Genomic DNA, 57671 nt, shown 5'->3' with positions numbered 1-57671 from the left:
AAGCAGCCAGAAGCAAAGGGGTGCAGATTAAGGAAGATGAGACAGATTACCAGGGCGGAGGAATGACGAGAGCGGCGCATTAGTTGTGGACAGCGTCTGACAACGGTCTGTTAAAATTTCAAAACCCATCAGTGCGAGTATTAAACCAAGTGTATAGCGATATGATAGAAATGAGCTGTATAAGCTAAGAAGGTATTTGCATGAAATATCATCTTAGCTTATTTTATTTGCCTACATAGAAATCAATTCGTTCGTGACTTAAGCTTGTTTGTGTACGATATCATCTTTACAATAGATAAAACAAATGCACGGAAGCGTTTCAATAACCATTTTCTGCAGATCTAAGATACACGTGTCCCAAAAGAACGGGCGCCTGGCGGATTAGCTGGGCTTTTTTGTATTTAAAGGAGGTATGAAATTTTGAAATCCCTATGCAAAGTGATGATCGTTGATGACGAAATGCTGGTAAGGCAGGGCATTAAGCATCTAATGAACTGGGAACAGGCCGGATTTCGAATTGTCGGCGAGGCTGCGAACGGACTTGAGGCGCTTGATCTTGTGGAGGAAGTTAAACCTCATATTATTCTGACCGATATTGTGATGCCCATCATGGATGGTGAGAAATTCGTGAAAATTGTGAAGGAACGGCATCCCAAGATGGAAGTTATCGTTCTCAGCAGTTTTAGTGAATTCGAATACGTTAGATCCACCTTCCAGAGCGGTGTAGCGGATTATATATTAAAACCAAAGCTGGAAGCCGAGTATCTGCTCAGTATTCTGAATAAAACGGCAGCCCGGATTGCGGAATTACAGGAAACCGCACTCGAAGAACCTGCCGAGGAGAGATATATCGAACAGGCGGCTGAGAAGCTGATCGCAGGTTATGAAGCGGAGCTACCACCCGGAGTGCTGAATTCTGTCCTGCCAGGGGATAGCTACGTCCTTATAGGCATGGATTTGAAGCACATCGCAGTGCAGGAAGTGAGGTCCAGCTTGATTCAGATGGTAGAGACCATGATCTCACAGATTGCTGATACGGCAAGCATCCATTTGAATATGAAGGACCAGGCCCTATATATACTGAACATGAACTCTGAGATTTGGAACAGTCTCATTATGGACGTTAGAGGAGGAATAGGGCATTTGCCGCCGGAACAAAAATCCGGCGTCCATATGGTCATGACGGAGCGGTTTACGGATTTTTATCAGTTAGGGGCGGTGTATCGGAATCAGTTCTTGTCGCTTGCACGGTATTCCTTCTATATGCCGGATAAGCATTTTATCTATGTAGGGGATCTGCCGGACTTGCCTCAGGTGACAGCAGACCTCGACATGGGAGAGCTGACAGAGCAGCTGAAGCGGAAGCAGTTTCAGAAAGGTTTCGCCGGATTTCTGGAGCACATTCATCTCAAATCCATGGATTATCGAACGGATATTTTCGAATTCAAAGCCTATCTGGGCAACTTTATTTTCAATGTAACAAATACACTCGGAAAGCTGAAATATGATACAGAGCGGCTCGAGCAGAGCAAATATGAGTTCTTCCGCAGAATTGATGAGGCAGCATATGCCCGGGATGCGATCCAGCGCATTGTTGATTTCATTCATGAAGCCGAGAAGGTAATCGGCGAAACCAACACTGCGGTAAATCCGAATATGGCGATGCTGCTGAGCTATATTCAGGAGCATTACAGGGAGCCGATTACGCTGACTGAAGTAGCGAAGCAATTTCATTTTAACCCATCCTATTTGTCGAGTTATTTCTCAGCTCATAATAATGAGGGGTTCAGCGAGTATCTGAATAAGATCCGTGTTCAAAAAGCCAAGGAGCTGCTGACTTCAACAGAGGAGTCCATCTCTGAAATCAGCGCACAGGTAGGGTACTCAGATCAGAGCTATTTCACAAAAGTGTTCAAGAAGCTTACGGGTCTGTCACCAAGCACCTACCGCAGAGAGCAATTTGCAAAAGAGGATTGAGACACATGAAAATGTTCAATAATCAAAGCTTGTTTGTCAAGCTGTTCCTGGTGACCTTGATTAGTCTTATTGCGGTATCTGTACTCACACTGGCAATAACGATAAGGATGTCGGAGCAGCTCTTCCTGCAGACTTTCAGCATTACGAATACGAAGCTGCTTAATCAGATGAAGTCGAATCTTGAATCCTATAACGGCGCCGTGGCTACCACCACGAACTTAGTTAGTCAGAGCGGAACGATACGTAACTATTTGACGAATGGAGATACGGATTCAGTGTCTTTGGCAATGCAGACATTCAATATGACACAGCGAATGAAGACGATCAGCTCTAACTTAAGCGCTTATGAAGTCAGTATTATGGTACTGGGCGCCAATGGACGCAGCTATACGACAGATCCGTGGTATGGGTCCGCGACAGCAGCAGAGCTTGAAGATCATCCGATTACAGAAAGAACGATTCGTGATCCTCACAAGATTGTATATCAGCTCTACCATGATGACAGTCAGTCCGGCACATGGAAGGAGCCTGTTCTGGTTGCTTCCAAGGCGCTGTATCATCATGGCTCGGATGAGATTTATGGAACAATGTACGTCATGATCAGAGACAGTATATTTAAGCCTTTCTATGCCAACTTCACAAGTGATGGAAATGATGTGCTCCTGATGAACGATGAAGGATTAGTGATCTCCAGCAATCAGCAGGAGCTGATTGGAATGACGGATAAGGCACTGCTGACCAAAGTCGTTGCCGACCAGCGCAGTGGGGAGCTAGGTAAGAACGCCGATCTGCTGGGTGATGACCGCATCTTATTCTCCGAATACTTACCTGAGTTCGATTTCTATCTCGTCAATCTGATCGATAAGGATGCTGCCATCGGACAGATGGTTAATGTAAGAGCGTTAACACTGACCACCCTGGGTATTGTGGGCATATCCCTCATTATCGTGTATTTTATGACTAGAAAAATGACAAGATCTCTGCGAGGGCTGATCCATCAAATGTCGGGTATCCCGACGAAGGGCTTCAGCAATTATGTTGATGTCTCGACCAGCAGCCTGGAGGCGCGGGAGCTCGGAAATGCGTTCAATTTTATGCTGGACGAGCTGAATGACTATGTGGACAGACTTGTTCAGACTGAGAAGCAGCAGCGTAATGCCGAGCTCGCGGCGCTGCAGATGCAGATTAATCCTCATTTTCTATACAACACGCTCGCGTCCATTAAATTTCTGGTTCAGCAGGGAGACCGTGAACGGGCAGCAGAGACGATTAACTCTTTAATTACGCTGCTGCAAAATACGGTAAGCGACGTGGAATCCACCATTCCGGTGAGGCAGGAAATCGAGACACTGAAAAACTATGTGTATATTAACCATGTTCGCTACGGAGACAAAATTCGCGTGAACTATTTTATCGAGCCGGATGTCATGGATTACGAGGTGCCTAAGCTCATTATTCAGCCTTTTATCGAGAATGCATTCTTTCATGCTTTTAATCACAAAGGGGAAGGAAGCATCCTCATTATGATATCCAGTCAGCATGAACAGCTGATCTGTGAGGTCGTGGATAATGGGGACGGAATGGAAATGGGATCTGTTCGGGAGCGTCCAGTCCGTGAGGATGGAAGCGGGCTTCCAGAGACCAAGCTCCCGCAGACCAAGCGGAATCGCAAGCTGTTCTCTGGCATTGGGATTAAAAATGTGGATGAGCGGATCAAAATTATGTACGGAGAAGACTATGGGGTCCAAATTACAAGCAAGCTCGGGGAAGGAACCAAGGTGAGAATTAGTCTGCCGCTTATTTCCTCTTGATACTTAAAATCATGAAAAAAATCCCAAACCACAAGAAATGAGTACAAGCTGTCATAAAAATATTGCAAAAAGCTAAATATATTACCTGACAGCCACTCTTGTACTCTTGCCAACACCCAATAAAAGAACAAAAGCTTGCAAAGATAGTTCTAAAGAAAACGCATACAAGAGTGATAAGATGGGAGCATAGCAAGAGTAAACGCTTCCATCTTTTGTTTTTCAGTTTTCATTTACAAGCCTTGAGGAGGTTATGATTTTGAAAAAATTATTGTCTGTTATGCTGGCAAGTGCAGTGCTGCTGACCGCTTGTGGCGGTGGAGGAGGAGAATCCGACTCAGGCCAAAGCGCAGAAACGAATGAAATTACCGTTTGGGCTTGGGACCCGGCATTCAATATTGCGGCAATGAATAAAGCAAAAGAAGCTTATGCTGAGGTTAATCCGGACTTGACAGTCAACATCGTTGAAAATGCACAGAATGACATTGTACAGAAGCTGAACACGGGACTTAACTCTGGATCGACAAAAGGACTTCCAAACATTGTATTGATTGAAGACTATAGAGCACAGAGCTTCCTTCAATCCTACCCGGATGCTTTCTATGAATTGACCGATGTGATCAATGCAGAGGACTTTGCAGATTATAAGATCGGTCCAACAAGTGTGGACGGCAAGCAATATGGCGTACCGTTTGACTCGGGTGTAACCGGTATGTATGTCAGAACCGACTATCTGGAGCAGGCAGGCTATAAGCTGGAGGATCTGCAGGATATCGACTGGAAGCAGTACATTGAGATCGGTAAAGATGTGAAAGAGAAGACAGGCAAAGCGATGCTGACTCAAGACCCTAATGATCTGGGCATCATTCGTATGATGATCCAATCTGCAGGCAGCTGGTATACCGCTGAAGACGGTTCAACTCCAGCGATTGCTGATAACGCTGCTATGAAGACGGCATTTGAGACTTATAAAGAATTGATGGATTCCGGTATCGTCAAAGTTATTTCAGACTGGAGCCAATTTGTTGGTGGAATGAATAGTGGAGAAGTTGCATCTGTGCCTACAGGTAACTGGATTACACCATCCATCAAAGCCGAGGCATCTCAGTCCGGTCAATGGGCAGTAGCTCCACTTCCTACGCTTCCTGGTGTTGAAGGATCTGTTCATGCATCTAACCTTGGAGGAAGCTCCTGGTATGTCATGAATGTCGATGGCAAAGAAGCAGCAGCAGAATTCTTGAAGCAAACTTTTGGATCTGATGTGGATCTGTATCAAACCTTGAACACAGATGTAGGCGTTATCGGTACACTTAAAGCCGCTGCAGAAGGTGAAGCATACAAAGCGGAAGATGAATTCTTCCAGAATCAAAAAGTCGTATCCGATTTTGCAGCTTGGACAGAACAAATTCCGAATGTGAACTATGGTCTGAACACGTATGCAATTGAAGACATTTTGGTTGTCGCGATGCAGAGCTACCTTGGCGGACAGGATCTGGATGCCGTTCTAGCGGATGCTCAGACTCAAGCAGAAACGCAAATTCGTTAATCTAAAAATTTTCACAAAGCTGGAATAACAACAAACCCTTGCTCTTTACGCTGCTTCTTAAGAGGATTGCTCTTTAGAGGAGAAGGGGCAAGGGTTTTCTAAAGAACAGATAAGATAGCCTAGATAAATAGAAGCTTAGTTATGGAAGGAAGTGGAGTGGCGTGAAACCTGCGAAGTTGACCTCAGGCCGCAAAAGTTTAGTCAGTCACAATCGCACGAATTTAGCGGGCTGGTTCTTTATATTGATACCGGTTCTGGCAATCAGTATTTTCTATTTCTATCCGATGATTCAGGCGTTGATCCTGTCGTTTAAATCCGGCCGGGGAATGAATCTGGATTTTGTCGGATTCGACAACTACATCCGGTTGTTCAGTGATGCTAACTTCATTACAGCGGTAAAAAATACGTTTATTTACTTGATTATTCAGGTTCCAGTCATGCTCGTACTGGCGATCTTTATCGCCGTCTTGTTGAATGATGAGAATTTGAAATTCAAAGGTTTTTTCAGAACAGCAATCTTCCTGCCGACAGTAACTTCTCTCGTTGCTTACTCGGTTGTATTTAAATACATGTTTGGTGCAGACGGGATCGTCAACAAGATGCTGATGAACTTCCATCTGATCTCTGAGCCGATTCAATGGATTACAGACCCGTTTTGGGCAAAGGTAACGATTATTATCGCCATTACATGGCGCTTTACAGGCTATAACATGATCTTTTACTTATCTTCCCTGCAAAACATCGACAAATCCGTGTATGAGGCTGCGCGAATTGATGGGGCGAATGCGTTCACCCAGTTCTTCAAAATTACGATTCCGCTGCTCAAACCGATGATCCTGTTCACAGGGATTACCTCTACGATTGGTACACTTCAATTGTTTGATGAGGTCGTCAATATCACGAAGGGCGGACCGGGTAACTCGACCATGTCCATCTCGCAATATATTTATAACCTATCCTTTGAATACACGCCGGACTTCGGCTATGCAGCAACAGTATCCTACTCCATCGTGGTTATGGTTGTACTGCTTACTATCATTCAGAACAAGATTGGAGGCGATAAAAAATGATCAAGCCGAAACGCTTTTTTACGTACCTGTTCCTTATTATCGCCACCCTCGTTTCTATCTTCCCGTTCATATGGATGATCGTAAGCGCAACGAACCAGTCCGTGGATGTTACGAAGGGAACATTGCTGCCGGGGTCCCATCTTATAGAGAACGTTACGAACTTATTCAACAGCGTAGATATGTGGCAGGCGCTCTGGAATTCGGCCAAAATCTCCATCATCACAACCATTCTGTCCTTGCTCGTTGCATCGGCAGCCGGTTATGGATTTGAGGTTTACCGCAGCAAAGCCAAGGATGTCGTATTTAACATCCTGCTTGCGTCCATGATGATTCCGTTTGCCGCAATAATGGTGCCTTTGTATCAAATGTTTGCGAAGGTATCCAACGTAGCACCATTCTTCGGTATCGACTCAGCGGCAGCTGTTATCCTGCCAACCTTTACAACGGCGTTCCTGATCTTCTTCTTCCGTCAGAGCACGAAGATGTTTCCGAAGGATCTGCTCGAAGCAGGGCGTATGGATGGATTAACAGAGCTTGGATTGTTCTTCCGAGTGTATATGCCGACGATGAAATCCACGTATGCAGCAGCAGCGATCATTACGTTCCTGAACAGCTGGAACAACTACCTGTGGCCGCTCATCGTGCTTCAATCACCGGAAAATATGACAGTGCCGCTACTGATCTCGAATCTCGGATCGGGGTATGCTCCGGACTACGGCTTGATCATGTCCGCAATTGTTATTACAACATTGCCGACGGCCATCGTATTCTTCTTGATGCAAAAGCATTTTGTTGCAGGAATGACGGGGTCCGTTAAATAATTATTAAATGAGGATTATCATATATCCCTTATGCAAGGATGAAACGGAAGAAGGACTGTCTGCATACTCGAAGAGTACAATCTTGGAATATCAGCAGTCCTCTTCATTTTATGACAGGAGGAATCATACGAATGACGCATCAACAGAAACCGAGCCTTGCCTGGCTGTCTGACGTAAACGTATTTTCGGTGAATCGGGTGCCGGCTCACTCCGATCACTATTATTATGAAACGCTGGAGGAAGCGAAGCAGCGCTTGGAGATGCCGCTCCGCCATAGCCTGAACGGCAGCTGGAAATTTAGCTATGCTGTCAATCCGGCACAGCGACAGGCTGATTTTTATAAGACCGAAGTCTCTGTAAGAGGCTGGGATGCTATTGAGGTGCCAGGACATATCCAGCTGCAGGGATACGGGAAGCCCCAATATGTCAATACGATGTATCCGTGGGATGGACATGAGCATCTTCGTCCGCCGATGATCTCGGAGGAGCATAATCCGGTGGGAAGCTATGTGAAATATTTTGAAGTGCCTAAGGAGTGGGGAAAGCGCCCTGTATTTATCTCTTTTCAAGGGGTTGAATCCGCTTTCTATGTGTGGCTGAACGGTGAATTTGTCGGTTACAGTGAAGACAGCTTCACTCCCAGTGAATTTGATCTGACGCCTTATCTTACGGACGGAGAGAACAAGCTTGCGGTTGAAGTGTATCAGCGCAGTACAGGCAGCTGGCTGGAGGATCAGGACTTCTGGCGCTTCTCGGGTATTTTCCGGGATGTGTACTTGTACGCTGTACCAGAGGTTCATGTTCAGGACCTGTTTGTTCATACGGATCTGGATGAGCGTTATGAGCAGGGAACGCTAACCGTCGATGTGAAGCTAAGCGGAGCTCCCGCATCCAAGGTAGCCGTAGAGCTGAAGAATGAAGCAGGTCAGGTTACGGCTCTCGGCGATGTGAGTTCACCGGGGCAATCCTTAAGCCTGACGCTGAATGCAGGCATGGTTGAGCTATGGAGTGCAGAGGCACCGAATCTCTATACGATGTACATCTCGGTCTATGATGCGACAGGTGAGCTGGTGGAAGTTGTACCTCAGCGTGTCGGCTTCCGCAAGTTCGAGATGAAGGATAAAGTGATGCATCTGAATGGCAAACGTATTGTATTCAAGGGCGTAAACCGTCACGAATTCAATCCGCACAGAGGACGCAGCATTACGAAGGAAGATATGCTCTGGGATATTAAGACGCTGAAGCAGGGGAATATGAACGCCGTCCGTACTTCTCATTATCCGAATGCGTCGCTATGGTACGAGCTGTGTGATGAATATGGTGTGTACGTTATTGATGAAATGAATCTGGAGACGCATGGCTCGTGGCAGAAGATGGGTGCAGTTGAGCCGTCCTGGAACGTTCCGGGCAATCTTCCGGAGTGGCAGGATATCGTTATGGATCGGGCCGTGTCGATGGTAGAGCGGGACAAGAATCATCCGTCCATCCTGATCTGGTCGTGCGGCAACGAATCTTATGCAGGCGAAGTTATCGTTAACGTCTCGAATTATTTCCGCGACCGCGATCCTTCACGTCTCGTTCATTACGAGGGTGTATTCCACAATCGGGATTATGATGCAGCGAGTGATATGGAGAGCCGGATGTATGCGAAAGTGGCGGATATCGAAGAGTACTTGAATGCCGATCCGCAGAAGCCGTATATCAGCTGTGAATATATGCATGCGATGGGGAACTCCGTTGGCGGCATTGTAAAATACACCGAGCTGGAAGAGAAGTACCCGATGTACCAAGGCGGATTTATCTGGGATTACATGGATCAGGTCATTGTAAAGAAAGACCGCTACGGCAAGGAATTCATGGCATACGGTGGTGACTTCGATGACCGTTCAACCGACTATAACTTCTCGGGTAACGGGATTGTCTATGCGGATCGCAGATGGTCGCCGAAGATGCAGGAAGTGAAATTCGTGTATCAGAACGTGAAGCTGCTGCCGGACGCGAAGGGTGTCACGGTAAAGAACGAGAATCTGTTTGTGAACACAGATCAGTTTGACCTCGTATGCAGCTTGAAGCGGGAAGGCGTGGAGCTGTTCCGCAGTGAAGAGAGCGTATCCGTTGCTCCTGGCGAAGAGCAATATATAAGTCTTGATCTGCCGGAGCATACAGAAGCAGGGGAATATACGGTAGATGTATCGCTTGTGCTGAGAGAAGAAGAGCTGTGGGCAGAAGCAGGCTTTGAAGTGGCTTTTGGACAGCATATCTTCCAAGTCGAAGCAGCCGAAGCAGCTCCATCTCCTGCTGCTTGCAGTGAATTCCGTGTAGTTGAAGGTGACGTGAACATTGGTGTGCATGGCCGAAGCTTCTCGATCATGTTCTCGAAGCAAGCAGGTACGCTGATCTCTGTGAATTATGGAGGACGCGAGATGATCTCCGCACCGCCAGCGCCGCTCTTCTGGAGAGCGATGACAGATAATGACAAGGGAGCAGGTCTCCACTTCGAATCTTCTGCCTGGTATGCAGCTAGTCTCTCCCGCAGATGCGTGAAGTGGGAGCTGAGCGAGGAAGCGAATCAGGCGACTGTAGCCTATACGTATAGACTCAGTGTATCGGATGAAGTCAGCGTCAAGGTTGCATACACCGTATTTGCAGATGGCAGTATCAAAGTGAAATCGGATTATAAAGGAGCAGCTGGCCTGCCTAAATTCCCGATCTTCGCATTGTCCTTCAAAGTGCCAGCCGACTATGCGAATCTGGACTATTATGCTCAGGGGCCAGAGGAGAATTACATTGACCGTGCTTATGGAGCAAGACTTGGACGCTTCCAGAACAGAGCCGAAGATAATGTAGCTGCCTATTTGGTACCGCAGGAGTCCGGTAACCGCACGGGTGTAAGACGTGTAGCGATTACGAATGAGCTCGGACAAGGAATCGAGATCACGGCTCCGAATACGCAGCCGGTGGAGGCGAACATTTCGCCATACACTGCATTCGAGCTGGAGAATGCGACGCATCATTACGAGCTGCCGAATGTGCATCATACAGTCGTGACCATTGCGGGACGCCAGATGGGTGTCGGCGGTGATGACAGCTGGGGTGCGCCAGTGCTGGATGAGTATCTGATCGATCCTGCGCAGGATCTGTCCTTTGAATTTACGATTCGAAAAAGATAGATAAGAAATAAACGCAAGAAGGAGCCCTCCACCTCAGGAGGGCTCCTATTTTTTACTCCTCAAAAGAAAGATTAGTCGGTTCGTCACTCATTGCGTAGTCAAGCTTTAGACTCGTGGTTGGCACACTGAGATCGACTTCCTCAAATTGAAAACCGTCGACCCATACTTTCCCTTCACCCATAAGCAGGACTCCGAACGAGATGGTGCCGCTCTCCTCAGGGACATCGAGTACGATCGCATAATGATTCCAGTGTGTATCTCCCGTAATGCGGCGGTCATTCATATTGTCGAATTGGAGCACATCCTCTGAGTGGCTGTCCACACGCATCCACAGCCCGCAGTATTCTTTTACATTTTCGGTTTTGACAAATCCGGAGAAGCGCATTCGTTTCCCTTTGTATTTGTCTGCCTTGAATTGCTGCATCATCGTAGCGAAGGCGCCGTCATCCATGGGAGTCTGGGCTTTTAGATAACCAGAGGTGCTTCCTTGGTGTACCGTATTCCGGTCGATGCCCATTTCATAGTCCTGGGGGTGACTCCCGCTAATAAACCAGCCCTTAATCGGTGAAGCGATCTGTTCCTTCATTGGATTCTCTCCTTGTTCACGGTTATAGGTGTGAAGCATAAATAATTTGCGATAACGGCCAGGCGGCATACCGTAGAGCTTCTTAAAAGCCCTTGTAAATGACTCCTGGCTCTCAAAATGACAGTGCAATGAAATATCGATAATGGAGGCATCGGAGTATAGCAGCAGCTGGGCTGCGTAACACAGCCGTCTTCTTCGTAAATAATCGGCGACGTTCATCCCAACCTGTCTCCGAAACATACGGTGAAAGTGATAGGGGGAGAAGCCAACATGAGAAGCGATGCTCTCAAGTGACAGTGGATCCTCCAAATGAGCTTCCATATAGTCGAAGCTCTGTTGAATGGTGTGCTGGGTACTCAAGGTCAGGCCCTCCTTTGTCTATAAGGATAGCAAAACAAAAAGGAGCGTTTTTGATTTTTTTTGCCAACTTGAATAACCTCCCCGAGTTCTGCGATCAGGAAGGCTGGTTTGTTAGATTATGGCTTTACAGGGAATTAAGCGGCTTTAGGTGAAATGAATTGCTGATCATGGCAAGATTCCTCTTGTTTTCACGTTCTTCTGGATCGTAAATTGTAACTTTCTTAATTAGTCTGTAAGTGAGATTGTACTCTTCAGAGTGATTCGCAATGATATAGGTCACCCTTTCTCCGCGCAAGTATTCACTCTTTTCAGTGCTTAGAGACAGTTGTTCCGCTTGTTGTGGCTCAGACGCCTTATGCATGGATACCTTCCCCAAAGTTATGTTTGATTCGTAGTAGGTATCGATCAGGCCAGTGATTTTTTCAGCTAATCGTGTCAGATCCTGATGTGTCTTATCACATCCATTCCATTCGTGATGATAAGTTTCATCCCTGAATTTTACGATAAGGCTGTAGCTCTCAAATGGTGTCTTGGTGCAAGTTGTAGTTCCCTCGTTGCTCGCGGAAAATGCCCCATGCTTGACCATTTCTTTATAGATTTGCGTTCGGGTCTTTATATTCAGATGAACATCACTCGCTGTAACAGACTCTCCGTTCTCTAAATTGGCTGTAATCTGCTTCTTCTCTGTATCGATCACATTTCCTTGATTCAGGCCATATTCCAGCCGAAAGTCCAGTGATTCCAAATGGCCCAGCTGGTAATCAAGCTGGATGATGGGTTCACTTAAATTTCCGTTATCACACAGCGAGAGGGAATAGACTAAGGATCCGTTTGTATCTGTTTTTTGCAGGGCATTACAGCTGAATGTACTGATTTCGTTTGAACCGTAGGTATCCTGGGTTGGATCATAGACCACCTGAATTGTACCGTCTTCCATATGTGTAATGGTGCGATATATCGGATCTCCCTCAATTGTGTAGGATACGATTTTTTGAGAAATGCGTTCTTTATTCAAAAATTCATCAAGGTAATACAGCCCTGTAACTTGTCCGTGCAGGTTGATGACTTCCGGATCGGCAGGTGATTCCTTCGGTGTCTGAATCTCAGGCTGAGGTGGTTCCAGCTCAGCATTCGTAGTACAGCCGGATACGGTAAGCATCAGCAGTATAAAGAGCAGTCGTGTTTGTTTTCTCAAATTAAAGACCCCATTTCATTGAATTGCTTATCAGGATACTTAAAATTGGACTCTGTCATATGAAAAAAAGTTCCATAAAATTAAAGAACAGCTGATCCTTATGGTGGATGAGCTGTTCTTTGAGTAGGTTACGGTAGATGATCTGATTTATGTATAAATCTGGGTTTTTAATTGTCCTTTTATGCTATAATTTGCTAGTACAGTATACGGCTAGAAGGGCGGTCGGCTAGTCTCCCAGAAGGGAGGTGATGCCCGTGGAGGTTAAAGATGCACTTTCCTTAATGTTCATGTTTGGTATGTTCATTTTGGCGCTTCTTTCCTACATGAAAAAATAGACCGCCCTCGGCAGGGTAACGGTCTATTCTCGACCTAACTGTGTGGCCGACTGCTCTTTATGCAGTTATTGTACAGTGGAGTCGTGTTCCAGCACGGCTCCTTACTTATTCTTACCACAGTATAACTCATTTTATAACCCTTTTGTAGGTCTTAATTCATTGACGATATCAATTAAAAAATGTAAACGAATACATACTATCCTATGCAAAGGTGGTAAGGATCGATATGAAGAATGTTGAACTGACAGGCGACAGGCCTCCATACTTGAACGTTGACAGCAGCCAGATCAGAGAGGCTTTGGTCCACAGCAACAAACAGCCGGCCTCCCTGCTAGGGACAGCAGATTGGAAGGCACAGCTGCAGGAGACGACAGATAGGCCTGAATTCAGTCTGTACTGGCAGCAGATTGCCGAAACGGCACGGGTCGCCATGCAGGAGCCGCTGCCTCCGCTCACCTATTCTAACTTCCGCCAGTTTGCAGAGACAGGCGCGCGTAAAGGCTATGAGGACGTATACTTTGAACGCAGAGCAAGGCTTGCGGCTCTAGGAATTCAGGCAGCTGTAGCAGCGAACAGCGATGAAGAGCGGGCATATCTAGCTGCTCTGGAGGATGCTCTCTGGGATGTCTGCGGAGAGTACACCTGGTGCTTGACTGCCCACCTTCCGGCAGAGAGCGATCCGGTGTCAGAGGTGGATCTGTTTGCTGCCGAGACGGCGGAGACACTCGCTGAGCTGTTATATATGTATGAAGATGTATTGGATCGCCGGATAGCAGAGCGCATCAGAAGAGAAGTACGGCAGCGGGTACTTGAACCGGTGTTCATACAGAATAAGCCCTTCTTCTGGAGGCGGGCCGATCACAACTGGTCGGCTGTATGTGCAGGAGGGAGCGGGATGGCTGCACTCTTACTCATGGATGATGCAGACGAGCTTGCAGCTGCCATTGAGCAGGTCTGTGCATCGCTTGAATCCTTTCTTAGCGGCTATGGAGCAGATGGGGGATGTGCGGAGGGACTGGGATATTGGGTGTACGGCTTTGGGTACTACACTTATTTTTCGGAAATGCTGAGAGAGCGGACGAATGGCGGGCTGGATTTGCTGGCATCAGCCCACCCCCGCAATATAGCCGGTTTCCCAGAGCGAATTCACCTGTCTCAAGGTGTGTATGTCAATTTCTCCGATAGTGGTGAGAAGGAGGTGCTCCCCGCAGGTCTCCTTCATCGTCTAATGGAGCGGACTGGATCGCGAGTCGTTCCTTATGACGCTGTACCGGGATTGCTAAGTGATCCCGTGAGGCGATGGGCGCATGTGCTGCGAAATGGACTGTGGACAGCTGGAGAAGAGGCCCAGGTCGTGGAACTCTCGATGAAGGTGGAGGAGCATAATTCCTCTCATTCGAATGTCAGTGTATTCAACGAACTCGGATGGTGGATCTGCCGCGCTGAGCGATCGGGAGCGAATCAGAATGAGCATGAGCATAAGCATAAGCATGAGCATGAGAAGAGACCTCTAGCCTATGGATTTGCCATCAAAGGCGGGCATAACGGAGAGCCGCATAATCATAATGATCTGGGTCAATTTATAATGCATGGAGGCGGAGAGAATATCCTGTGTGACCTTGGTGCAGGGATGTATACTCAGGCATACTTTCAAGCAGGAAGAGAGCAGATCATTAACATATCGTCCGGCGGGCACAATGTTCCTGTCATTAACAGGGTTATGCAAGGAAGCGGTAATGAATATCGCGCCAGAACCATCATGCAGAGAACGAATGAGCTCGGGCTTGAGGTAGAGCTGGATTTGACAGAGGCCTATCCCGATGCAGGGCTTGCTCGCTATACCCGTTATGCCCAGTGGATTTGTCCTCCTGCCGAGGACACGGTCACGATAGAGCTGACAGATCGGTTCATCTGGAGTGGCGAGGAGAAGTATTTTGAGGAACGGCTGATCAGCCGCTTTAAGCCGGTAATTGTGGAAAAAGGAACAGTGTATTGGTATGGGACGCTGGCCGTGCTTCAGTTAAGCTATGATCCGGAGCTGCTGGAGGTGTCCATGTACTCTACTGATCATGTGGATCATGATGGACATCCGTTTACTTTTTATACGACCTGCCTTGCACATAGGAATGCTCCATCTGCAGAGCTTGAAACACATTGCAGGCTGGAATTTGAAATGCGGGCAGGAGAGCATGACCTCCAATAAATAATGAAGAACTGCATAATTAAATAAAATCAAAAAAGGCTGCAGAGAAACCTATGCTCTCGCAGCCTTTTTCAGCGGCCAATGATCTTGTGTACTATTGAATCGTATCCTGTGGAACAATTCCGCTGTTGAAATAAATGGACAGCACCACGATGCTGATGATGACAGCGGCGCCCACGGTCCAGAACACTAACTTTTGTAGCATAATAAACTCCTTTTACCTATTCATTTGCGTGCGATGGATGAAGATCCTTAATTAATAATGGCATCATTAGCTATTATACACATCAAATGTTAGTAAAAAGAGACAAAATTATAATTTTTTCAAAACAAAAGTGCTCAAGCCTTTCGCAGCAGCAAAAAATCAGCAGAGGATAAGTCCGGATAACGCTGTGGAATGATCTCCTCTACCTTGTACTCCGGGAATGCCGCCAAGTAATCAAATATGTTTCGATCCTGAATGGTTTCTACTCCCGAGGCAGAATGGGCATTCGTGATTCGCGTATAGATGATCACCCAATCGGCCGATACGCTGAGCAGATCTCGAAGCGTGCTGATGTAGTCCTCTTCGTTGGTAATGTGATACAGCACATCCAGACATACAGCAAGGTCGGCTTCTATAAACCCCTGATTGAGAAACGAGCCTGGATTGTATAACATGAAGCTCTTGGAAGGATCGGAAGCGAATCGTTTCGCGCACATCTGAATGGAAGAGGCGGATACGTCCAGCCCGAGATACTTTTTATAGTCCATGTAGCTCAGCTGGTTGCCGTCTCCACAGCCGAATTCAATAACGCGCGTAAGCTTATGCAATGAAATGATTCGATTAATGACCTCTGCCTTGAATTCAGCCAGCATCCCGTACGAACCAGCTCCGGAGTTGCCTCCGTTCTTATAAGTGTTCTCCCAATATCCTATATAGTCAAATGACATATGTACTTCCCTCCTCTCCTGTAACGTATGCGACATATTGCCCCAGGTATGCTTTGTATTGTCGTATTCCATGCTCCAGCCGTCTGCACCTCGCGGCACACTCTTCACATAGGGAGATTGAAGTGACTTCATCACATAAAAAAGACTTATAAAACTAATTAATTGCTCACCACTGACCGACATAAGAGAAGACAATACTTTTATTTATATTTGGGGGGAAATCATGTTAAAGCATAGCTATGCAAAAGTGTTCACGGTATTTATGGCACTGCTCCTGATTCTATCAACGACAGGACTGACTTCCATGAAGAGCGTCTCTGCTGCAGATGCTGAACTAAGCAAACTTGTGCTATCGACGAACACAGTGAATCTGGAAATGGAAGATTCGATTACGCTTACGGCGACAGCCGTATACAGTGATGGTAAGTCGAGCAATGTAACGGTGAATACAGATTGGACAAGTGAAGACAGTACAGTCGCTTCGGTATATAACGGAACGATCACAGCCAAGGGAGAGGGAACAGCGACAATTGTCGCTGCTTATGAAGGAGAATCCCAGGCAGTTGAAGTCAAAGTAACGAAGAAAGTAAAGGCATTGACAAAGGATAAACAGAGTCTGGATCTTCGCATCGGGGACACAGAGGAGATAGAGCTTACAGCCATCTATAGTGACAACACTACGGAAGCGGTATCGAATAAGGCGGAATGGTCGTCCTCGGATGGCAAAGTAGCTACAGTCATTAACGGAAGCATAAGAGGCTTATCTGCGGGTACGGCAACAATTACAGCCAAGCTGGGCAAGCAAAGTGTGTCGCTTGATGTGAATGTAGAAGTTGTAAGACGCATTGAAGTTAAAGATTACGCTAAGTTATCCCTGCTTCTAACAGAAGAGCAGACAGTGGAGCTGATTGCTACCTATCCGGACGGATCAACCAAGGATGTAACCACAGAGGCCGTATGGTCCTCCAGCAACGAGAAGGTAGCAGATGCTTATCAGGGCAAAGTGGTTGCTTACAAGGCTGGAACAGCGACGATTACAGCGGAGTATGGAACCAAGACAACAACGCTGGAAGTAGATGTCGACAAGACACGTAAGCTGACCGTGAACAAGCCGAGTCTGTTTATGAAGATTGGAGATACAGACAATCTGAGCCTGACGGCAGTATATCCAGACGACAAGGAAACGGTTGTTACCAATCATGCGACATGGACATCCAGTAATGAAAAAGTAGTTGATGTCATTAATGGCAAAGTATATGCCAATGCTTCTGGCTCAGCTACAATTACAGCCAAGTACGGAGATCGCAGCATCGAAATTCCGGTAGACGTTGAAGTGGCAAGATATCTGGATATCATGGAAGAAGAACTGGGGATGACGGTAGGCGGCACGCATGCTTTTAAGCTGAATGCAACTTACCTGGATGGTACAACGGAAGAGGTTACAGGCAAGGCAGACTGGACTTCCAGTGAACCAGATATCGTTTATGTGTCTAAAGGTAACGTACATGCTTATAAATCAGGAAAAGCAACGATCAAGGCCTCTTACGGCGGCAAAACCGTCCAAGTTGCAATCAGTGTCGATATCCCGACCAAGGTAGAGCTTCAAAATAAGAAAGGCGCGTTACCTGAAGCGGGTACACTGCAGGCGAACTTGATCGCCACTTATGCGCTTGATGGAGATAATCGTGAGGTTGTCATCAATGAGGAAGCGGAATGGAGCTCCAGCAATGAGAAGGTCGCTGCGGTTTCGTCTGAAGGGCTGATTACAGGCGTTGCAACAGGTAAGGCGAACATTACGGCAAAGTATGACGGTAAGTCGTACACGATGTCTGTAGAAGTAGGCCTGGCAAGCGGCTTGTCCGCCGATGTACCTGTTGTTGCTCTATTGTCCAAAGAAACTTATCAAATCAAGCTGACGGCGTCTGATCAGTATGGAAATGAACAGGATGTAAGTAATGATGCAATATGGAAATCAAGCATCGCTCGCGTTGCCGATGTGAAGAAAGGACTCGTTACGGCATACAGCAAAGGCAAGTCCACGATTACGGCAGAGTACGGCGAGCAGAAGATTACGGTATCGGTAGAAGTGGATGATATCGATCGGATTGAGGCTTCGGTGGAATCTCTGTCCATGAAGTCAGGAGACAAAGCGGAGATTACGCTCACGGTATTCCTGAGCGATGGTTCCTCCCGCGATGTCACTGACATTGCTGAATGGAAGGCAAGCAGCTACAAAGTAGCGTCGGTCAGCAAGGGAGAAGTAACAGCTGTAGGATATGGCAAGACCAAAATCACAGGCAAATACGGAACCAAATCGGTCAGCATTCCGCTCGATGTCGATACACTCAAGTATTTGCAAACCGATGAGGTTGTGCTGGAGCTGAAAAAAGGAAAATCTGCCAGCGTCATCGCTACGGCTACTTATGCAGATGGTACAGAAGCTAATGTGTCCAAGCCTGCCCTCTGGAAATCCTCCCGCATCACTGTTGCTACGGTGAAGGATGGCGTGGTTAAGGCTACAGGTAAAGGTAAAGCGACAATTACCGTTGATTTTGCTGGAGAGAAGACGAAGGTCAGCGTCATTGTTACGGAGTAATTCATAGAATCTGCAATGAAATGAATGGATTATAAAAAAAGAGGCGTCTGCCGGTGATCTGCCCCATAGGGAGCAGGAGACCGGAGCGCCTCTTTTTTATACCTTACATTATATCGTATGAGATATGACCAGTGCACCATATGCAAAAGACGCCAGAATGACAAGCGCAGGGTGAATCTTGGTCTTGGTCAGTACCCATAGCGCGATCGCAGCTATAGCGAGCGTCTGCCACAAGTTGATTACCTCGACAGAGACGACACCCATCTCCCATGTAAGCAGGATCATCAATACAGCAATTACAGGCTGTACGAGCAGTGTCATGCCTTTCACGACATTCGAGGTACGGTATTTATTCAGGAGACTGAGCAGAAGGATCAGGGCTGCCGCTGAAGGGACGACGGTAGCGAAGGTCGCAATAATGAATCCCGGCCAGCTGGCGACTTGATAGCCGACAAATGCTGCTATTTTCGTCGCTATTGGACCCGGCAGGGCATTCCCGATCGCAAGGACGTCACCGAATTGTTCATTCGTCATCCAGTTATAGTGATTAACGATCTCTTCCTGCATGAGCGGAATGGAGGCAGGTCCTCCGCCGTAACCGAGCACATTCGCGACAAAGAAGCCCCAGAATAGTTCCCACCATGTTTGCAAACGTTCCATCGCTTAAGACACTCCTTTATCGTTCTGTTTATTCCGCTTATATTTCTGCACCAGATTCAAATGGAGCATGCCATAGCCGAGGAAGAGGATGACGACAATACCCGGGTGAACCTGAAGCAGCTGAAGCAGGACAAACGCGAGCACGCCGAACAATATCGCGAACCCCTTGCCCAGCCCTTTCCAGGCCTTCGTCGCAAATTCGTAAGCCATAATTCCAAGCATGACGACAATTACAGGACGTACGGCGGCAATCATGCCTGCTATGTATTTAGAGTCTTTCAGGGTATACATGACACCGAGTAGAGCGACAATCGCGATGCTTGAAGGTAAAATATGAGCGAGTACAGAGATAATAGCGCCAAGCACGCCCTTCTTCTTGTATCCAAGATACGCTGCCATCTTGGTGGCAATTGGACCGGGAAGTGCATTCGCGAGCGCGAGTGTTTCCCCGAATTCTTCATCTTCCATCCACTTGTATCTGGTCACTGCTTCATAGCGAATGAGCGGAATAACGGACGGGCCGCCTCCATAGCCAAGCACGCCTGTTCTGGCCATCCCAATCGCAAGTTCCTTGTAAGGCTGTAAGTCCATCGTAGGTGTTCCCTCCTATAAGCGCATGCCCATGCGGCTCTTGTAGCGTTTGAGCAGCAGCTGGGATTCGACTTTGACGATCCCGGGCATTTTGTATAATTTCTCAAGCAGAAATTGCTCCATCTCTTCCATATCCGCAAAAATACCATGCATGTGCAGCGTGCTCGGACCTGTCATATGGTACAAGCTTGTTACAGCAGGCTCTTGATCGAGCCGCTCAGCTACTTCATCTAAATACATGGGCTCAATGTCCACATTAAAGAAGGCGGACACGGACAACCCCACCTTGACCGGATTAATGACAACTGTAAAGCGTTCAATAATCTCCTTCTCAGCGAGTGCGTTAATTCGAGCTTGGACGGCTACGCGCGATAGTCCGATCTGCTGCCCTAGATCCGTATAGGAAATCCGGCTGTTCTGATGCAGTGCAATTAATATTTTGCGATCTATCTCATCGAGACTGTGCATATGCGGAATCTCTGTTGAGTTCTTTTTTACATAAAATTCCTCACTCACTTCAAAAAACCACCTTTCTTACATGATGTAAGCTGAAAGCACATTATTTCATTCCAAAACCATCTTTATGTAACTCACATTGCCTATTTAAAAACTTTTCGAAAGATAAGTCAATAATTTTTATTCGAAATGTTCATTTTATATTCCTGTTGCTTTCAAAACGTTGTTGACTACTATGAAAAGGTCATGATATTCTTTCAACATGTTAGTTTAAGTGACACTTGTATCTCGACTTCATTATTATTGTTTGCATTTTTTTAATGATAAGGAGGTTTTAGCTCGAAAATTAGCCCATTTATATATTTTTGTGTCATTAAAATTTACATACTATATTAGGGAGTGATTTGTGATGAAATCCTTGAAGACAAGTAATCCTGTGGTACTTATCATTTTGTTTGCATTAGGCTGGACTTTTATGTACGCAGATCGCAATATTTTATCTCCGGTCATGGGTGTCATTGGGGAGGATTGGGGATTAAATAACACAGAGCTGGGTCTAATGTCGACGGTGTTTTTTATTACTTATGCTGCAATGCAGATTCCTTCGGGCTATTTGGCAGACCGCTTCGGTAGAGTGAAGGTGCTTGTAGCCGGCTACATCCTGTTTGGAATTGGTACCATTCTCAGTGGATTTGCTCCCGGCTTTATTGTATTCCTCGTTATACGCGCAATTACCGGACTTGGAGAAGGAACCTATTACGGTCCCCAGTACGGTATATCAGCTAATGCGATCCCCAAGAAGTATCGGGGCGTATCCTCGGCACTGATTAACAGCGGCATGGCACTCGGCATCTCCCTTGGCTTTATCGCCTCCAGTTATTTTACCTTCGAGCTCGGCATGAGCTGGCAGTTCACTTTTTATCTATTCGGAGTGCTGACGATTCTCGTGGCCATTGCGATTGCTGTATTCGTCAAAGACGACCGCAGCAAAGAAGTGGTTCAATCGGAAACCGCAGCACCGGCAGAGAAGGGGAATATCCGCGATCTTTTCACTAGAAATCACATTCTAACGTATGTTCTCATCTTCTGCTCACTCTACGGCTTCTTCGGAATGATGACCTGGCTGCCATTCTATCTGCAGGAGTCACGTGGTCTTGAGGGCTCCGAGACAGGTATCATTGCCTCGCTGGTTCCGTGGGCCTCGATTCCGGGAGCGATCTTGTTCGGTTATTTGTCCGATCGGGCGAAGAACAAGAAGCCGCTTATTCTTATCCTCGTATTCTTCGGTGCAATATGCCAATTTGTCATTCCTTATGTTGAAAATTATTCGCTCATGATTGTTGGACTAATCATCTATGGTTTCGTAGGCAAGCTGGCTTTGGATCCGATTCTGATCTCTTTTGTAGCAGATAACACGAAGTCTCATATGTATTCTAAAGCTTACAGCTTCTTTAACTTTGCAGGCATGCTCTCCTCGATCTTTGCGCCGTATATTACAGGCTACTTGTCAGACGTTACAGGGAACATTGAGGTAGGATTCTATCTATCCGGCGTTCTTCTGCTCATCGGAGGGGTGCTGTTCTTGTTCGTCAAAGGGGACGCAGGCGTGAAGAATAAGGTAGCTGCTCCTCAAATTGCGGCAACCAAATAAGTGAGTGTATGGCTCCTAACCAATTAAATCAGATAACAAGCTGACAGAGAGAGGGAAGGTGAGAACAGAAGAGAAGGAGGTCTTAACACATATAAGGACATAAGGATGTATGAGGATGCAAGGTTGTATAAGGATACAAGGATGTATGTGGATGCAGAAAGACATGCTGCGAGCAGCATGTCTTTCATTTGTTCTATTTATTCGGGAAGGACAACGTAATCCTCGTGCCTTCGCCAATACTCGTTTCAATCGATAGGGTTCCGCCCGCGCTTCGTGCGCGCTCCTCCATACTGAACATACCGACGCCGGCTCCAGGGATTTCTCGATTGAAGCCCTCGCCCTGATCAGCAATGACAATCGTCAGCCCATGAGCGCTGTCATTAATACTGACACTGGCTTCGGATGCATCGGCATGCTTCGCCGTATTGGTGAGCGCCTCCTGAATGATCCGATAGACAGCGATTTCCTGATGATGGGGCAGACGACGGTGCAGACTGCATTCGAAGGTAACTTCGATCCCGTAGTAATTACGATAATTCTCAATATAAGAACGGATGGCAGGAACGACACCGAGATCATCGAGCACAGAGGGGCGAAGCTGCCAGGCAAGTCCTCGAACCTCTTCAATAATGGAAGTGACTTGATCCCGCAGAGGCCCGAGGTCATTCGGCCCTTCGCTCTGACTCGAAGCAAGCTGATCAATCTGGATGACGAGGGAGTAGAGGCTCTGCCCGAGACCGTCATGAAGCTCTCGTGAGAAGCGTTTGCGTTCTTCCTCCTGGATGCTGATCACTTTGCTCATCATAGATTGCAGCTCGGCTTCAACCTCCTTGAGCTTGGTAACCTCATTTCGCACAGCGAGGTAATGCTTGGGTCTTCCTTGTTCATTCAAGATCGGGACAATCGTTGTGTTCACCCAGTAAATGCTGCCATCCTTCGCAATGTTCCGTAGCTCGCCATGCCATACTTTACCTTGACCGATGGTCCGCCACATGTCCTTCATAAATTCCTTGCTGTGATATTTTGAGTTGATAATCCGGTGGTCCTGACCGATCAGCTCTCCTCTGGAAAATTTGGACACTTCGCAAAATTTATCGTTGACATACAGAATCGTTCCCCTCTGGTCGGTCAGGGCAACGATTGAAGACTCGTCGAGCGCGAGCTTCAGGTCACTGAGCTCGCGAAGCGCGCTTTTCAGCTCTGTTTTGACAGTGAGTTCCTCGATATGCCGATCCACTTCGGTCAGTAATGTATCAACTGAATAGCTGCCAAACGGGGTGGTAAAGCTCTGCTGCTGATCAGTCATAAGAGAGCAGTCCCTTCTTCATGGCGAGCTTGACCAGCTCTGGCCGGCTCTTCAAGCCAAGCTTATCCATTAGGTTGCTCTTGTGAGATTCGACCGTCTTCACGCTGATGACGAGATGCTCGGCAATTTCTTTATTGGAGTAGCCCTTGGCAATCCAGGCCATAATTTCTTTTTCCCGCTCAGATAGAGATTCGAACGGTCCGTCTGTATCTCCCCGGCGTAACATTTCAGAGTATTCCTGCATCAGCTTCTTCGTTGCACTGGGATATAGATATGCGCTGCCTTCCGCAACAGAACGAATAGCGGTGATCAGCTCCTCATACGGTGCACTCTTCAAAATATATCCGGATGCGCCTGCCTGAATGGCGCGAAACAAATATTCTTCATCATCATGCATGGTAAGAATAAGGACGTGGACATCGGGCATTTTCTTCTTCAGCTCTGTTGTTGCGGTGAGACCATCCTTACCTGGAGGCATGCTGAAGTCCATGAGCACGACATCAGGCCTCAGCTCCTCTGTCTTGGTAATGGCTTCATCACCGTCTGCAGCATCGCCGATCACTTCGATATCATGTTTGCCGTTCAGCAGTGCGCTGAGTCCGGAACGAACGACGACGTGGTCATCTACAATCACGATCCTAATCAATAGACTCTCCTCCGTTTTCCTGACAGTGTCATCTAACTACCATTCTACTACACACAGGAAAACGCTGCACAGACGAATCCATATCAACATGCTCTTATATACAGAGGTGTGTGAATGATTAGGGAGATACAGGATAAAACGCGTTTACAGATTGAGAAATAACATTGGCTTCATTCTGTGCTCGTTTAATATCGGTGTCGGTAAAAGTGTAGTTAGAACGATGGCCGGTAATGATCAGACCGACAGGTAGTTTGTAATGCAGGATCGGTACGGCGATGATGCTCTTCAGCCGCTCAGCGAGCAGGAGGGGGCAGGTCTGGCGGAGCCCGGACAGGTCCAGACTAGATCCATCAATTATATATTTACGCCCATACTTAAATACATGCTGGGCTATTCCTTGGCTTGGGCGGAAGGCCAGCTTGCTCGTGCGTTCGCTGCGGCGGCCTATGCTTGAAATGACCCTAAGCTTGCCCCCAGGCTCTGTGAGAAGCACGATCGCAGTAAAGTCGGAGGTTAAATTTTGATGCAAACGGTTTAAAGCCTCTTCGTCCAATAGGGTTAAGCGGTGCATGGGTCATCACATCCTTTTTTTTTGTTTTTTTCACATCTATACGAATTAACTTGACTATTCTAATGATGAACGAAGTGGATTCATACATTAATCATTACCGTAAATGTATACGGCGGCAGTGAAAAACTTCACTTAGAGAAATAATGGATGAATTTAGGGGGAATTCACTTCAAAAATCAGGTGTTTCCCTGATCACAGCCCGGTCCCGCACACGGTACAATAGAATCAAAGAGCGAGTGGAGGCGGATGGAGATGACAATCGTACTTAATCAAAGGAGACGTGTGGCGACGGTGAGTGGTATTGGCGGAACGGACATTCAAGGAGAGGCGTTGGTTAAAGAAGCCCTTCTAAGCATCATGCAGCCCAAGACAATCACAGCCGGAGAAATAATGTATTACGAAGGTGACGATGTAGAAGCGATTTATTATGTCAAATCTGGTCGGATCAAGATGACCAAGATGAGCGAGGGCGGGAAGCAGATCATATTGTCCTTCATGCATGCCGGCGATCTGCTAGGGGAGTTCGGCGGTGTAGACGGTGAAGTCTACGGGCAAGGGGCGGAAGTGGTTGAGAGCGGCGTGGTCGGGGTCATCATGATGAATGATCTGGAGAAGCTCCTTAGTGAGAACGGAAATATAGCGCTGGAGTTCATTCGGTGGATGGGAACGATGCAGCGGATTACGCAGCTTAAGCTGCGCGATTTGCTAATGAACGGCAAGGCGGGAGCGCTGGCATCGATGCTGGTGAGAGCGAGCAACAGTTATGGTAAAGCGACGCCAGAAGGAATTCTAATTATGAAAAAGCTGAACCATGCCGATCTTGCTGAGATGATTGGTGCGACACGTGAGAATGTGACGAAGACGTTGAGCGGATGGAAGGATCAAGGGATCATTGAAGTGACCCAAGGGAAAATACTCATTCGTGAGCTGAAGGAGCTGCATGAAATTTGCGGCTGCCCTTCGAATCATGTGTGTTCTTCGAAAATTTGCAGACTATAAAATAATCGTTGGATAAATGAAATAGACACCCGCCGCTCTGGAATGGGTGTCTTTGAATTGGATAAGAATCGACAGCAGGCTCTCGATTCTATATGTGCGTTAAGTATGAGTTACTTCATATGGGTAGCGGCTTTTGCAGGGTAAGTATAAGACAATTTGCGAATAATTTCCTTCTGCCATTTCTCGTCGCCAATGGACACCGCCAGATTAAGCAGGTCCAGATAATCATCAAGCTGAAGTGTTGTTTTGGTTACCGATGCTTTCATTCTGTCTTAGAGTCCCCTTTATATAAGAAATTTGCAGTTTGTCACGAAGACAACCTACAATAATGATAATCATTATCAATGATTTTATTATGCATGTTTTCTCATCAAATTGCAATTGTTAATCTGTATTTTGTTGAATTATTTTTAATAATCCGTGCCAATGGTCATTTCTTTTTGGGGATCAGAAGGTACGTAATGATGAGGAATGGAATGTAGATTCCAAGATAAGCCGCAGGAATGACGAACAGCGGGTCGAGCAGGATGTGATGAATCTGCGTCGTGAAGGTCATGCCGCTCATATTCGTGTGATAAACAGAGATCAGCAGGCACACCCCTGCAGCATAGAAACAGAACAAGGCAATGAAGTGCAGCACTCTCTGTATCGGCTTGAAGAGCAGAGAAAGGGCACTCAGAATGAAGGGTAGAATAATAAACAGGGCAATAAACAAGGTGTTCACGTCAAGGCAGCCTCCTTTTATTGCAAGTATCGACATCTTCAAGACGATGCATACAAAAGAACCTGGCAATCCTTATGAATAGGATATTCAGGTTCTGTGTGGAAATGAGAAAAAAGGATGATCTGCGCTTTGTTTGACTTGAAGAAGGGTATGGGGTTGCCTGAGCCGCTACGGATTAAATTTAATGTTTGAAGCATACCAATGCCCGTTCATAAGCTTTAGATTTATTGTGAGTGTCTCACGAAATCCGAAGTCAGGCTGATCGTATTCATGCGTTACAAATACTTTTGAAATGAAGAAGAAATGTAGTGGAAAAACAGTGCCTATTTTATGATTTTCAGGATGATATGTAAAACGGCTTGAAGTATCGCCTCTTGCTGTTAAATTGGTGTTATCAAAAAATGATTGGCTCATGTATTCGGTATAATCATCATCAGATTCAAGAGATTTTTCTAAAACTAGTTTGGTATCACTCGCTATCCAAAAGCCGAATGCAATGTAAATGATAATAAACAAGGAAATAAACGATAAGATCCATTTCTTTTTCTTCAAAATGATTGATCCTCCTATGCTAACAAGTGGATACAGTTCAAAGTCTATTTAATCATATAAAAACTGCACCTCCAACTGTTAGTGAGTATCTAACAATCGGGGTGCAGTTTCACTTATCCAGCCTGTACCCATAAGACGATTAAGCGTCGACGCGGGTCTCCAGTCTCCGGGCAAAGAGTGATAGTGAATAATTGACGATAAAGTAAAGCATTGCGGCAAAAACAATCATCGGAAGGTAGAAATCTGGATTCTGGCCTCCGACAATACGTACATGATTCATCAGCTCCGGCAAGGAGATGGCAACAGCAAGTGAAGTATCCTTCAGCAAAGATATGGTCTGGCTGAGCAGGGGAGGCACCATTCGGCGCAGAGCCTGCGGGAGCGTAATCAGACGCAGTGTCTGAAAATAACTGAGACCCGAGGAACGCGCTGCCTCAATCTGCCCTTTATCAATGGAATTAAGTCCGCCGCGGAGTATCTCGGCGATCATACAGCCTTCAAATATCGTCAGTCCGAATACAGCAGCCCAGAATACGGACATGTTGATGCCGAACTGAGGAAGGATCAGGTATGACACCAGAATGATGAGAAAGAGCGGGAGGTTGCGGATCGTATCCACGACCACGGCAACGATCTGCGAAATAACGGGAAACTTCGTATATCGAATGGTGCCTAGGATGATGCCAACGACAAAGCTGAGCAGGATGGCGACACCGGCGACCTGCAATGTCAGCATGAAGCCTTCAAGAAGAAATCGTATATAGGGCCAGGTATAAGCGCCTGCAAAATCCATTTTGTCCTCCTCCTTTCACGTCTGAAGAAGCTAGTTAAGCGGCCTGTCCAGTCCTCTTGACAGCTTGCGTGAACGCGGTTTGTGGGTTGTATTCCGGATCTCGCGCTGATTCAAGCGTTTCTCCAAGTAATGGACAAGGAAGTTTAACGGAAGTGTGATCACGAGATAGAGAATAGCAACAACGGTATAGACCGATAGCGTCTGGAAGGTAGCTGAATTGACACTGTCTGCAAAATACATCAGATCAAGTCCTGCAACGACAGCCAGTATGGAAGAATTCTTCACCAGATTGATGGACTGGTTCCCCATGGCGGGAAGCACGATCCGAACAGCCTGAGGCATAACGACATGCACCATCGTCTGGATGTAGCTGAGACCTGAAGAGCGTGCAGCCTCCAGCTGCCCCTTGGGTACGGATTGAATCCCTGCACGAATGGATTCGGCCACAAAGGCAGAGGTGTAGATGGTCAGACCGAGTGTCCCGGATACAAAGCCATCCAGATTGAGTCCTACAGATGAGAGCCCGTAATAGAAAAAGAAAATCGTCACAAGCAGTGGAATATTACGTATGAATTCAACATAGGCCGCACCAAACCAGTTGAGCGGTTTGATGGGTGCAATTCGAAATACAGCGATAACGGCACCGATCAGAAAGCTGCCGATAAGCGCCATGAGACTGATCTTCAGCGTATTCAGAAAGCCTGCCGAGAAATCATCCCAGTATCGCCATAGCACACTTATATCAATTTCTGGCATCGGATTCCCTCCTTCTTAGTTGCAAATAAAGAAGGGCGGCCGAGCCGCCCTTACGAAAGGATGTTTATACGGGTTACTCCGCGCTTGGCGGACTTGTTCCCAGCCATTTTTCATAGAGCTCATCATATTCTCCGCTGTCTTTCATCTCCTGAAGCATTTCGTTGACGGTATCGACCATTTGCTGATCGCCTTTGCGAATGGCCATGCCGTAAGGCTCGTCAGTGAAGATGTCTCCAACCATCTCGTAGTTCGGATCATCCTGCATCATACCTAGGAGAATGGAGTTGTCTGTGGTCAGCGTATCGCCTTTGCCCGCTTTCAGCGCAGTGAAGGCTTCCTGGTAGTTTTCGAACTCGAGTACTTTGGCATCCGGCGCTTTCTCCTTGATATTTGTAACAGAGGTTGAACCTTTAACTGCAAGTACTGTCGTATCCGCATTCAGGCTTTCGATTCCTGTGATCGGGCTGCCCTTGGCTACAAGCAGTGACTGACCTGCATTGAAATAAACATCACTGAAATCCACTTCCTTCTTGCGATCCTCGGTAATGGTCATCGTCGCGATGATGATGTCGATCTCGCCGTTCTGAAGAAGCGGTGTCCGGGTCTTGGAGGTGACCTCCTTCAGCTCTACTTTTGTCTCATCGCCGAGTATCTTCTTGGCGAGCGCCTTGGCCATATCGATATCGAAGCCTTCGACATTGCCGGATATAGGATCCTTCAATCCAAACAGCCGGGTGTCGTATTTAACACCTGCAATGACCTTGCCGCGTTCCTTGATCGCTGCGATAGTATCGATATTCTCCGATGCTTCCTGGCCGCCAGAGGTTCCTGAGTTTGAGGCTGGTGATGCTTCATCATTGCCGCAGCCGGCAAGAACGATAACAAACATAAGCATGAATAAGAGCGAGAGCTTGGAGCCTTTAAATCTCTTCTTCGTTTTCATAAATAAAAACACCCCTTTTTTTATCATTTATGAATTAATGATGGATTAAACGGCTGAGAAATTGGCGTGCGCGTTCTTCTCTAGGGTTAGAGAAGAATTGTTCTGCGGCAGCATCCTCCACGATCTGTCCCTCGTCCATAAAAATAACCCGGTCGGCTACTTCGCGGGCGAAGCCCATCTCATGTGTGACGATCACCATCGTCATCCCCGAGTTCGCCAATGTTCGCATGACATCGAGAACTTCGCCGATCATCTCGGGATCGAGTGCGGAGGTGGGTTCGTCAAACAGCATGATTTTGGGATCCATGGCGAGTCCTCTCGCGATGGCTACACGCTGCTGCTGTCCGCCGGAGAGCTGGCTGGGATAACTGTCCGCCTTCTCTGCAATACCGACACGGGATAAATATTTCATCGCGGTCTCAGCTGCAGCGGCCTTGGACTCCTTCTTCACCTTGATGGGAGCCAGTGTAATATTCTCAATAACCTTCTTGTGGGGGTATAGATTAAAATGCTGAAATACCATGCTGATGTCTTTGCGGAATTTATTGATGTCGATCTTGCGCTGATGCAGAGGAACACCGCTGACATGCAGCTCTCCACCAGATATCGTCTCCAGACGATTGATGCAGCGCAGCAGGGTACTCTTGCCTGAACCGGATGGACCGATGATCACGACGACTTCCCCTTCCTTAATCTGGAGGTCGATATTCTTGAGTACGTGGAAGCTGCCGTAATGTTTGTTAACATTTTTAAACTCAATCAATGGGAGATCACCGCCCTTTTCTATTTCTACTCATCCATCTAAGGAATATAAAGGAAATATGAATATAATGATACAATAAGACCAAAGAGTAGAGCAATCTATTTGTCATGAAACATTACATAAGTAGCAATTGATCTAGTACTTTTGTTGTATAGGTGTGAGTTACTTGTTAGAAATAATGAAATATATATTCGTGATTTATATATAAAATGGGTCTTAAAACATAAATAAGCAATATTTTCAAAAATATGATCTTTTTTGCAAGGAATATGGTAGAGAAGCTGCGAATATATCACGGGAGAGCGATGGAATCCTGCACTTCATTAATATAAAAGCAAAGGAGATTTGATGCCTGTGAAGGAACTGAACGTGCATGAGATCGATGGGACCGAAGCTGCTCTGTATCATGTCGAACTGCCGGATATTCCGCAGCGAGAATTTCAAATTGTGGATTTTGGTGCTATAGGCAATGGTCTATACGATAATACGGATCATATTAATTCAGCATTGACGGCCTGTGCTCAGGCGGGCGGGGGCAGAGTCATTATCCCTGCCGGTATATGGCTGACAGGGCCAATCCTGCTTCAGAGCCGAACAGAGCTGCATTTAGAGCGGGGGGCACTGGTTCGGTTTAGCAGAGAATATACTGATTATCCGCTTATTCTATCAAGCTATGAAGGACGTCAGGCGATACGCTCAAGATCTCCGCTGGACGGAGAGAATCTCACAGATGTGGCTATAACCGGGGAAGGTATATTCGATGGAAGCGGTGACGCATGGAGACCCGTGAAGCAGAACAAGCTCACCGCTTCAGCCTGGGAAGCACTCGTCGCCTCCGGTGGTGCCGTTAATGAGCGTGGAGGGGGTAATTCCATATGGTGGCCGTCCGAACGGGCAATGAACGGGGCGTCCTTCACAGAAGCACTGCATACGTCCGGTGTGCGGGATAAGGCAGCTTATGAGCCAGCTCATGAATATCTGCGTCCTAATCTGCTCAGTCTGCGCCGCTGTAAGCGAGTGCTCTTGGAAGGAGTTACCTTTCAGAATTCCCCGGCCTGGAACCTGCACCCATGGGCCTGTGAGCATGTCACGATTCGCCAAGTAAACGTTAGGAATCCTTGGTATGCACAGAACGGGGACGGGCTCGATCTGGATTCAGTAAGGCATGCGCTCGTTGAGTACTGCTCCTTCGATGTCGGAGACGATGCCATCTGTCTTAAATCAGGCAAAGACGCAGAGGGGCGCGAGCTTGGCATCCCTACTGAATATGTGACCATTCGCCACTCTACGGTCTATCATGGGCATGGCGGCTTTGTCATCGGCAGCGAAATGTCCGGAGGCGTTCGGCATGTTCGAGTCTCCGATTGCATGTTTATGGGAACCGATATCGGTCTGCGCTTTAAGAGCGCGAGAGGCCGCGGCGGGATCGTAGAGGATATTATCATTGAGCGGATCCGGATGCTTGATATCACAAAGGAGGCCATTTCCTTCTCGCTCTTCTATGAGGGAAAGGAAGGTTCGGGCCGAGGAGATGAGAAGATCTATGCCGTGGGCGAGGGGACGCCGATTTTTCGTAACATTTCCATTCGTGAGGTGGTATGCAGCGGAGCCCAAACTGCAATGTACGTAAGTGGTCTCGCTGAAATGCCTGTGGAAGATATAAGTGTGAACAATTACCACGTACACGCGGTAAACGGCTTTGTATGTTCTCAGGCCAAGCATCTGGAGCTGACACATATTACAGCAAAGGTGGATCAGGGCTCTCTTGTCAGCCTGCATCAATGCCGTGGTGTAGAGCTGTCTGAGATCGATGGACTAGGAGCTGATGGAAGGCTGCTCATGGTGACAGGGTCAGATAGTACCGGCATTGTCTACGGAGTCTCAAGCGGGCAGGAAGAATGCCAAATATCAGCAGGCCCAGGCGTACGAAGCGGCTCGCTGATCCGGAGAAGATAAAGCGGCCGTCAGCGGTCAGGATTCATTTCTATATTTCAAAACCAGCTCCTGTGTTAAACTTCTGTTCATATGATGCTTAACTGAAGGACAGGAGGGTCCATTATGAATGATAAGGAAGAGCTGACTCGATTCGGTGTAGCGTTCCCAACGCCGCTGATCGAGCAGTTTGACAAATATATACTGGAACAGGGCTATAAGAATCGTTCGGAAGCCATTCGTGATCTGGCTAGAAGAACGATGCTCGAGCCTTCAAGGCTGCATTCGGACGAGCAGGTTGCCGGCGTGATTGTGATGGTCTATGACCATCATGCCAGTGAGCTGCCGAGTAAGCTTATGGAATTGCAGCATCATTATCACCAAGACATTATTTCAAATATGCACGTTCATCTAAATCATCATCAGTGTCTTGAAGTCATTGCTGTTCGCGGATCTGTCAGCAGCCTTCGCTCATTGCATCAACAGATCCAGGTTCAGAAGGGTGTACACTATGCTGAGCTGTCTGTGACGTTTAATGATGCTGAGAAAGCCCATTCACATATTTAAGCAGCTATCCCTCTTTACAGACTATATATAGGGGTATACAATAGAGGTTGCCACTATCTGTTGTATTATATTGGTATTTTTAAGCTGCGATATAGAAATGGGAGGGAATATTAGATGAACCGCTATCTATTCGAATATGAACTACAATCCACTGGCTTCCGCGGTGAATTCAGCTGGGTAGAGGAGTCTGAAGAGAAGGCAAAAGAAGCTGTCCGTGAGCGGATCGCTGATCTTGAATTTACAGACCTGGAGGATGTCATCGTGGGTAAACTGCTCAAAACGATGGACGCATCCAATCGTTATTTTGAATGTGAGAACTGTGCTTCTTAAGGTATAGCTGCAGTCTATATATCAGTAGAGGATCTTCAATTTGCCTAATGGCGAATGTGGATCCTCTTTTTTATTCGGTTTATGATTTCTCTCCAAGTTGATTTTTTCTCGCATGATTGACTTATGTCAACTTTCATTACGCCACCAGTGGTTTTATCCCAAAATATGGTTGATGACTGTTCGAATATCGTGCTACAATTAGTGAAATTTGTAGCACGATATCTAAATATATGCAAAAAACGGGGGAGAACGGTCCAATGAAGCTTCGCTTATTGAAATCCATGTTAGTTATGGCAACATCATTCTCAATCATTCTTGCAGGCTGTACCCAGGGGGAAGAGAATATAGTCACACAAAGCCAGGATACAGCCCCTGAAGTGAGGGACGAGCTGATTCTGGCCATCGGTACAGAGACGGAGGCAGGATATGACCCGACAACAGGGTGGGGCCAATATGGTTCTCCTCTCTTTCAAAGTACATTACTTAAAAGGGATGCTGATCTTAATGTGGTGAATGATCTGGCAACCGACTATACAGTAAGCGAGGATGGCAAGACCTGGACGATCAAGCTGAGAGAGGATGTTCGGTTCTCGGACGGTGAGGCACTGACAGCAGAGGATGTAGCCTTTACCTTCGAGACAGCCGCGAAGAGCGCGTCCATCATTGATCTAACCAACATGGAGAAAGTAGAGGCGGCGGATGATACGACGGTAGTGTTCACTTTAAAAGAAGCGCAGTCAACGTTTATATCTCTTCTGACTACACTCGGCATTGTGCCTGAGCATGCTTATGATGAGAGCTACGCGGAGCAGCCCATCGGTTCGGGCCCGTATAAGCTGGTGCAGTGGGACAAGGGCCAGCAGGTCATCGTAGAGCGGAATCCGGAGTACTACGGGGAACAGCCGTATTTCAATCGCTTGACCTTCTTGTTCCTGGAGGAAGACGCGGCCTATGCTGCGGCGCAGGCTGGTACGGTGGATGTTGCAGCGATTCCGGCCGCTTTTACTAGACAAGAGGTTCCGGGCATGAAGCTTGAAGCGGTGAAAACCGTAGACAATCGTGGAATTGTATTTCCGTACAATCCGGCAGGAGGGACAACCTCAGAAGGGATAATGACCGGCAATGATGTAACCGCTGATGCGGCGATCCGGAAGGCTGTGAATGTGGCGATTGACCGAGAGGCGCTGGTGGAAGGTGTGCTGGAGGGGTATGGTCGTCCGGCATACTCTGTAGCGGATGATCTGCCGTGGGGCAGTGAGGAAGCACAGTTTGCGGACGGGGATCCGGCAGAAGCGAGGCGGATTCTGGAAGCAGCAGGATGGCATGATACAGATAAGGATGGAATTGTAGAGAAAGGTACGCTTGAAGCGAGCTTTAAGCTGTATTATTTTGCCGGAGACATGACTAGACAGTCGATTGCCCTGACTGTAGCCGATATGGTGAAGGCGGCGGGTATTCAGATTGAGGTCGAAGGGAAGAGCCGGGAAGAAGTACAGAAGCTGATGTACGCAAATCCGGTGCTGTTCGGGTGGGGAAGTCATGATCCGCTGGAAACCTACAATCTATACTCCAGTACCAATAACGGGGTGGGATATTACAATGCTGGACAATACAGCAATCCTACAGTCGATGCTTGGATGGACAAGGCAATGAAGGCAACCGACGAAGAGGAAGCGTGGGGGTATTGGCAGAAGGCATTATGGGATGGAACGACAGGCTTTAGCTTCCAAGGTGACGCGCCATGGGCATGGCTCGTTAACGTGGATCATATTTATCTGGTGCGTGAAGGGCTTAATATCGGCGAGCAGCAGATTCATCCGCACGGTCACGGATGGCCAATTACCTCTAACATCGAAGAGTGGTTCTGGGAAGGATCGGAATAATGCAAGACAGACAGCAGCGAGGACCATTTAGCAGTTGGATGTTATATCTATTGAACAAATTGCTCCGGCTGGCTTCACTCCTGGCCGCGGTCAGTTTCATTGCCTTTATGCTGATTGAGTACTCACCGGTTGATCCCGTGATGGCCTATGTAGGTGCGGATGCCATGAAGGTAAGTCCTGAGCAGCTGGAGCAGATCAGAGAGCGCTGGGGATTAAACGATGAGCCGCTGGTCAGGTACAGTAAGTGGTTGTCATCCCTTTTGCAAGGAGATTTTGGTACTTCCATGATCTATCGGGAGCCGGTTCTGGATTTGATCCAGGACCGATTTATGGCTTCTCTTGCACTGATGGGAGCTGCTTGGACGATCTCGGGTGTCCTCGGGTTTGCACTCGGCTCGTTAGCCGCAATGAATAAGGGAAGCTGGCTGGATCATGTGGTAAAAGGGTACTGCTACGTGCTCGCTTCCACACCCGCCTTCTGGCTTGCCCTGCTAGCGCTAATGGTATTTGGTGTCTGGCTTGGCTGGTTTCCCATTGGTCTCGGTGTACCTGCGGGGGTGCTCAGCAGTGAGGTGACCATTATAGAACGGGTGCGGCATATGATTCTCCCTGCTCTGACACTAAGTGTAGCGGGAGTAGCAAATATTGCGCTTCACACACGTCAGAAGCTGATCGACGTGCTGGATTCAGATTACGTGCTCTATGCGCGTGCAAGAGGAGAGCAGGGGTTCACGCTATTCCGGCGACACGGCCTGCGTAATATTATGCTGCCTGCAGTAACGCTTCAATTTGCGTCCTTTAGTGAATTGTTTGGCGGAGCCATATTGGCGGAACAGGTATTCTCTTACCCCGGACTGGGACAAGCCACGGTTGAAGCAGGGCTTCGCGGCGACGTACCTCTCCTGCTGGGTCTTGTTCTGTGCAGCACGCTGTTTGTCTTCACCGGCAATTTCATTGCCGACCTGTTATACCGCTGGATTGATCCACGGTTTGATACAAAGGAGGCGGTGTAAATGCAGCAGCTGGAACGACGATCTTCTGCACCTGCCGAAGTCAGGCGAACACTGAATACCCGAGGCAAAAATGTGATTCGAATCCTAATAAGTGCCGGATTCCTGGCTGCGGTCCTGCTCTTGGGCTCATTCCTGCCAGAGCAGGCAGCCCATACGTCGCTATCGGAACGTAACCTGGCACCGGGTGCCGGGCATTTGTTCGGGACGGACTGGCTTGGGCGTGATATGTTGGACCGCACCTTGAAAGGACTTGCTTACAGCATACAAGTTGGGCTCACGGCAGCAGCCTGCTCCAGCCTTATCGCCTTGCTGGTCGGCCTGCTTGCAGCTGCGGACAGAAGAATGGATCAGGCCGTGTCTTGGTTTATTGATTTGTTTATGAGCGTTCCGCATTTGGTATCGCTCATCTTGCTTGCCTTCGTCTTCGGCGGCGGCGCCAAAGGAGTCATTATCGCTATCGCATGCACACACTGGCCGCAGCTGGCCCGAGTGATCCGTGCTGACATGCTTCAGCTGAAATCAGCCGATTATATACAGGTATCTCGGAGAATGGGGAAGTCACAGGGCTATATTGCCCTGCATCATATGCTTCCGCATCTGATCCCGCAGCTGCTGGTCGGTCTGCTGCTCGTGTTCCCCCATGCGATATTGCATGAGGCAGCCATTACCTTTCTAGGTCTTGGTTTATCACCCCAGCAGCCTGCCATCGGCATTATCTTGTCAGAATCGATGCGATATTTATCGGCAGGAATGTGGTGGCTCGCCTTCTTCCCCGGACTGGCACTCGTTCTTACGGTGCTTGCTTTTGATACTCTGGGTCACGGAATTAGAAGCTATAGTGAACCGATCAGACTTGAACGATAGAGAGAGGGGCTGGGGTTAATATGACTTTGCTCAAAATAGACAACTTATCGGTCTCATTTGCGCGCGGCAAGGGATTATTCCGGGTCGAGGAGACCGAGGTCATCCATGGACTGAGTATGACCGCCCAAGCAGGCCGAATTACAGCAGTGATCGGGGCGAGCGGGTCGGGAAAAAGTCTGCTGGCCCATGCGATTCTGGGCATTCTCCCGTCCAATGCGATTACTCGGGGAACACTTTATTTTAAGGGTGCGCCAATGAATAACGCCGCTAAAACAGAGCTTCGAGGCCGCCGTCTTGCGCTGGTACCTCAGTCTGTACAATACCTCGACCCTCTGATGAAGGTAGGCGCCCAGGTAAGCTACAGCCTTGAAGGAAGTAATGAACGTAATGACCCCATCAAGATGAAAGGCGCTAACACCTCCCGAATACATGCGAGAAAGAAGCTTATGCAGGAGAGGCTGGGTGTGATTCTCCGCAAATATGGCTTGGCCACCGATGTGAAAGAGCGATATCCATTTGAGCTGTCCGGCGGTATGGCGAGGCGAGTGCTGTTATCCATTGCAACGGCAGGCGAACCGGAGCTGATTATTGCAGATGAGCCGACGCCCGGCATTCATGTGGAGGCACTGTCTGAGACGCTGAGACATTTTCGCTCCATTGCCGACCAAGGGGCAGGCATTCTATGGATAACCCATGATATTGAATCCGCGCTTCAAATCGCAGATGAGCTCGTTGTTTTTTACGCAGGAACCAATGTAGAAACCGCGCGTCCGGAGGATTTTACAGGCAGCGGGGAGCTGCTGAGACATCCGTATTCGAAGGCGCTCTGGAACGCATTGCCGCATAATGGCTTTAAGATGCCCCCAGGACCTCAGCTGACGCTAGACAGAGATCTTCATTCAAGTGGGTGTAAGTATGCCCACCGATGTCCAATGGCCACATGGGAATGTACAGAAGAGCTTCCGCTGCTCCGAGAGCTGCGGGGCGGAGAGGTGAGATGCATTCATGCAACTTGAGGTGAAGAACCTTGGATTTCGATACGATCGTCGTCAGGATTGGTGTATGAGGGATGTTCATCTGTCTATTTCATCTGGAGAGATGGTGGGACTTCGCGGCCCGAGTGGTGCGGGAAAATCAACACTGGCTCGATTGCTGGCGGGCTATTTGGAGCCGGATGAGGGAGTAGTGCTTCTGGATGGCACACCGCTGTCTTTATATAAAGGCTATGCTCCGGTTCAGTTGGTCTTACAGCATCCAGAATCCGCAATTAATCCGAGATGGCGCATGCATAAAGTGCTGCAGGAAGCGGGTCAGCATGATGCAGAGCTGCTGCATTCGCTAGGAATTGAAGAGTCCTGGCTTGCACGAAGACCGGGTGAGCTGTCAGGCGGCGAGCTGCAGCGCTTTTGTGTAGCCCGTGCACTTGGAGCAGGCACCAAATTTCTCCTTGCTGATGAAATGACCACAATGCTGGATGCCGTAACTCAGGCTCAGATCTGGAATGCCGTTAAGAAAATGGCTGTAGAACGCGAGCTGGGTATACTGGTCATTAGCCATGAGGGAAGCCTGCTGTCTCAGCTGTGCAGCCGAATCATTGAATGGAAATGAAGCAGCCTGTGATTCTATTTGTTTGAGAGCAGTCAGATTTTCTAGTATGATACACTCTATAGTATTAACGAAGCTGTTAGAAATTATTGGATAAAAGGCAGGGTTAACGAATATGACAGAACGTAATCTATCGCCGCTGGTTGCTGCGCTCTCCATGGAGCCGCATCCAGAAGGTGGCTGGTACAAGGAGATCTGGAAGGCGGCATACCAAATTCCTCAATCTGTACTGCCAGGCGTATACTCCGGGCCGCGCCCAGCGGCTACTTCGATTTATTTCTTGCTGCACCCGGGTGAATTCTCGGATTGGCACGTCGTTCATTCCGATGAGCTGTGGATGTGGCACTCTGGCAGTCCACTCGAGCTTATCATCGGCGGCAGCGGTGAAGGGGATCCCACTCAGACCGAATCCTTTATCCTTGGTCCGGACGTTGTAGCAGGACAGCATCCGCAGGCGCTGGCGCCAGGCGGACAATGGCAGATGGCACGGCCGCTCGGAGATGAACCGGTGCTTGTATCCTGTGTGGTTGCACCCGGATTCCACTATGATGATTTCCGGCTGATCCAACGTAAAGAGTAGCAAGCTCGTAGGTTTAAAGCTGAGCCTTAGCGGATTGGAGATATATCCGGCTCCATAGGGCGGAATAGATTCGTGCAAAGACTCAGCACATACACGGGGCGACCATAGGTCGGCCCGTTATTTTTTTGTATATCCAGAGTTTGGAATAATACAATTGTGGTGATAAGATGAATATTATACATAGCGCTATCCATTCGCATGATATACACATGTATTGTACATAGATTAAGTCGTTGAAGGAGTTAATTCAAATGGTTAAACAGACGAAAAAAGCCGCAGCATGGTCGCTTGTTATTATGGGTGCTGGGTTCGCGGCGTCGCTGCCGTTTCAAGATAGTACGGTTGGTAAAATGCTTGTCGGTTCCTTTGAAGCCGGACTCGTTGGCGGGCTTGCTGACTGGTTTGCAGTAACGGCACTCTTTCGCCATCCGCTGGGTCTCAAAATTCCGCATACTGCGCTGCTCCCGAAGAACCGTAAGAAAATTACGGAGGCCCTTGTATCTGCAGTAGAGAACAATCTGCTGAACAAAGACAGCATTGCAGCTAAGATTGCCGAAATGCCGGTATCACAAATGATCCTGGAGATGGCAGAGAAGGAGCTGCATACGACAACAACACATGAGGCGATTGATAAGCTTGCCAAACGCGTCATTTCGTCATTACCTCTGGAGAAGATCGCTCCACTTGTTGCTGAGGAGATTAAGCGCCAGGTTGGACGTGTAGAGATAGAGCCGCTGCTGTCAAAGGCAGAGCAGTACATTACGAGTAAGGGATATGACCGAATGGCTCTGGACTATGGGCTTGATCAGGCAGAGGAGTGGCTCGTTAAACCGGATACCCAGTATACACTCGGCGAAATTGGGATGAGAGCGATGAACTCCCTGCAGGTTAACGGTCTGATGCAGTTTGCTCTGAATGCAGTCATGGGATATTTGAATGAAGAACGGCTTGGAGGGATTCTTCAGCGTTTCTTGTATGATCAGGTACAGGACCTGAAATATGAGGGTCACCCTCGCAGACAAAGTGTACTAAATGCCATTCGCGGACAAGTGCAGCGTTTAGCGCACAGCAAGAAAGTGACAAACGGTCTTGAAGAGTGGAGGGATTCCATGCTTCAGAACTGGGATGCAGAATCAGCTGTGCTTAAGAAGCTGGTGGAATTCCGTGAACAAATGCTGGGTTATATGGAGGATGGAAGTTACGTAGAGAAACAGCTCATTCCGGTCATTTCATCCCTCGTTGCAGAGGTGAAAGAGGATGCTGAGCTTCTGGAACGTATCAACCAGAAGATTGTAGTCAGTGTCACAACCTTGCTGGAGCGTAATCATTCCAAGATCGGCCAGCTCGTACGTGAAAATATCGATAAAATGGATAACAAAACCCTTATTGCGATGATGGAGGATAAGCTCGGTGAGGATCTGCAGTGGATTCGGATTAACGGTGCGGTGACCGGTTTTATGATCGGGATTGTTCTGACCGCATTGCAGCTGGCACTGGCCTAATCGATTTTGTCGCCATATAAGTCAAACAGCTGTTTCCTGCATTCAGGAAACAGCTGTTTTTAATAGAGACTGCAGCTGCATTCGTGCGGCGGAGAACGGGGCCTGTATGTACAGCTCAGTTCTCAAAATCACGTTCGATCCAGCCCTGCTCAAGTGCATACCTGGTGAGCTGGACACGATTCTCCAGCTGGAGCTTTTGTAAAATATTTTTGAGATGATTCTTCACGGTCTGATCCGAAATCCCAAGTCGGTCGGCGATCTCCCGATTGGTCTTGCCGGAGGCAACCCAGTTCAGAATTTCTCGTTCTCGGGTGGTCAGCGGTGTGCTGCCATCATCCCTCTTCTTGGTCTTCGGGAACTCCTGCAATATGCGGTAGGCCAGCTCCGGGTTAACCGGGGCTTCGTCACTGACGACAGCCCTTAGATATTCCAGCCAGGTTGAGGAGGACAAGTTCTTGAACAGGTATCCTTGCGCTCCTTGTTTGAGTGCTTCGAACAGATGTGTCACATCATCAGAGACCGTAACCATCACAATAATCACATACGGATAGCGCTGCTTAATCGCCCGTGTGGTCTCCAGTCCGTCCATCCCTGGCATACGGATATCCATGAGGATGAGATCAGGCATCCATTCCTCGGTCAACACCAGTGCTTCTTCGCCGCTTGATGCGGTAGCTACAATATCAAACAGCGGCTCCTCCGATAATATCGACTCCATGGCAGCTCGGGCATGGGCTGAATCGTCGACGATCAGTACGCGTGTCTTGTTCATGAAGCATCCTCTCCTTTGATAATCTGCATGCAAGTTCCGCCGCCCTCCATGTTGCTGAAGTGAAATCTCCAGCCCATTTCTTCCGCACGACCTCTCGTTATACGAAGCCCATACCGGCCTTTGCGCTGTTCCGGATCACCTGTATAGCCAATTCCGTCATCTGTAATGGACACCTTCCAATGCTCCTTATTTCCTGTTCCTGTTATAGAGATTGTGCTGGCATTGGCATGCTTGCGAATATTTAGAATGGCTTCACGAATACAGGCAATGAGCTCGATATGTTCTTTGGTCGTGAGCGCTTCATCGGAGAGCTTCCATTGAATACGGGAGTCATATCTGCCGTCTGCAACCATGTCCTCGATCTGTCTGAGCAGCTGCTGAGGAGAATCGACGTTGTTCTCTTCACTATGAGGAACTCTCAGCTGGGCGATCGCTTGTCTGGCATAGTGATGCACTTCGTGTACAGTTTTTCTAACATCTTGCAGTTCGCCTTCGTTAGGGGTGCCTGTCAGTTTACGTTCGGCTTTATCAAGCTGGACAGATAAAAGGAATAACGACTGGGCTATACCATCATGCAATTCCCGTGCCAGGTGCTCCCTGGCTTCCAGCGCAGATTTCGCTGCCTTCTCTCGTTCCAGCTCAGCCTGCGATTTCTCCATAATCGTAAACAATTTATTCAATAAAGTGACGCTGATGAGATAGATAATTACCGGCGTCAGCCAGTTTCCTGCCTCCATTGAGAGATAGGGCATGAGAAACTGGTGACGTATATATTCCCACAAACCAACGGTAATGGTTGGGATGAATAAGATCATCCATTTCATTTGTTTATAGCTCATTGCCAGCTTCAGTCTCCTTCTAGGCATGTTGTGAATTAATTTCTATTATACCTTTAATCTGGAGACGAACGAACACTATAGCCTAAGATGCCCAAGCATTCAAGAGGAATTGTATGCCTATAGTAGAAGGTGTACGTTAAATACCAGCTAAGCACTTCTGAGATGAAATTATTACAGAGAATCACCCTTCCTTAACCCAAGGTCAATTCGATATACTTGTATAGAGAAAGAGAAAAGGATTGAAGGAGAGTGTAGTAAAAGCATGAGTCAAGCCGTATTGGAGCGTCGAAGTGAAATACTCAAGAAGAATATCGAACGGATGCTGATTAGAGAGAATCAGCGGGGCATTACGAGACAGCAAAGTATGTTTTTACAACAAATGATTAAAGAGCTTCATCAAACCTCTCATGAACTGGATGTAAAGAAATCATAATTTAATTTAGAAGCTTGTTGTTCTAACATGTAAAAAAACCTATGCGATTACTACGGCTATTCGTAGAATCACATAGGTTTTTTGATGTCAGGGTATATCGGTAATTCTAATATCGTTAGGGCTGAGCTGGCTGTTAATTGGATAGGACAGTGGTGTTGCCCATCTCCATGTACTCTGATCTCGGCATTTGCATTTGGATGTAAGAGATGAACAGCTCCACCAGCTTCGGATCAAACTGTGTTCCTGAACAGTCACGCAGCTCCACAATGGCTTCCTCGAACGTCTTTGTCTTCTGATATGGTCTTTCTGAAGTCATAGCATCGAAGGAATCGATTACGGTAAGCATTCGGCACAACTTCGGAATCTCCTTGCCTTTAAGTCCGTGGGGATAGCCTTTGCCATCATACCGTTCATGATGAAGCTCGATATAGGGGATCAGGTCCTTGAACCGATGATCTGTCATGGCGATTTTTTTGCCCCAAGTGACATGCTGTTTGACAGTTTCCCATTCTTCTGAGGTCAGCTTGCCTTTTTTGTTGAGCACACCCCAAGGGATTTCGAGCTTACCAATGTCATGAATTAAGGCCCCGAGTATAAAATTTCGCCGCTCTTCCTTCTCCAGAGCAAGATGTCCGCTCATATCAAGCGCATACTTATATACTCGCTTCGAATGCTTGAATGTATCAATGTCCTTATATATAAACAGATTAAGCTGCTGCTCGATATAATGAATTTCTTGATCCAGATCAATATCCGCTTCCATCTCGATATTACATCCGTAAGTATGCACGGTGTTCTTGCCTTGCTTCTTCGCATAGTAGAGCGCTTTATCCGCATAATCGACCAGCTGGGATTTGTCATACAGTTCAATTTCGTATTCGGCAATACCGGCAGAGAAGGACAAGCATTTATGAGGAAAAACTTCTACACCATCAAAAGGAGTATCGTTTAATTTTTTTCGAATTCGATCGACGAATGAGCGCGCTTCTTCTATGGCATATCCAGGCATCAGCAGGGTGAATTCTTCCCCGCCATATCTTGATGCAATGATAGGAGTGCCTTTGGTTTCCTCCTTGAGGAGAGAACCCAAAAAGCTGATAAGTGTATCCCCCTTGAGGTGTCCGAAGCTGTCATTGTATTTCTTGAAATCATCGATATCAATCATCGCTAAAGTGAGCGGTGTATCGTTCTTGCGTGCTTCCTCGATGCTTGTCTCCAGTGAGCTCTCAAAATAACTGTGATTGTACAGTCCGGTTCGTTGATCCAAATTTGAACGATTCAGAATCTGATGATACATATTAAACAGTTGTCGAAACGCGTGAGACAGCAATATAGCCAAACCTAGAAACAGGATGAGGCCCAACACTCCATTATGCACAATCAGCACGGTAAGGACGAGAGACAGAATAAGCATACATAAATACACGAGCATAGTCTCTTTGACAAAACCTTTGAGTGTGTTGTACAGATCCTTCCTGTATAAAAGGTAGTAGTACATGAACATTCCAAATGTATTGACCGAAAAATATACCGCAAGCGAAATCATATACACGGGGAGATTTTGATCATCTACACTGCCACGTGTTCCGCCTAGAGATTCGTATACCGTATCCGATAGTGATATCATCAATGAGTACAGAGTGAAGTTCGTTAGCTGCTTCCACCATGGGACATTTCGTTTGTAGATCAAATAACATAGAAACGAAAAAAGCAACACGCTTAATGCCATTTCGCCCCCATATATGAAAATGCATGCAAGGTATATAGAAGAGTCAAACGACATCACATTTCCTTCGGGAGGTAATCGAAAGGTAAGGCTATTAAGTATCAGCGTGGCACCCAGCATGATGTATAAGGTGACCCATTCTTCCGGTGAGTAGCTGAAGAAGGCTCCGCCATTATATTGACTGAAGGTAATCATGCCCGCTAAGCAGAGAGCTGCGATATACCACTGGCTAATATCTACTTTTTTTATTTTTGATAGAAAGGTTGTCATGAAATCTAATTTCTCCTATTAAATTCATCGTATGTTTATATAATTTATCATGACATTAAACGACTGTGTGAATTAATTTCACAACTCATTAAACGAAGAATCTAAAATGATATACTCTCGACTAGAGCGGCTTGGGATTATCGATGAAATAGATTCGTGTATAAAGAAAAAAACAGGCTATGTGGCCTGTTTTGAAAAAAGAATAAAGCTGATAAGTCCTAGCCGAAAGCAAATCCAGAAGTCAATGCCACAACGACAGAAGCAACAATTACCCCGTTCATGATGATGCGGGCGATGTTAGATTTTTTCATGGTATGTATCCTCCTTCGTCTTAATTTGATGTATTTAAACTTGGTGCGAGATCTTGATCTTCAGAATCCTTCTTCGGCGGTACCATAATACTCTGGATGTACAGGAATATACCCAGGTTCATGACAACGTCCCCGATACTAATGACTTGGGTTCGAGGGTAAGGACTCGAGAGCGGGATAATATCTCCCAGAAAGGATAAGCGGGTGGAGGCATCAAGCATGTAATGCTTGTACACAGCGTCACCGCTGGTCAGAAGCTCTGTATAGTAAGGCCCGAGAACTTGGGCAGCTTCTAAAGAGACAGGCATACGGCCGCCGTTGACAGCCATGACGATAAAGTTCAGGAATACGCCAATCAGAATGATCAGAAATCCCTTGTTCTGACGGTTCACCCACAAGAAGAACATTCCTACAATGTAGAGGAACATAAAGAAATATCCTGAAACAGGTGCAAGCCAATCTGCGTTGCCTTGAAAACGGAAAATGATAAACTGGATAAGCAGCAATATTGGGAAAATTAATCCGCCTCGTAGCTTGATCTGTCCAAACTGCATGAGACCGTGCTTAAAGCCGCCTCTGAAAAGTCCTACGATAAGTCCTAGAATTATACCATCATAGACCATGTATCAATCTCCGTTAGTTTCAAATTTTTATCGTAGCATTGTTATTCGACTTCAATTTGGTAAATCCTTCATGAATTTTAAAAAAATTTAGAAATTTTTTTGATTAATTTGTCTGATACCCATTTTCTTGTCTGATTCTGAATCATTATCTGACTTATGATTAGAAATTCACTTCAAATATTTATGAAAAGGTACATAGACCTACAAATTTTTTAAAAATAATCGCAGATGAAGTGTGTATTGGTGTATTGACATACCCTACGGGGGTATAATATATTGAGTGTAGGAATGGAAGGAGGTCATGTGAATGGATGTTAAGAAGATAGCTGTTGAAGGTGAGAACACAGTACATTGCCATGATTCCCATTCAGGACATCAAGAGGAAGGAGTAAGGCACAGTCATCACTCTGATGAAATGAAGAATATTCTGACAACCCGTCTGAACCGGATTGAGGGTCAAATTCGCGGTATAAAGGGCATGATTGAGAGAGATACCTATTGTGATGATGTGCTCACGCAAATTGCGGCTGTTCAATCTGCACTAAACGGTGTCGGCAAGCTTCTGTTAGAGGGGCATATGAAGAGCTGTGTCATTGATCGAATCCAGGCAGGTGAGCATGAAGTGATTGACGAGCTGCTGGTGACGGTTAAGAAGCTTATGAAGTAGTATTGTTGCTGATGGTGCTGAAAGTCTGGATTATAATATAAATCACAATGAAAATGGGAGGAATTGAATATGAGTAACGTAACGTTGAATGTACAAGGTATGTCTTGTAACCATTGTGTGAAGTCTGTTGAAGGTGCACTAGAGAGCGTCGGAGCAAAAGGTACAGTGGACTTGGCCTCCGGTACGGTTAAGATAGAATATGATGAACAAAAGGTAACTGTGGATCAAGTGAAGCATGCGATCGAAGATCAAGGTTATGACGTGGTTTAATCTATTTGAGAATGGATTATATGAAGTGAACAATGAGCGAAGAGCAGTCCGTTCTGGTCTGCTTTTTTCAGATCAATTATATACCCCTAAGGGGTATTAGGGGATGATTCATATGAATTCGCCTACCGTAAGCGGCGAGAAGCATACAAAGTTAAATATTACAGGAATGACCTGTGCTGCTTGTTCTGCCCGCATTGAGAAAGGACTATCACGCATGAAGGGTGTACACAGTGCAAATGTTAATCTCGCTATAGAGCAAGCTTCTGTAAGTTATGATCCGGCCGTCGTTCAAGTCAGTGATCTTAGAAGCAAGGTCGAAGCACTCGGGTATGGAACGGTAGTGGAACGGGTAGATCTGGACATTACAGGGATGACCTGCGCGGCATGTGCGACACGGATTGAAAAAGGGCTTAGCCGAATACCTGGCGTGACGAGTGCGAGTGTTAATCTCGCTTTGGAAACAGCCCACGTTGAATATGATGGGAGTGAGACTGCGCCCGAGGATTTCGTCCGTAAGGTGGAACAGCTTGGCTATGGCGCTCTGCTGCAGAAATCGAAGGAAGACATCACGGCAATCAGGCAGAAGGAGATGGCGCGCAAAAAATGGAAATGGATCATATCTGCCATATTATCGATTCCATTATTGTGGGCTATGGTAGGCCATTTCTCATTCACTTCGTGGATTTATGTGCCTGAGCTGTTCATGAACCCTTGGTTTCAACTCCTCCTGGCAACACCGGTTCAGTTCATTATCGGTTTTCAGTTCTATAAAGGTGCCTATGCAGCTCTTCGCAGCAAGAGTGCGAATATGGACGTGCTTGTTGCCCTCGGTACGTCGGCGGCCTACTTCTACAGTCTGTATCTGACGATCAGCTGGACAATGGAGGGTGGCCATCATGGGGCCGAGCTGTATTACGAGACCAGTGCAATTCTGATTACACTGGTACTGGTGGGCAAATGGTTTGAAAGTGTGGCCAAAGGCCGATCCTCTCAGGCCATCCGCAGTTTGATGGAGATGGCACCGCAGTCGGCAATGGTCATACGTGACGGGCAGGAGATAAGTATTCCGGCTGCAGATGTTGTTGTATCCGACCTGCTTATTGTGAAGCCTGGTGAGAAGTTTCCTGTGGATGGGATTGTTGAGAAAGGGAATTCCTCTGTAGATGAATCTATGCTGAGCGGTGAGAGTCTGCCTGTAGATAAACAAGTGGGCGACAGCGTAACGGGTGCGACGATTAATAAAAATGGCGTGCTCACAGTGAGAGCTACACGGGTAGGCTCAGACACGGCGCTTTCACAGATTATTAAGGTGGTTGAAGAAGCGCAGGGGTCCAAGGCACCGATTCAGCGAATCGCCGATGTCATCTCGGGTATCTTTGTCCCCATCGTTGTAGGGATTGCGGTAGTGACATTTGTGGTGTGGTTCTTCTTCGTGGAGCAGGGCCAATTCGCGGCAGCTCTGGAAAAAGCAATCGCTGTACTCGTCATTGCCTGCCCTTGTGCTCTCGGATTAGCGACTCCAACCTCTATTATGGCAGGCTCGGGCAGGGCGGCCGAGTATGGCATTCTGTTTAAAGGTGGAGAGCACCTGGAGCGTGCTCAGGAGATCGCGACAGTTGTACTGGATAAGACGGGCACGGTTACGGAGGGTAAGCCAAAGCTGACCGATGTCATCATTGCTGAGGGTCGATCTGAAGTAGAGCTGCTGTCTCTTGTTGGAGCAGCAGAAGCGGCTTCGGAGCATCCATTGGCAGGCGCGATCGTTACAGGGATCGGGGAGCGAGGTGTCGCTGTTCCGGAGGCTGAGCGGTTTGAGAATGTGCCGGGCTACGGGATTAAGTCTGTAGTACAAGGGCATGAGCTGCTGATTGGTACGCGGCGCTTGCTTGATGCACACAAGGTGGATCGTTCCGCTGCTGAGATAGGAATGGAAGAGCTTGAAGCTGCTGGCAAAACGGCTATGCTCATCGCCGTGGACGGCGTCTATGCCGGAACCATTGCGGTTGCCGATACGATTAAGGGCACATCCCGGGCAGCTGTTGAACGTCTGAAGTCAATGGGGATTGAAGTGATCATGATGACCGGGGATAATCGGCGCACTGCAGAGGCGGTTGCAGCTGAGGCGGGAATCGACCATGTGCTTGCCGAGGTGCTGCCAGAAGGAAAGGCGGAAGAGATTAAGAAGCTTCAAGCCTCTGGTCAAAAAGTTGCGATGGTAGGTGATGGGATCAACGACGCACCGGCTCTGGCGACAGCAGATACTGGCATGGCAATGGGTACAGGTACGGATGTTGCCATGGAGGCAGCAGATGTCACGCTTATGCGCGGCGACCTGAACAGCATTCCTGATGCGATTCTAATGAGCCGCAGAACGATGGGGAACATCAAGCAGAATCTATTCTGGGCACTGGGGTACAATGTCATTGGCATTCCGATTGCTGCAGCCGGATTTCTCGCTCCGTGGCTGGCAGGAGCGGCTATGGCGCTCAGTTCAATCTCTGTTGTGCTCAATGCCTTAAGACTTCAGCGGATTAAGCTGTAAAATCAAGCTCGAAGCAAAGAAAGAAAATACCTGGCATCTCATTGTGGAGATGACCAGGTATTTTTTAGCTTATTCAATAGTCGCTAACGGATAAATGAATAGTGAATTCATAAGATTTGTTCAGTCCATTATTTTACTTTTTGACAATGGTTCGGAGCATTTCTTTAAATTTCGTTAGTTCCATATCTGTGACGAACCGTGAGGTGCTGCTGTCTTCCTTCATGTGTTCCAGCTCCTCGGCGCTTGGAACTTCTCCTATAGAGGAGACTTTACCCTGTTCCACCATGTAGTTCCCTTGGTAGACTCCAGCAATATAATAAGAATCTGAATCTCCGCGTTTCTGTAAGAACAGAATGGCATGGTCTCCGCTCGATAACAGTGGATTGTAGCTGTCTTGAGCTCGGGTAGGCTCGTGCTCTTGCTTCACGCCGGTATAATTCAGCTTAATCTTCTCGCCGGGTGTAACCCCGGTTGTGGAGTAGAGAACGTCCTTAACTTCAATTTCATAAGGGTCTGATTTGGCATTTAAGACTTCAATCTCGGCAGCCAGCACGGAATCAGCTAAGAGCTCCTCGAAGCTGGAATACGAGACAGCCATACTCTCGGCAGAGCCGGTTGTGCCCGTTGCTGAGCCTTGTTGTGTCATAAGCTGCTCTTCCACATTCTCTGATGCGCTGCCGGAGCTGTCTTCCTTCTCGGCTGCGGCCTCATCTTGCTGGTTGTACTGCTCCGAAGCTGAGGAGGGAGAAGTGCGTTCGGAGCTGGCATTATCGTTGTTTTTCTGATTGGGGAACGAATGTAACTCGGCTCCCATGGATTCGGTTTGGCTGGTCTCAGCCGCTTCATCCGATATACTTGCTATGTTCTCGGTAACAGCACCATTGGGTGTAAGCCACCATGCGGAAGCGAGTACCGCTCCACTGATACCAACAGTGATAAGTATACGTCTCCACTGCCAAGGTCGTGGCTTAGGCTGAGAATGAGGAGTCAGATTCTGTACCGTTTGGATGACTCGCTGCTTATGCTCTTCTGTAAAAGGCTCCTCTGTAAAAGGCCCCTTCTTCAATCGCTCCTGCCAGTCTTCATGTTGATCGGTCATTCTTCGAGCCTCCTTAATTCTTTTTGCGCCTTCAGCTTGGCACGGGACAGTCTGGATTTTACGGTGCCTTCCGAGATGTTCAGCAGCTCTGCAATCTCTTTTATTTTCATGTCATATTTTAATGACAGCACAAGAACCTCCCTGAATTTGTCGGGAAGCTCCATAATGATATCCCATATCGCATCAGCGTACTGCTGTTCCATAACCTCCGTCTCGGCAGAAGGTGAGGTGCTTGTACTGTATTTTGCAGCGCTGCTGCCTTCCACCGGATAATCCAATGAAGCGATCCGGCCGCCAAGCAGACCCTGCTTGAAGAAGCGGGATCTTCGATAGGAAAAAGCGGTATTTCGAGTAATCGTAAACAGCCATGTCTTCGTAGAGGCGTCTCCGCGAAATGTATGCATCCCTTGATATACCTTGATAAAAACTTCTTGGGAGATATCATCTGCGTGATCGCGGTTTCTCGTCAAAAAATAGGCGTAATTCCAGACGTCGTTGCCATACTCGTCCATGAGTTTATATAAAATCTGATGATCTGAGTCCAAGTGCGTCACCTCTCTTCCCATTAGACTTAGGAATCGCGCAAAAAGTTCCAGTCGCTCCTGTATTGCCTGCCACGCTCCGGGTTGTTTTGGATGCGAAGCATTTTCTCGAAGTGAAAACAGAGCATCCAAAGCCAAAAGTCGCTCTGCGTGTAAACACTCGCTGGGGTATGGGTACCTTCGGTTGTACGCTGCCTCTCCTCAGAAGAGGCATGGACTACAACAGGCGGTTGATTCAACCTGATCAGCAATTTCATTTTAATCTTAAGAATCGGATAAGCATATCGGAAGATACTTGAAGAAGGGAGAGATCATCCATGAAAAACAAGCCTCCTTGCTCATTCTACTTACGCTTAAGACAGAGGTTATTCGGTCAGCTGGTTCTCCACAGTGCGGAGGCTCCTTTGTGGGGGAATACAATCAAAGATAAACGTGCATGAAAAAACAATTTACAAACCGATGGTCGGTTTTTATAATAAGATCATAACCAAATAATTACAGTGTAACGATTAGGAGGAAGCCAGTGAAGCAGGAGGAACGGAAGAGGCAAACGGTCAGGAATCTGCTGGATGCAACGAAGGAGCTTGTGCGGGAGCAAGGGTGTGAGACGATTAAAATGAAGGACATCATGGAGCGTTCACAGCTATCCAAGGGGGCAATTTTCCATTATGTAAAAACGAAGGATGAAATTTTTGCAATGGTTCTGCAGGAGGCTGTGGCTGAAACACATGCCCGTTTTGAGGCTGAAGTAGAGGAGCGGGGGAAGACGTTTGACGGGCCGATGAGCCGCATAGCGGAAAGTTTTCCTGCACTCGAGGACGGAAAAAACGTAACGAACCAAATTCTGATGTATTTGCTGGGCAAGGAGCAGGAGCCGGCGGTTGCGGAGGTGCTGCAGGCTTTTTATGAGCAGACATTCCGCTATTCCCGGGAGTGGATAGTTACCGGGCAGCAGGCAGGCGTCATTCACGATTCGGTCGATGCCAACCGGATGGCAGAGCTGCTGGTGCTTATTTCACTCGGCCAACGACTGCGGTCGTCTATTCCTGGAATTGCTCCGGGGTTGTTCAGAGCGGATGATTTTACATCGTTGATCCAGAGCATGTTGAAAAGGGATTAGCTGTCGGATAACGATCAATTGATATGAATCATGAAAAGGAGTGGAGCTGGGTATGATACCTTTTTATGCTCTTATTGTTTCATTCATCGTCTTGAGATGTTTAGGATTGGCAGGGTGGGATTACTTCGACAGCTGGCAGCATGCCCTTCAGGCAGCATCCGGCATCATGCTTCTGCTCGGGGCTTCTGCCCATTGGGGGAGCAAGCGGGCTGATCTCGTCAGGATGGTGCCAAGCTGGGTGCCACAGCCGGAGTGGGTAGTGACAATTACCGGATTGCTGGAAATCGCAGGTGCAATTGGACTCGTAATTCCCGCTCTCTCTACGCTGGCAGCGGTTTGCTTGGTCGTACTCTTGGCTGCCATGTTCCCCGCCAACATGAAGGCTGCGAATGAAAGGCTAACGATTGGCGGGCGGCCCGTTCCAACACTGCCTGTCCGAACATTGCTCCAGCTGGTGTTTATTGCCGCGATTCTTTTGTCCGCACCGGGAATTGTATAATCATTCATTGTGATGCAGAGAGATCAAAGGCTTATATGAACGGCCGGGGCCTGCCTTGAAAGGGTCCCGGCAAGGGAGTAGACTTAAAGACGTAACTATCGCCTATGAAAATTTATATAGAAAACGGAGTGAAAGAAGTCGTGAATGATACGATTAACCTGTTAATGAATCATCGTTCGATCCGTAAATACAAAAATGAGCCTGTCACGGATGAGCAGCTTAACACGATCATTGCTGCGGCTCAAATGGCTTCCTCATCCAGTAATGTGCAAGCCTACAGCGTTATCGCCGTCACAGATTCAGGCTTGAAAAATGAGCTGGCTTCGCTTGCCGGCAACCAGGCCTATATTCAGGAATGCCCGGTCTTCCTTGTCTGGTGTGCCGATTTGTATCGACTTCGCGAAGCGGCCGTTTCGGAGGCAGCTGGCGAGGAGACTTATGAGGATACGACGGAGAATTATACAGTGGCAACGATTGACGTCGCTCTTGCTGCACAAAATGCAGCGATTGCAGCCGAGTCACTCGGTCTCGGTATCGTATATATTGGAGGCATTCGCAATCAAATTGCCGAGGTTGCTGATCTGCTGGGTCTGCCTGAGCTGGTATATCCCGTGTTCGGTATGTGCCTTGGTGTTCCGGATCAGGAGCCGCTGCTTCGGCCCCGCCTGCCGCTGCCTGCAGTGCTTCACAAGAACGGATATGACCGTGAAGAGACCAGGGTACAGGTCAAGGAATACGACAAGACACTATCGTCTTATATGCAAGAACGTTCCTCCGGCAAGCAGACCGCAACGTGGTCTGAAATGATGGCGAAGCGTCTGACGCAGCCTGCCCGCTTGCAGCTGAAGGCATTTCTTGAGAGCAAGGGCTTTATGAAGCGTTAAGTATATACTTCGAACCAAAGACACTGTCCCTGCGTTAAACGGACAGTGTCTTTTTTATAATGAACAATTCTGAGTTGTAATGCGTGCCTTCTATTAGTTACTACGGTCGGTATGCCAATTTATTGTCCTATTTATGAAATCTTGCACGGAACTGGCTGGGCGATTCATCCGTCCACCGCTTGTATTGTCTGCTGAAGTGAGCGATGTTCTTATATCCCAGCTTCATCGAGATCTCCTCGATGGACAGATCGGGATCCATCAGCAGCAGCTTGGCTTTCTTAAGAATTAACATGGACATATACTGTCTTGGCGATAAACCAAACGCACGGGAAAACATCCGATTCACCGAAGATGTGCTATAGCCGACCTCCTGAGCGATGGACTCCACGGTATCATGCGCCAAGGCATCCCCATCCTCATTCTCAATATCTCCTACCATCTGTTCCAGTCTGGAGGCTACGTAAGACGCAGTCGGGTTAATCTGCGAAGGCGTACTGTGTTCTTCCTGGGACAGCACATGACTGAGTGCCCCAAACAGCTCGAACAAGGCCGAGAGGATCATCATTCGTGATTGTACACGCACACCCGCTTCATCCAGGGTAAGCATAATAAGCTTGTCCAGTGCAGGCCGGATCTGCTTGCTGAGTTCACTTCCCGAATCAAAGAAAGGACCGCTTCGGGCGCATAGCAGCTCTCTGAATGCAGGCTCATCCACGTCAAAATGAATGCAATAATAGGTCATTCCCTGTGCAGAAGCTGCATAGCTCTCATGCTCCTCACCAGGAATGAGCAGCATCAAGTCGCCCGGCTGCTGAAGGTAAGGCTGCCCGTTTGCCTTCATACGCTGTGATCCGGATAGAACGAGGTTAACCTCGAAAAAGGGATGCGAATGAGCAGGGTAACTCCAATTGGAGTCTACAGTGCGGTAATGGGCGGCAAAGACACGGAATGTAGAATTCATATCCGGCAGCATAAATTCCGTGCGCTTGTGCTCGTCCTGACCAAGCTCTGCCGCCGGAAACTTGAGCCGATGTTTGGGCTGCTCGTTTTTGCGTTCGTTGCTATTGTTCATGCTGGATTCACCTTCTTAACCTTCTTTATAATTTGATTTTTATTTGCTCGATTTGGATAAATTGTGACCTCTTCTGGATATGGGTAAACGAGATAAACCTTGCTATGATTATAGCATACTACTAAAAATATACGGGGAATATCATGCTGAATAAGTTGGGTAAATGATAACTATAGAAACAACAGCATGGACCGTAATGAGAAGGAGCATAATCGATGGCTACAATCCAGAACCCGATCTTGACGGGATTTAACCCGGACCCAAGCATTTGCCGTGCCGGGGATGACTATTATATTGCCGTATCGACATTCGAGTGGTTTCCTGGTGTGGGAATCTACCATTCAAGAGATCTTAAGAACTGGAGACTTGTATCAAGACCGCTTAATCGCTTGAGTCAGCTGAATATGATGGGTAATCCCGACTCTGGCGGGATATGGGCACCTGCATTGTCCTATCATAACGACAAATTCTGGCTCATCTACACCGATGTCAAAGTGACAGAGGGGCAGTGGAAGGATTCCCATAACTACTTGGTAACCTGTGACACGATTGATGGAGAGTGGTCTGAGCCGATCTACCTGAACAGCTCCGGCTTTGACCCGTCGTTATTCCATGATGAGGATGGCAAGAAGTACCTGGTTAACATGGTATGGGATCAACGGGCCTCGAATCACCCTTTCTATGGTATCGCGCTTCAAGAATATGATCCTGAGCAGCAGAAGCTTATTGGCAAATCTGAGATTATTTTTAAGGGAACCGACATTAAGCTGACAGAAGCTCCGCATTTATACAAAATTGACGGTACTTACTTCCTGCTCACGGCAGAAGGCGGAACGAAGTATGATCACTGCTCGACACTTGCGCGTTCCAAAGACCTGCGTGGTCCTTATGAGGTGCATCCGGAGAACCCGCTTATATCTTCCTTTGCTCATCCGCGCAACCCTTTGCAGAAGGCAGGACATTCCTCGATCGTGCATACCCATACAGATGAATGGTTCCTGGTGCATCTGACCGGCAGACCACTCTCGAGAGAAGGACAACCGCTGCTTGATCCAAGAGGATACTGTCCGCTCGGCCGCGAAACGGCGATTCAGCGTCTCGAATGGAGAGATGGATGGCCTTACGTAGTCGGCGGCAACCAGCCTTCGCTTCAGATTGAAGGGCCGAATATGGAAGAGGTCATTTGGGGTCCGGACTTCCCGGAGAAGGACGATTTTGACAGCGAAGTGCTGAACCTGCATTTCCAAAGCCTGCGGATTCCGCTCGGAAGTGAGATTATGTCACTCACAGATCGTCCGGGACATTTAAGACTGTACGGCAAAGAGTCGTTCTCATCGAAGTTCACACAGGCATTTATCGCGAGACGCTGGCAGCACTTCCGGTTCACAGCAGAGACCAAGGTGGCATTTAATCCGACGACATTCCAGCAGTCTGCAGGACTCAGCAACTATTACAATACGCAGAACTGGACTTCCTGCCAGATCACATGGAACGAGGAGAAGGGAAGAATCCTCGAGCTCGTCGCTTGCGATAACTTCTCCTTCTCCCAGCCTTTGCAGGGGAATGAAATTGTCATTCCAGATGAGGTAGAATACGTATACCTCCGTGTAGATGTAAAATATGACGTTTATGAGTACTCCTATTCTTGGAATGGAGAGGACTGGACGACCATTCCGGTGCAATTCCAATCTCATAAGCTGTCTGATGATTACATTCAGGGCGGCGGCTTCTTCACAGGAGCGTTCGTCGGCATGCGCAGCCAGGATACGTCGGGACAGAGCCTGCCAGCTGATTTTGATTACTTTATCTATAAGAGCGAATCTATTTCATAATATCTTCAGTCATAAAAAAGCTCCGAACACCTCGCATGGGATGAACACCATGCGGAAGGGTTCGGAGCTTTTTTTAAAACTCACCGTTAACCTTTTACTGCTCCGGCCGCCATACCTTCCACGATCCGGTCGCTAAGGAACATATAGGCTATGAGGATGGGCAGAATGCTGATCATCAGCGTAGCGCCGATGGCTCCCCAATCTGTCGTGTATTGTCCAATAAAGTTCTGCACGCCTACCGTAAGCGTCTTGTAATGATCTGAACTGATAAAGGTGTTGACGAAGATGAACTCATTCCAGTTATAGATCATGTTAATAATGCCTGTCGTTGCAATAACCGAGCTTGTCATTGGCAGCACAATGCGGAAGAACATGCGGTTCACGCTGCAGCCGTCAATGATAGCAGCCTCTTCCACTTCCTTAGGCAGCGCATAATAGAAGCCTAACAGGATCATGATGGTGATCGGCATATTAAATGCAACATAGGAGAGCACCAGTGACAGCGGATGGTCGGTCAGACCCACCTTGTTGAACATGCTGAACAATGGAATGAGCGTAGAGTGAACGGGAATCATCATGGCAACCATGAACAGACCGAGCACTAGAGAGCTGCCTTTCCATTTCATCCGTGTAATGGCGAAGGTCACAAGGCTTCCAAGCACGACCGTGATGACCGTTGCCGCGACCGTTATCCAGACACTGTTGAAGAAATAGACATCGATATTACCTGAATTCCAGACCTTTGCGTAGTTCTCCCACTTCGGATTCTGCGGGAGGGATAGGGGAGGCAGGTTGAAGACCTCCTGATTATTTTTAAGCGAGAAGAGCAGCAGCCATAGCAGCGGGAACAGCTGAAATGCGGCCACGCCGATGAGAATAATGTACAGCAGCGCATAGCCGATTTTTCTCAGTATGCTGGACCCGGACTTTACGGTACCGCCGATCTGAGCAGATGTGTGCATCATGAAGGTTACCTCCTTATGAGTATTGAATCGTATCTTTCGTCGCTGTCAGCTTACGAATGATCCAGGTCACGACAAGACAGATAATGAGCAGGAAGAAGCCGATGGCACTGCCGTAGCCGAAGTCGTAGGATTTGAACGCCTCACTGTACATATAGGAGGCCATAACTTCACTAGAACCATTGGGTCCGCCGCCTGTCATGACGTAGATCAAATCGAAATATTTAAGGGAACCGACTAGAGAAAGCACGATGGTAACCTTGATCACTTCCATAATGAGCGGAAGCTTGATTCTTAGTGCAATTTGAATTCCGGTAGCACCGTCAATTTTGGCCGCTTCTTCAAGTGAAGTAGGGATATTCTTCAGTGCAGAGTAGTAGATCAAGATATAAAAACCTGCATACTGCCACAGAATCGGGATGAAGAGCGCAATCAGTACAAGTGAAGGCTCTGCCAGCCATGCAGGAGGGTTATCAATGCCTATAGAGGTTAAGAAGCTGTTAATGACACCGTTTGTTGGATGGTACATCCGAAGCCATAGCTGTGCAATTGCAACCGATGACAGGAGCATTGGCACAAGATAAATTTTGCGGAATAGATTGGCTCCTTTGATGCGTCCCGCCACGACCATCGCCACAGCCAAGTAGACAAGGAGACTCAGGCCGGAGAATATCGCAAGCAGCAGGGAGTGCCAGGCACTATCCCAAAACGTTTTATCTTGAAGCAGATTAGCATAATTATCGAATCCAATAAATTTCATGGCACCAATGCCGTTCCACTCATGCAGACCATAATAGCCGGTCAAGATGATCGGAATATATACAAGCGTTAAGATCAGCAGCAGGGCTGGAAGCACGTATAGGGCAATGATTTTCTTGTTAGACATCACTTTGTCCATAGGAATCAAACTCCTTTCCGTTA

Annotated in this window: 55 protein-coding genes (1 of these 55 only partly in view); 30 read left to right on the top strand and 25 right to left on the bottom strand. The window is 47.5% G+C overall.

Annotation, left to right across the window (positions count from 1 at the left end; translation table 11 throughout):
- From BK126_RS23270 to lacZ, 7 genes are all read left to right on the top strand, one after another.
- A protein-coding gene (locus BK126_RS23270) for an NAD-dependent epimerase/dehydratase family protein (protein WP_076314909.1) crosses the window boundary here: on the top strand, nt 1–83 show its 3' portion. Its footprint begins 712 nt before the window's first position; the window shows 83 of its 795 coding nt (coding positions 713–795); the start codon falls outside the window, past its left edge; the stop codon is at nt 81–83.
- A 337-nt stretch (nt 84–420) separates the two neighbouring features.
- Entirely contained in the window at nt 421–1977 is a 1557-nt protein-coding gene (locus BK126_RS23265) for a response regulator transcription factor (protein WP_076314908.1), read from the top strand.
- Nucleotides 1978–1982: 5 nt separating this feature from the next.
- Nucleotides 1983–3788, top strand: a complete 1806-nt coding sequence (locus tag BK126_RS23260) for a cache domain-containing sensor histidine kinase (RefSeq protein WP_076314907.1) — start codon at nt 1983–1985, stop codon at nt 3786–3788.
- Nucleotides 3789–4044: 256 nt separating this feature from the next.
- A complete protein-coding gene (locus BK126_RS23255) occupies nt 4045–5331 on the top strand; it encodes an ABC transporter substrate-binding protein (RefSeq protein ID WP_076314906.1) in 1287 nt (428 codons plus the stop codon).
- A gap of 176 nt (nt 5332–5507) precedes the next feature.
- Nucleotides 5508–6401, top strand: coding sequence for a carbohydrate ABC transporter permease (locus tag BK126_RS23250; protein ID WP_076314964.1), 894 nt, complete (start codon nt 5508–5510; stop codon nt 6399–6401).
- A complete protein-coding gene (locus tag BK126_RS23245) occupies nt 6398–7222 on the top strand; it encodes a carbohydrate ABC transporter permease (RefSeq protein WP_177178773.1) in 825 nt (274 codons plus the stop codon). The genes BK126_RS23250 and BK126_RS23245 overlap by 4 nt, the downstream gene beginning before the upstream one ends.
- Nucleotides 7223–7353: 131 nt before the next feature.
- Complete coding sequence (gene lacZ, locus BK126_RS23240) at nt 7354–10392, top strand: beta-galactosidase, LacZ type (protein WP_076314905.1); 3039 nt, start codon at nt 7354–7356, stop codon at nt 10390–10392.
- 52 nt (nt 10393–10444) lie between these two features.
- On the opposite strand, the gene BK126_RS23235 is transcribed toward lacZ, so the two are convergent.
- Both BK126_RS23235 and BK126_RS23230 read right to left on the bottom strand, forming a co-directional pair.
- Complete coding sequence (locus BK126_RS23235) at nt 10445–11338, bottom strand: helix-turn-helix domain-containing protein (protein WP_076314904.1); 894 nt, start codon at nt 11336–11338, stop codon at nt 10445–10447.
- Nucleotides 11339–11462: 124 nt separating this feature from the next.
- A complete protein-coding gene (locus tag BK126_RS23230) occupies nt 11463–12533 on the bottom strand; it encodes a DUF4362 domain-containing protein (protein ID WP_076314903.1) in 1071 nt (356 codons plus the stop codon).
- Between the two features lie 254 nt (nt 12534–12787).
- Here BK126_RS23230 and BK126_RS30150 point away from each other — a divergent pair, with 254 nt between their 5' ends.
- Together BK126_RS30150 and BK126_RS23225 are read left to right on the top strand one after the other, a co-directional pair.
- On the top strand, nt 12788–12868 hold the full coding sequence (locus BK126_RS30150; RefSeq protein ID WP_305954055.1) for a putative holin-like toxin: 81 nt from the start codon (nt 12788–12790) through the stop codon (nt 12866–12868).
- 226 nt (nt 12869–13094) lie between these two features.
- Entirely contained in the window at nt 13095–15071 is a 1977-nt protein-coding gene (locus BK126_RS23225) for a heparinase II/III family protein (protein ID WP_076314902.1), read from the top strand.
- A gap of 339 nt (nt 15072–15410) precedes the next feature.
- On the opposite strand, the gene BK126_RS23220 is transcribed toward BK126_RS23225, so the two are convergent.
- On the bottom strand, nt 15411–16004 hold the full coding sequence (locus BK126_RS23220; RefSeq protein ID WP_076314901.1) for a class I SAM-dependent methyltransferase: 594 nt from the start codon (nt 16002–16004) through the stop codon (nt 15411–15413).
- A gap of 223 nt (nt 16005–16227) precedes the next feature.
- On the opposite strand from BK126_RS23220, the gene BK126_RS23215 reads away from it, so the two are divergent.
- Entirely contained in the window at nt 16228–18600 is a 2373-nt protein-coding gene (locus BK126_RS23215; RefSeq protein WP_076314900.1) for an Ig-like domain-containing protein, read from the top strand.
- Nucleotides 18601–18708: 108 nt separating this feature from the next.
- Here BK126_RS23215 and chrA read toward each other — a convergent pair whose 3' ends face one another.
- Genes chrA through chrS form a run of 3 tightly spaced genes read right to left on the bottom strand, consistent with a single transcriptional unit; the run spans nt 18709 to nt 20367 of the window.
- Nucleotides 18709–19260, bottom strand: a complete 552-nt coding sequence (gene chrA, locus BK126_RS23210; RefSeq protein ID WP_047912475.1) for a chromate efflux transporter ChrA — start codon at nt 19258–19260, stop codon at nt 18709–18711.
- A gap of 3 nt (nt 19261–19263) precedes the next feature.
- Entirely contained in the window at nt 19264–19851 is a 588-nt protein-coding gene (chrB, locus tag BK126_RS23205) for a chromate efflux transporter ChrB (protein ID WP_076314899.1), read from the bottom strand.
- A gap of 15 nt (nt 19852–19866) precedes the next feature.
- Nucleotides 19867–20367, bottom strand: coding sequence for a chromate efflux transcriptional regulator ChrS (gene chrS / locus BK126_RS23200; protein WP_047912473.1), 501 nt, complete (start codon nt 20365–20367; stop codon nt 19867–19869).
- Nucleotides 20368–20725: 358 nt separating this feature from the next.
- Here chrS and BK126_RS23195 point away from each other — a divergent pair, with 358 nt between their 5' ends.
- On the top strand, nt 20726–21958 hold the full coding sequence (locus BK126_RS23195; RefSeq protein ID WP_177178780.1) for an MFS transporter: 1233 nt from the start codon (nt 20726–20728) through the stop codon (nt 21956–21958).
- 193 nt (nt 21959–22151) lie between these two features.
- Here the strand turns inward: BK126_RS23195 and BK126_RS23190 are convergent, their stop codons facing one another.
- From BK126_RS23190 to BK126_RS23180, 3 genes are all read right to left on the bottom strand, one after another.
- Complete coding sequence (locus tag BK126_RS23190; RefSeq protein WP_076314897.1) at nt 22152–23264, bottom strand: PAS domain-containing sensor histidine kinase; 1113 nt, start codon at nt 23262–23264, stop codon at nt 22152–22154.
- Nucleotides 23257–23910 (bottom strand): response regulator, encoded by a 654-nt coding sequence (locus BK126_RS23185; protein WP_076314896.1) that lies wholly within the window; start codon nt 23908–23910, stop codon nt 23257–23259. The genes BK126_RS23190 and BK126_RS23185 overlap by 8 nt, the downstream gene beginning before the upstream one ends.
- Nucleotides 23911–24028: 118 nt before the next feature.
- Complete coding sequence (locus tag BK126_RS23180) at nt 24029–24481, bottom strand: GAF domain-containing protein (RefSeq protein ID WP_076314895.1); 453 nt, start codon at nt 24479–24481, stop codon at nt 24029–24031.
- A gap of 252 nt (nt 24482–24733) precedes the next feature.
- Between BK126_RS23180 and BK126_RS23175 the strand changes: the two genes are divergently transcribed.
- Nucleotides 24734–25480 (top strand): Crp/Fnr family transcriptional regulator, encoded by a 747-nt coding sequence (locus BK126_RS23175; protein WP_179085590.1) that lies wholly within the window; start codon nt 24734–24736, stop codon nt 25478–25480.
- A 110-nt stretch (nt 25481–25590) separates the two neighbouring features.
- On the opposite strand, the gene BK126_RS29535 is transcribed toward BK126_RS23175, so the two are convergent.
- The 7 genes from BK126_RS29535 to BK126_RS23145 form a co-directional block, all read right to left on the bottom strand.
- Nucleotides 25591–25746 (bottom strand): hypothetical protein, encoded by a 156-nt coding sequence (locus tag BK126_RS29535; RefSeq protein WP_177178771.1) that lies wholly within the window; start codon nt 25744–25746, stop codon nt 25591–25593.
- A 164-nt stretch (nt 25747–25910) separates the two neighbouring features.
- Nucleotides 25911–26204, bottom strand: a complete 294-nt coding sequence (locus BK126_RS23170; RefSeq protein ID WP_083656124.1) for a hypothetical protein — start codon at nt 26202–26204, stop codon at nt 25911–25913.
- Between the two features lie 168 nt (nt 26205–26372).
- Complete coding sequence (locus BK126_RS23165; RefSeq protein WP_076314894.1) at nt 26373–26756, bottom strand: hypothetical protein; 384 nt, start codon at nt 26754–26756, stop codon at nt 26373–26375.
- A 139-nt stretch (nt 26757–26895) separates the two neighbouring features.
- On the bottom strand, nt 26896–27549 hold the full coding sequence (locus BK126_RS23160; protein WP_076314893.1) for an amino acid ABC transporter permease: 654 nt from the start codon (nt 27547–27549) through the stop codon (nt 26896–26898).
- Between the two features lie 30 nt (nt 27550–27579).
- The gene (locus BK126_RS23155; RefSeq protein ID WP_076314892.1) at nt 27580–28305 is read right to left on the bottom strand and encodes an amino acid ABC transporter permease; all 726 of its coding nucleotides are present in this window, start codon (nt 28303–28305) and stop codon (nt 27580–27582) included.
- Nucleotides 28306–28378: 73 nt separating this feature from the next.
- Nucleotides 28379–29248 carry a glutamate ABC transporter substrate-binding protein gene (locus tag BK126_RS23150; protein WP_076314891.1) on the bottom strand — a complete coding sequence of 290 codons (870 nt, stop codon included), beginning with the start codon at nt 29246–29248 and terminating at the stop codon, nt 28379–28381.
- Nucleotides 29249–29282: 34 nt separating this feature from the next.
- Nucleotides 29283–30011 carry an amino acid ABC transporter ATP-binding protein gene (locus tag BK126_RS23145; RefSeq protein ID WP_083656122.1) on the bottom strand — a complete coding sequence of 243 codons (729 nt, stop codon included), beginning with the start codon at nt 30009–30011 and terminating at the stop codon, nt 29283–29285.
- Nucleotides 30012–30365: 354 nt separating this feature from the next.
- Between BK126_RS23145 and BK126_RS23140 the strand changes: the two genes are divergently transcribed.
- From BK126_RS23140 to BK126_RS23095, 10 genes are all read left to right on the top strand, one after another.
- Complete coding sequence (locus tag BK126_RS23140) at nt 30366–31967, top strand: glycoside hydrolase family 28 protein (protein WP_305954053.1); 1602 nt, start codon at nt 30366–30368, stop codon at nt 31965–31967.
- A 102-nt stretch (nt 31968–32069) separates the two neighbouring features.
- Complete coding sequence (gene nikR, locus BK126_RS23135; protein WP_076314888.1) at nt 32070–32510, top strand: nickel-responsive transcriptional regulator NikR; 441 nt, start codon at nt 32070–32072, stop codon at nt 32508–32510.
- A 114-nt stretch (nt 32511–32624) separates the two neighbouring features.
- The gene (locus BK126_RS23130) at nt 32625–32840 is read left to right on the top strand and encodes a hypothetical protein (RefSeq protein WP_076314887.1); all 216 of its coding nucleotides are present in this window, start codon (nt 32625–32627) and stop codon (nt 32838–32840) included.
- A gap of 257 nt (nt 32841–33097) precedes the next feature.
- Nucleotides 33098–34723 (top strand): ABC transporter substrate-binding protein, encoded by a 1626-nt coding sequence (locus tag BK126_RS23125; RefSeq protein ID WP_076314886.1) that lies wholly within the window; start codon nt 33098–33100, stop codon nt 34721–34723.
- 38 nt (nt 34724–34761) lie between these two features.
- Nucleotides 34762–35736, top strand: a complete 975-nt coding sequence (locus BK126_RS23120; protein ID WP_076314959.1) for an ABC transporter permease — start codon at nt 34762–34764, stop codon at nt 35734–35736.
- Entirely contained in the window at nt 35737–36600 is an 864-nt protein-coding gene (locus tag BK126_RS23115) for an ABC transporter permease (RefSeq protein WP_076314885.1), read from the top strand. It abuts the gene before it with no gap.
- Nucleotides 36601–36620: 20 nt separating this feature from the next.
- Nucleotides 36621–37616 (top strand): ATP-binding cassette domain-containing protein, encoded by a 996-nt coding sequence (locus BK126_RS23110; protein ID WP_076314884.1) that lies wholly within the window; start codon nt 36621–36623, stop codon nt 37614–37616.
- The gene (locus tag BK126_RS23105; RefSeq protein ID WP_076314883.1) at nt 37606–38208 is read left to right on the top strand and encodes an ABC transporter ATP-binding protein; all 603 of its coding nucleotides are present in this window, start codon (nt 37606–37608) and stop codon (nt 38206–38208) included. Before BK126_RS23110 ends, BK126_RS23105 begins: the two co-directional genes overlap by 11 nt.
- Before the next feature lie 112 nt (nt 38209–38320).
- On the top strand, nt 38321–38785 hold the full coding sequence (locus BK126_RS23100; protein ID WP_076314882.1) for a cupin domain-containing protein: 465 nt from the start codon (nt 38321–38323) through the stop codon (nt 38783–38785).
- Between the two features lie 245 nt (nt 38786–39030).
- Complete coding sequence (locus tag BK126_RS23095) at nt 39031–40287, top strand: DUF445 domain-containing protein (protein ID WP_083656149.1); 1257 nt, start codon at nt 39031–39033, stop codon at nt 40285–40287.
- Nucleotides 40288–40402: 115 nt separating this feature from the next.
- Here the strand turns inward: BK126_RS23095 and BK126_RS23090 are convergent, their stop codons facing one another.
- Complete coding sequence (locus BK126_RS23090) at nt 40403–41059, bottom strand: response regulator (protein ID WP_076314880.1); 657 nt, start codon at nt 41057–41059, stop codon at nt 40403–40405.
- Nucleotides 41056–41898: a sensor histidine kinase gene (locus tag BK126_RS23085; protein ID WP_076314879.1), complete on the bottom strand. Its 843-nt coding sequence runs from the start codon at nt 41896–41898 to the stop codon at nt 41056–41058. The genes BK126_RS23090 and BK126_RS23085 overlap by 4 nt, the downstream gene beginning before the upstream one ends.
- Nucleotides 41899–42160: 262 nt before the next feature.
- On the opposite strand from BK126_RS23085, the gene BK126_RS29530 reads away from it, so the two are divergent.
- On the top strand, nt 42161–42331 hold the full coding sequence (locus BK126_RS29530; RefSeq protein ID WP_170862498.1) for a hypothetical protein: 171 nt from the start codon (nt 42161–42163) through the stop codon (nt 42329–42331).
- A 133-nt stretch (nt 42332–42464) separates the two neighbouring features.
- Here the strand turns inward: BK126_RS29530 and BK126_RS23080 are convergent, their stop codons facing one another.
- Complete coding sequence (locus BK126_RS23080) at nt 42465–44327, bottom strand: bifunctional diguanylate cyclase/phosphohydrolase (protein ID WP_076314878.1); 1863 nt, start codon at nt 44325–44327, stop codon at nt 42465–42467.
- Between the two features lie 331 nt (nt 44328–44658).
- Nucleotides 44659–45261: a DUF5317 domain-containing protein gene (locus BK126_RS23075; protein ID WP_076314877.1), complete on the bottom strand. Its 603-nt coding sequence runs from the start codon at nt 45259–45261 to the stop codon at nt 44659–44661.
- Nucleotides 45262–45568: 307 nt separating this feature from the next.
- On the opposite strand from BK126_RS23075, the gene BK126_RS23070 reads away from it, so the two are divergent.
- The 3 genes from BK126_RS23070 to BK126_RS23060 all read left to right on the top strand — a co-directional run bounded on the left by BK126_RS23070 (nt 45569) and on the right by BK126_RS23060 (nt 48740).
- Nucleotides 45569–45928 (top strand): metal-sensitive transcriptional regulator, encoded by a 360-nt coding sequence (locus BK126_RS23070; protein WP_076314876.1) that lies wholly within the window; start codon nt 45569–45571, stop codon nt 45926–45928.
- 69 nt (nt 45929–45997) lie between these two features.
- Nucleotides 45998–46198, top strand: a complete 201-nt coding sequence (locus BK126_RS23065; protein WP_076314875.1) for a copper ion binding protein — start codon at nt 45998–46000, stop codon at nt 46196–46198.
- Between the two features lie 112 nt (nt 46199–46310).
- A complete protein-coding gene (locus tag BK126_RS23060; protein ID WP_076314958.1) occupies nt 46311–48740 on the top strand; it encodes a heavy metal translocating P-type ATPase in 2430 nt (809 codons plus the stop codon).
- Nucleotides 48741–48873: 133 nt separating this feature from the next.
- Here BK126_RS23060 and BK126_RS23055 read toward each other — a convergent pair whose 3' ends face one another.
- Entirely contained in the window at nt 48874–49839 is a 966-nt protein-coding gene (locus BK126_RS23055; RefSeq protein WP_076314874.1) for a glycosyltransferase family 29 protein, read from the bottom strand.
- Nucleotides 49836–50393, bottom strand: coding sequence for an RNA polymerase sigma factor (locus BK126_RS23050; RefSeq protein ID WP_305954052.1), 558 nt, complete (start codon nt 50391–50393; stop codon nt 49836–49838). The genes BK126_RS23055 and BK126_RS23050 overlap by 4 nt, the downstream gene beginning before the upstream one ends.
- A gap of 511 nt (nt 50394–50904) precedes the next feature.
- Between BK126_RS23050 and BK126_RS23045 the strand changes: the two genes are divergently transcribed.
- From BK126_RS23045 to nfsA, 3 genes are all read left to right on the top strand, one after another.
- Nucleotides 50905–51501, top strand: coding sequence for a TetR/AcrR family transcriptional regulator (locus tag BK126_RS23045; protein WP_076314872.1), 597 nt, complete (start codon nt 50905–50907; stop codon nt 51499–51501).
- Nucleotides 51502–51553: 52 nt separating this feature from the next.
- Entirely contained in the window at nt 51554–52000 is a 447-nt protein-coding gene (locus BK126_RS23040) for a DoxX family protein (RefSeq protein WP_076314871.1), read from the top strand.
- A gap of 140 nt (nt 52001–52140) precedes the next feature.
- Nucleotides 52141–52884 carry an oxygen-insensitive NADPH nitroreductase gene (nfsA, locus tag BK126_RS23035; RefSeq protein ID WP_076314957.1) on the top strand — a complete coding sequence of 248 codons (744 nt, stop codon included), beginning with the start codon at nt 52141–52143 and terminating at the stop codon, nt 52882–52884.
- A 127-nt stretch (nt 52885–53011) separates the two neighbouring features.
- Here nfsA and BK126_RS23030 read toward each other — a convergent pair whose 3' ends face one another.
- Nucleotides 53012–53956, bottom strand: coding sequence for an AraC family transcriptional regulator (locus BK126_RS23030; protein ID WP_083656118.1), 945 nt, complete (start codon nt 53954–53956; stop codon nt 53012–53014).
- A 215-nt stretch (nt 53957–54171) separates the two neighbouring features.
- Here BK126_RS23030 and BK126_RS23025 point away from each other — a divergent pair, with 215 nt between their 5' ends.
- Nucleotides 54172–55788 (top strand): glycoside hydrolase family 43 protein, encoded by a 1617-nt coding sequence (locus BK126_RS23025; RefSeq protein WP_076314870.1) that lies wholly within the window; start codon nt 54172–54174, stop codon nt 55786–55788.
- An 86-nt stretch (nt 55789–55874) separates the two neighbouring features.
- On the opposite strand, the gene BK126_RS23020 is transcribed toward BK126_RS23025, so the two are convergent.
- A complete protein-coding gene (locus BK126_RS23020; RefSeq protein WP_076314869.1) occupies nt 55875–56753 on the bottom strand; it encodes a carbohydrate ABC transporter permease in 879 nt (292 codons plus the stop codon).
- A gap of 13 nt (nt 56754–56766) precedes the next feature.
- On the bottom strand, nt 56767–57648 hold the full coding sequence (locus BK126_RS23015; RefSeq protein ID WP_076314868.1) for a carbohydrate ABC transporter permease: 882 nt from the start codon (nt 57646–57648) through the stop codon (nt 56767–56769).
- Between the last annotated feature and the right edge of the window lie 23 nt (nt 57649–57671).

Source organism: Paenibacillus sp. FSL H7-0326, from assembly GCF_001955535.1.
Lineage (GTDB): Bacteria > Bacillota > Bacilli > Paenibacillales > Paenibacillaceae > Paenibacillus > Paenibacillus shunpengii.
This window is presented reverse-complemented; position numbering and strand designations above follow the sequence as displayed.

Excerpts from the sequence above, each read along its gene's own strand:
- BK126_RS23105 (WP_076314883.1), top strand. The coding sequence starts at position 37,606 with ATGCAACTTGAGGTGAAGAACCTTGGATTTCGATACGATCGTCGTCAG.
- BK126_RS23085 (WP_076314879.1), bottom strand. The coding sequence starts at position 41,898 with ATGAGCTATAAACAAATGAAATGGATGATCTTATTCATCCCAACCATT.
- BK126_RS23220 (WP_076314901.1), bottom strand. The coding sequence starts at position 16,004 with ATGTCATTTGACTATATAGGATATTGGGAGAACACTTATAAGAACGGA.
- BK126_RS23100 (WP_076314882.1), top strand. The coding sequence starts at position 38,321 with ATGACAGAACGTAATCTATCGCCGCTGGTTGCTGCGCTCTCCATGGAG.
- BK126_RS23055 (WP_076314874.1), bottom strand. The coding sequence starts at position 49,839 with ATGACCGATCAACATGAAGACTGGCAGGAGCGATTGAAGAAGGGGCCT.
- chrA (WP_047912475.1), bottom strand. The coding sequence starts at position 19,260 with ATGGAACGTTTGCAAACATGGTGGGAACTATTCTGGGGCTTCTTTGTC.
- BK126_RS23120 (WP_076314959.1), top strand. The coding sequence starts at position 34,762 with ATGTTATATCTATTGAACAAATTGCTCCGGCTGGCTTCACTCCTGGCC.
- BK126_RS23190 (WP_076314897.1), bottom strand. The coding sequence starts at position 23,264 with ATGACTGATCAGCAGCAGAGCTTTACCACCCCGTTTGGCAGCTATTCA.
- BK126_RS23015 (WP_076314868.1), bottom strand. The coding sequence starts at position 57,648 with ATGGACAAAGTGATGTCTAACAAGAAAATCATTGCCCTATACGTGCTT.
- lacZ (WP_076314905.1), top strand. The coding sequence starts at position 7,354 with ATGACGCATCAACAGAAACCGAGCCTTGCCTGGCTGTCTGACGTAAAC.
- BK126_RS23110 (WP_076314884.1), top strand. The coding sequence starts at position 36,621 with ATGACTTTGCTCAAAATAGACAACTTATCGGTCTCATTTGCGCGCGGC.
- BK126_RS23020 (WP_076314869.1), bottom strand. The coding sequence starts at position 56,753 with ATGATGCACACATCTGCTCAGATCGGCGGTACCGTAAAGTCCGGGTCC.
- BK126_RS23180 (WP_076314895.1), bottom strand. The coding sequence starts at position 24,481 with ATGCACCGCTTAACCCTATTGGACGAAGAGGCTTTAAACCGTTTGCAT.
- BK126_RS23150 (WP_076314891.1), bottom strand. The coding sequence starts at position 29,248 with ATGAAAACGAAGAAGAGATTTAAAGGCTCCAAGCTCTCGCTCTTATTC.
- BK126_RS23065 (WP_076314875.1), top strand. The coding sequence starts at position 45,998 with ATGAGTAACGTAACGTTGAATGTACAAGGTATGTCTTGTAACCATTGT.
- BK126_RS23215 (WP_076314900.1), top strand. The coding sequence starts at position 16,228 with ATGTTAAAGCATAGCTATGCAAAAGTGTTCACGGTATTTATGGCACTG.
- BK126_RS29535 (WP_177178771.1), bottom strand. The coding sequence starts at position 25,746 with ATGAAAGCATCGGTAACCAAAACAACACTTCAGCTTGATGATTATCTG.
- BK126_RS23260 (WP_076314907.1), top strand. The coding sequence starts at position 1,983 with ATGAAAATGTTCAATAATCAAAGCTTGTTTGTCAAGCTGTTCCTGGTG.
- BK126_RS29530 (WP_170862498.1), top strand. The coding sequence starts at position 42,161 with ATGAGTCAAGCCGTATTGGAGCGTCGAAGTGAAATACTCAAGAAGAAT.
- BK126_RS23070 (WP_076314876.1), top strand. The coding sequence starts at position 45,569 with ATGGATGTTAAGAAGATAGCTGTTGAAGGTGAGAACACAGTACATTGC.
- BK126_RS23080 (WP_076314878.1), bottom strand. The coding sequence starts at position 44,327 with ATGACAACCTTTCTATCAAAAATAAAAAAAGTAGATATTAGCCAGTGG.
- BK126_RS23125 (WP_076314886.1), top strand. The coding sequence starts at position 33,098 with ATGAAGCTTCGCTTATTGAAATCCATGTTAGTTATGGCAACATCATTC.
- BK126_RS23075 (WP_076314877.1), bottom strand. The coding sequence starts at position 45,261 with ATGGTCTATGATGGTATAATTCTAGGACTTATCGTAGGACTTTTCAGA.
- BK126_RS23040 (WP_076314871.1), top strand. The coding sequence starts at position 51,554 with ATGATACCTTTTTATGCTCTTATTGTTTCATTCATCGTCTTGAGATGT.
- nikR (WP_076314888.1), top strand. The coding sequence starts at position 32,070 with ATGAATGATAAGGAAGAGCTGACTCGATTCGGTGTAGCGTTCCCAACG.
- BK126_RS23130 (WP_076314887.1), top strand. The coding sequence starts at position 32,625 with ATGAACCGCTATCTATTCGAATATGAACTACAATCCACTGGCTTCCGC.
- BK126_RS23090 (WP_076314880.1), bottom strand. The coding sequence starts at position 41,059 with ATGAACAAGACACGCGTACTGATCGTCGACGATTCAGCCCATGCCCGA.
- BK126_RS23160 (WP_076314893.1), bottom strand. The coding sequence starts at position 27,549 with ATGGATTTTGCAGGCGCTTATACCTGGCCCTATATACGATTTCTTCTT.
- BK126_RS23115 (WP_076314885.1), top strand. The coding sequence starts at position 35,737 with ATGCAGCAGCTGGAACGACGATCTTCTGCACCTGCCGAAGTCAGGCGA.
- BK126_RS23245 (WP_177178773.1), top strand. The coding sequence starts at position 6,398 with ATGATCAAGCCGAAACGCTTTTTTACGTACCTGTTCCTTATTATCGCC.
- BK126_RS23060 (WP_076314958.1), top strand. The coding sequence starts at position 46,311 with ATGAATTCGCCTACCGTAAGCGGCGAGAAGCATACAAAGTTAAATATT.
- BK126_RS23175 (WP_179085590.1), top strand. The coding sequence starts at position 24,734 with ATGACAATCGTACTTAATCAAAGGAGACGTGTGGCGACGGTGAGTGGT.
- BK126_RS23025 (WP_076314870.1), top strand. The coding sequence starts at position 54,172 with ATGGCTACAATCCAGAACCCGATCTTGACGGGATTTAACCCGGACCCA.
- BK126_RS23225 (WP_076314902.1), top strand. The coding sequence starts at position 13,095 with ATGAAGAATGTTGAACTGACAGGCGACAGGCCTCCATACTTGAACGTT.
- chrB (WP_076314899.1), bottom strand. The coding sequence starts at position 19,851 with ATGGACTTACAGCCTTACAAGGAACTTGCGATTGGGATGGCCAGAACA.
- BK126_RS23155 (WP_076314892.1), bottom strand. The coding sequence starts at position 28,305 with ATGCCAGAAATTGATATAAGTGTGCTATGGCGATACTGGGATGATTTC.
- BK126_RS23030 (WP_083656118.1), bottom strand. The coding sequence starts at position 53,956 with ATGAACAATAGCAACGAACGCAAAAACGAGCAGCCCAAACATCGGCTC.